60 protein-coding genes (1 of these 60 only partly in view) are annotated in these 55752 nt (G+C 62.0%); 52 read left to right on the top strand and 8 right to left on the bottom strand.

Annotation, left to right across the window (positions count from 1 at the left end; genetic code table 11):
• Positions 1-335 precede the first annotated feature (335 nt).
• From rpoB to NKH80_RS10305, 3 genes are all read left to right on the top strand, one after another.
• Positions 336-4472, top strand: a complete 4137-nt coding sequence (gene rpoB / locus NKH80_RS10295) for a DNA-directed RNA polymerase subunit beta (RefSeq protein ID WP_254817143.1) — start codon at positions 336-338, stop codon at positions 4470-4472.
• A 188-nt stretch (positions 4473-4660) separates the two neighbouring features.
• Positions 4661-8857, top strand: coding sequence for a DNA-directed RNA polymerase subunit beta' (gene rpoC, locus NKH80_RS10300; protein ID WP_352991405.1), 4197 nt, complete (start codon positions 4661-4663; stop codon positions 8855-8857).
• Between the two features lie 85 nt (positions 8858-8942).
• Positions 8943-9608: an O-methyltransferase gene (locus NKH80_RS10305; RefSeq protein WP_352480673.1), complete on the top strand. Its 666-nt coding sequence runs from the start codon at positions 8943-8945 to the stop codon at positions 9606-9608.
• 48 nt (positions 9609-9656) lie between these two features.
• Here the strand turns inward: NKH80_RS10305 and NKH80_RS10310 are convergent, their stop codons facing one another.
• Positions 9657-10586 carry a Gfo/Idh/MocA family protein gene (locus NKH80_RS10310; RefSeq protein ID WP_352991408.1) on the bottom strand — a complete coding sequence of 310 codons (930 nt, stop codon included), beginning with the start codon at positions 10584-10586 and terminating at the stop codon, positions 9657-9659.
• Between the two features lie 123 nt (positions 10587-10709).
• The gene (locus NKH80_RS10315) at positions 10710-10991 is read right to left on the bottom strand and encodes a transcriptional regulator (protein ID WP_254817147.1); all 282 of its coding nucleotides are present in this window, start codon (positions 10989-10991) and stop codon (positions 10710-10712) included.
• A gap of 462 nt (positions 10992-11453) precedes the next feature.
• Here NKH80_RS10315 and rpsL point away from each other — a divergent pair, with 462 nt between their 5' ends.
• From rpsL to NKH80_RS10525, 42 genes are all read left to right on the top strand, one after another.
• A complete protein-coding gene (gene rpsL / locus NKH80_RS10320) occupies positions 11454-11825 on the top strand; it encodes a 30S ribosomal protein S12 (RefSeq protein WP_006333356.1) in 372 nt (123 codons plus the stop codon).
• Positions 11826-11910: 85 nt separating this feature from the next.
• Positions 11911-12381 (top strand): 30S ribosomal protein S7, encoded by a 471-nt coding sequence (gene rpsG / locus NKH80_RS10325; protein WP_008875664.1) that lies wholly within the window; start codon positions 11911-11913, stop codon positions 12379-12381.
• A 30-nt stretch (positions 12382-12411) separates the two neighbouring features.
• Complete coding sequence (gene fusA, locus NKH80_RS10330) at positions 12412-14502, top strand: elongation factor G (RefSeq protein WP_254817148.1); 2091 nt, start codon at positions 12412-12414, stop codon at positions 14500-14502.
• A gap of 67 nt (positions 14503-14569) precedes the next feature.
• Positions 14570-15745 carry an elongation factor Tu gene (gene tuf / locus NKH80_RS10335; RefSeq protein WP_254817137.1) on the top strand — a complete coding sequence of 392 codons (1176 nt, stop codon included), beginning with the start codon at positions 14570-14572 and terminating at the stop codon, positions 15743-15745.
• A gap of 63 nt (positions 15746-15808) precedes the next feature.
• Entirely contained in the window at positions 15809-16117 is a 309-nt protein-coding gene (gene rpsJ, locus NKH80_RS10340) for a 30S ribosomal protein S10 (protein WP_006205468.1), read from the top strand.
• Between the two features lie 96 nt (positions 16118-16213).
• The gene (gene rplC, locus NKH80_RS10345) at positions 16214-16942 is read left to right on the top strand and encodes a 50S ribosomal protein L3 (protein ID WP_254817149.1); all 729 of its coding nucleotides are present in this window, start codon (positions 16214-16216) and stop codon (positions 16940-16942) included.
• A complete protein-coding gene (gene rplD / locus NKH80_RS10350; protein ID WP_023675140.1) occupies positions 16942-17562 on the top strand; it encodes a 50S ribosomal protein L4 in 621 nt (206 codons plus the stop codon). The genes rplC and rplD overlap by 1 nt, the downstream gene beginning before the upstream one ends.
• Positions 17559-17852: a 50S ribosomal protein L23 gene (locus NKH80_RS10355; protein WP_006205465.1), complete on the top strand. Its 294-nt coding sequence runs from the start codon at positions 17559-17561 to the stop codon at positions 17850-17852. Before rplD ends, NKH80_RS10355 begins: the two co-directional genes overlap by 4 nt.
• 22 nt (positions 17853-17874) lie before the next feature.
• Entirely contained in the window at positions 17875-18708 is an 834-nt protein-coding gene (rplB, locus tag NKH80_RS10360; RefSeq protein WP_023675138.1) for a 50S ribosomal protein L2, read from the top strand.
• A 16-nt stretch (positions 18709-18724) separates the two neighbouring features.
• Positions 18725-19003, top strand: a complete 279-nt coding sequence (rpsS, locus tag NKH80_RS10365) for a 30S ribosomal protein S19 (protein WP_006205463.1) — start codon at positions 18725-18727, stop codon at positions 19001-19003.
• 2 nt (positions 19004-19005) lie between these two features.
• A complete protein-coding gene (rplV, locus tag NKH80_RS10370; protein ID WP_006205462.1) occupies positions 19006-19395 on the top strand; it encodes a 50S ribosomal protein L22 in 390 nt (129 codons plus the stop codon).
• Positions 19395-20120 (top strand): 30S ribosomal protein S3, encoded by a 726-nt coding sequence (rpsC, locus tag NKH80_RS10375; RefSeq protein ID WP_023675137.1) that lies wholly within the window; start codon positions 19395-19397, stop codon positions 20118-20120. Before rplV ends, rpsC begins: the two co-directional genes overlap by 1 nt.
• 27 nt (positions 20121-20147) lie before the next feature.
• Positions 20148-20561, top strand: a complete 414-nt coding sequence (gene rplP / locus NKH80_RS10380; protein WP_006205460.1) for a 50S ribosomal protein L16 — start codon at positions 20148-20150, stop codon at positions 20559-20561.
• A 13-nt stretch (positions 20562-20574) separates the two neighbouring features.
• Positions 20575-20775 carry a 50S ribosomal protein L29 gene (gene rpmC, locus NKH80_RS10385; protein ID WP_006205459.1) on the top strand — a complete coding sequence of 67 codons (201 nt, stop codon included), beginning with the start codon at positions 20575-20577 and terminating at the stop codon, positions 20773-20775.
• Positions 20776-20786: 11 nt separating this feature from the next.
• Complete coding sequence (gene rpsQ, locus NKH80_RS10390; RefSeq protein ID WP_023675136.1) at positions 20787-21026, top strand: 30S ribosomal protein S17; 240 nt, start codon at positions 20787-20789, stop codon at positions 21024-21026.
• An 82-nt stretch (positions 21027-21108) separates the two neighbouring features.
• Complete coding sequence (gene rplN / locus NKH80_RS10395) at positions 21109-21477, top strand: 50S ribosomal protein L14 (protein WP_006205457.1); 369 nt, start codon at positions 21109-21111, stop codon at positions 21475-21477.
• 12 nt (positions 21478-21489) lie between these two features.
• On the top strand, positions 21490-21804 hold the full coding sequence (rplX, locus tag NKH80_RS10400) for a 50S ribosomal protein L24 (protein WP_254817150.1): 315 nt from the start codon (positions 21490-21492) through the stop codon (positions 21802-21804).
• Positions 21797-22375 (top strand): 50S ribosomal protein L5, encoded by a 579-nt coding sequence (gene rplE, locus NKH80_RS10405; protein ID WP_008875670.1) that lies wholly within the window; start codon positions 21797-21799, stop codon positions 22373-22375. Before rplX ends, rplE begins: the two co-directional genes overlap by 8 nt.
• Positions 22376-22402: 27 nt before the next feature.
• Positions 22403-22708 (top strand): 30S ribosomal protein S14, encoded by a 306-nt coding sequence (gene rpsN, locus NKH80_RS10410; protein ID WP_023675134.1) that lies wholly within the window; start codon positions 22403-22405, stop codon positions 22706-22708.
• Positions 22709-22720: 12 nt separating this feature from the next.
• On the top strand, positions 22721-23119 hold the full coding sequence (gene rpsH / locus NKH80_RS10415) for a 30S ribosomal protein S8 (RefSeq protein WP_006205453.1): 399 nt from the start codon (positions 22721-22723) through the stop codon (positions 23117-23119).
• An 88-nt stretch (positions 23120-23207) separates the two neighbouring features.
• Positions 23208-23741, top strand: coding sequence for a 50S ribosomal protein L6 (gene rplF, locus NKH80_RS10420; RefSeq protein ID WP_023675133.1), 534 nt, complete (start codon positions 23208-23210; stop codon positions 23739-23741).
• Positions 23742-23826: 85 nt separating this feature from the next.
• The gene (gene rplR, locus NKH80_RS10425; RefSeq protein WP_023675132.1) at positions 23827-24186 is read left to right on the top strand and encodes a 50S ribosomal protein L18; all 360 of its coding nucleotides are present in this window, start codon (positions 23827-23829) and stop codon (positions 24184-24186) included.
• 83 nt (positions 24187-24269) lie between these two features.
• Positions 24270-24833: a 30S ribosomal protein S5 gene (gene rpsE / locus NKH80_RS10430; protein ID WP_006333394.1), complete on the top strand. Its 564-nt coding sequence runs from the start codon at positions 24270-24272 to the stop codon at positions 24831-24833.
• 24 nt (positions 24834-24857) lie between these two features.
• Positions 24858-25055: a 50S ribosomal protein L30 gene (rpmD, locus tag NKH80_RS10435; protein WP_006205449.1), complete on the top strand. Its 198-nt coding sequence runs from the start codon at positions 24858-24860 to the stop codon at positions 25053-25055.
• Positions 25056-25077: 22 nt separating this feature from the next.
• Positions 25078-25551, top strand: a complete 474-nt coding sequence (gene rplO, locus NKH80_RS10440; protein ID WP_023675131.1) for a 50S ribosomal protein L15 — start codon at positions 25078-25080, stop codon at positions 25549-25551.
• A 190-nt stretch (positions 25552-25741) separates the two neighbouring features.
• On the top strand, positions 25742-27082 hold the full coding sequence (gene secY, locus NKH80_RS10445; RefSeq protein WP_352991411.1) for a preprotein translocase subunit SecY: 1341 nt from the start codon (positions 25742-25744) through the stop codon (positions 27080-27082).
• A complete protein-coding gene (locus tag NKH80_RS10450; protein WP_352736413.1) occupies positions 27079-27690 on the top strand; it encodes an adenylate kinase in 612 nt (203 codons plus the stop codon). Before secY ends, NKH80_RS10450 begins: the two co-directional genes overlap by 4 nt.
• 198 nt (positions 27691-27888) lie before the next feature.
• On the top strand, positions 27889-28257 hold the full coding sequence (rpsM, locus tag NKH80_RS10455) for a 30S ribosomal protein S13 (protein ID WP_006205445.1): 369 nt from the start codon (positions 27889-27891) through the stop codon (positions 28255-28257).
• Positions 28258-28395: 138 nt separating this feature from the next.
• Positions 28396-28785 carry a 30S ribosomal protein S11 gene (rpsK, locus tag NKH80_RS10460; RefSeq protein ID WP_023799279.1) on the top strand — a complete coding sequence of 130 codons (390 nt, stop codon included), beginning with the start codon at positions 28396-28398 and terminating at the stop codon, positions 28783-28785.
• A gap of 104 nt (positions 28786-28889) precedes the next feature.
• A complete protein-coding gene (locus NKH80_RS10465; RefSeq protein WP_023675128.1) occupies positions 28890-29900 on the top strand; it encodes a DNA-directed RNA polymerase subunit alpha in 1011 nt (336 codons plus the stop codon).
• 116 nt (positions 29901-30016) lie between these two features.
• On the top strand, positions 30017-30448 hold the full coding sequence (gene rplQ, locus NKH80_RS10470; protein WP_023675127.1) for a 50S ribosomal protein L17: 432 nt from the start codon (positions 30017-30019) through the stop codon (positions 30446-30448).
• Positions 30449-30639: 191 nt separating this feature from the next.
• Positions 30640-32127: a DegQ family serine endoprotease gene (locus tag NKH80_RS10475; protein ID WP_352991414.1), complete on the top strand. Its 1488-nt coding sequence runs from the start codon at positions 30640-30642 to the stop codon at positions 32125-32127.
• A gap of 43 nt (positions 32128-32170) precedes the next feature.
• Complete coding sequence (locus NKH80_RS10480) at positions 32171-33481, top strand: replication-associated recombination protein A (protein ID WP_352899423.1); 1311 nt, start codon at positions 32171-32173, stop codon at positions 33479-33481.
• 136 nt (positions 33482-33617) lie between these two features.
• Positions 33618-34448, top strand: coding sequence for an aspartyl/asparaginyl beta-hydroxylase domain-containing protein (locus tag NKH80_RS10485; RefSeq protein ID WP_352991418.1), 831 nt, complete (start codon positions 33618-33620; stop codon positions 34446-34448).
• 31 nt (positions 34449-34479) lie between these two features.
• Complete coding sequence (gene crcB, locus NKH80_RS10490; RefSeq protein ID WP_352991421.1) at positions 34480-34866, top strand: fluoride efflux transporter CrcB; 387 nt, start codon at positions 34480-34482, stop codon at positions 34864-34866.
• Positions 34863-35345 carry a CrcB family protein gene (locus NKH80_RS10495; protein ID WP_352991424.1) on the top strand — a complete coding sequence of 161 codons (483 nt, stop codon included), beginning with the start codon at positions 34863-34865 and terminating at the stop codon, positions 35343-35345. Before crcB ends, NKH80_RS10495 begins: the two co-directional genes overlap by 4 nt.
• 13 nt (positions 35346-35358) lie before the next feature.
• The gene (locus NKH80_RS10500) at positions 35359-35697 is read left to right on the top strand and encodes a DUF190 domain-containing protein (RefSeq protein WP_352991600.1); all 339 of its coding nucleotides are present in this window, start codon (positions 35359-35361) and stop codon (positions 35695-35697) included.
• A gap of 62 nt (positions 35698-35759) precedes the next feature.
• Positions 35760-36740: an RluA family pseudouridine synthase gene (locus NKH80_RS10505; RefSeq protein WP_352991427.1), complete on the top strand. Its 981-nt coding sequence runs from the start codon at positions 35760-35762 to the stop codon at positions 36738-36740.
• Between the two features lie 19 nt (positions 36741-36759).
• A complete protein-coding gene (locus tag NKH80_RS10510; protein ID WP_254817160.1) occupies positions 36760-36966 on the top strand; it encodes a hypothetical protein in 207 nt (68 codons plus the stop codon).
• Entirely contained in the window at positions 36963-37880 is a 918-nt protein-coding gene (locus NKH80_RS10515; RefSeq protein ID WP_254817161.1) for a DMT family transporter, read from the top strand. The genes NKH80_RS10510 and NKH80_RS10515 overlap by 4 nt, the downstream gene beginning before the upstream one ends.
• 2 nt (positions 37881-37882) lie before the next feature.
• On the top strand, positions 37883-38674 hold the full coding sequence (locus NKH80_RS10520; RefSeq protein ID WP_352991430.1) for an ATP12 family chaperone protein: 792 nt from the start codon (positions 37883-37885) through the stop codon (positions 38672-38674).
• Between the two features lie 185 nt (positions 38675-38859).
• Positions 38860-40746 carry an MFS transporter gene (locus NKH80_RS10525; protein WP_352991432.1) on the top strand — a complete coding sequence of 629 codons (1887 nt, stop codon included), beginning with the start codon at positions 38860-38862 and terminating at the stop codon, positions 40744-40746.
• 72 nt (positions 40747-40818) lie between these two features.
• On the opposite strand, the gene NKH80_RS10530 is transcribed toward NKH80_RS10525, so the two are convergent.
• Positions 40819-41013: a DUF2735 domain-containing protein gene (locus tag NKH80_RS10530; protein WP_292660390.1), complete on the bottom strand. Its 195-nt coding sequence runs from the start codon at positions 41011-41013 to the stop codon at positions 40819-40821.
• 319 nt (positions 41014-41332) lie between these two features.
• Here NKH80_RS10530 and NKH80_RS10535 point away from each other — a divergent pair, with 319 nt between their 5' ends.
• Positions 41333-42373, top strand: a complete 1041-nt coding sequence (locus NKH80_RS10535) for a glutamine synthetase beta-grasp domain-containing protein (protein ID WP_352507441.1) — start codon at positions 41333-41335, stop codon at positions 42371-42373.
• Between the two features lie 121 nt (positions 42374-42494).
• Here NKH80_RS10535 and glnA read toward each other — a convergent pair whose 3' ends face one another.
• Positions 42495-43904: a type I glutamate--ammonia ligase gene (gene glnA / locus NKH80_RS10540; protein ID WP_352704038.1), complete on the bottom strand. Its 1410-nt coding sequence runs from the start codon at positions 43902-43904 to the stop codon at positions 42495-42497.
• Between the two features lie 53 nt (positions 43905-43957).
• A complete protein-coding gene (locus NKH80_RS10545; RefSeq protein WP_019857988.1) occupies positions 43958-44296 on the bottom strand; it encodes a P-II family nitrogen regulator in 339 nt (112 codons plus the stop codon).
• Positions 44297-44660: 364 nt separating this feature from the next.
• On the opposite strand from NKH80_RS10545, the gene NKH80_RS10550 reads away from it, so the two are divergent.
• Both NKH80_RS10550 and NKH80_RS10555 read left to right on the top strand, forming a co-directional pair.
• A complete protein-coding gene (locus NKH80_RS10550) occupies positions 44661-46190 on the top strand; it encodes an NAD(P)H-hydrate dehydratase (protein ID WP_352704036.1) in 1530 nt (509 codons plus the stop codon).
• A complete protein-coding gene (locus NKH80_RS10555; RefSeq protein WP_352991437.1) occupies positions 46187-48190 on the top strand; it encodes a hypothetical protein in 2004 nt (667 codons plus the stop codon). The genes NKH80_RS10550 and NKH80_RS10555 overlap by 4 nt, the downstream gene beginning before the upstream one ends.
• A gap of 181 nt (positions 48191-48371) precedes the next feature.
• On the opposite strand, the gene NKH80_RS10560 is transcribed toward NKH80_RS10555, so the two are convergent.
• Positions 48372-49304 (bottom strand): M48 family metallopeptidase, encoded by a 933-nt coding sequence (locus tag NKH80_RS10560; RefSeq protein WP_352991440.1) that lies wholly within the window; start codon positions 49302-49304, stop codon positions 48372-48374.
• A 7-nt stretch (positions 49305-49311) separates the two neighbouring features.
• Positions 49312-50844 carry an acyl-CoA carboxylase subunit beta gene (locus NKH80_RS10565; RefSeq protein WP_352478807.1) on the bottom strand — a complete coding sequence of 511 codons (1533 nt, stop codon included), beginning with the start codon at positions 50842-50844 and terminating at the stop codon, positions 49312-49314.
• Between the two features lie 387 nt (positions 50845-51231).
• Here NKH80_RS10565 and NKH80_RS10570 point away from each other — a divergent pair, with 387 nt between their 5' ends.
• Positions 51232-52653 carry a DEAD/DEAH box helicase gene (locus NKH80_RS10570; protein WP_352991442.1) on the top strand — a complete coding sequence of 474 codons (1422 nt, stop codon included), beginning with the start codon at positions 51232-51234 and terminating at the stop codon, positions 52651-52653.
• Positions 52654-52889: 236 nt separating this feature from the next.
• Here NKH80_RS10570 and NKH80_RS10575 read toward each other — a convergent pair whose 3' ends face one another.
• Positions 52890-53711: an SDR family NAD(P)-dependent oxidoreductase gene (locus NKH80_RS10575; RefSeq protein WP_352876842.1), complete on the bottom strand. Its 822-nt coding sequence runs from the start codon at positions 53709-53711 to the stop codon at positions 52890-52892.
• Positions 53712-53925: 214 nt separating this feature from the next.
• Here NKH80_RS10575 and NKH80_RS10580 point away from each other — a divergent pair, with 214 nt between their 5' ends.
• The 3 genes in view from NKH80_RS10580 to sseA are tightly spaced (at most 35 nt apart) and all read left to right on the top strand, a layout consistent with a single transcriptional unit that may run on beyond the window.
• Positions 53926-54960: a cysteine synthase A gene (locus tag NKH80_RS10580; protein ID WP_352751728.1), complete on the top strand. Its 1035-nt coding sequence runs from the start codon at positions 53926-53928 to the stop codon at positions 54958-54960.
• Positions 54960-55703 (top strand): alanyl-tRNA editing protein, encoded by a 744-nt coding sequence (locus NKH80_RS10585; RefSeq protein ID WP_254817175.1) that lies wholly within the window; start codon positions 54960-54962, stop codon positions 55701-55703. The genes NKH80_RS10580 and NKH80_RS10585 overlap by 1 nt, the downstream gene beginning before the upstream one ends.
• Before the next feature lie 35 nt (positions 55704-55738).
• Positions 55739-55752 carry the start of a 3-mercaptopyruvate sulfurtransferase gene (gene sseA / locus NKH80_RS10590; RefSeq protein WP_352751726.1) on the top strand. Its footprint extends 838 nt past the window's final position, so 14 of the gene's 852 nt are visible here — the first part of the coding sequence; it begins with the start codon at positions 55739-55741; its stop codon lies beyond the right edge, outside the window.

The raw sequence follows: 55752 nt of genomic DNA on the forward strand, positions 1-55752 counted from the left end.
AAAACCTCCCGCCCCTGGGTTCCCCCCGGGCCCATATTTATACTCTCTCTTTCGTTTTGCCCCCGGCGGGCGGGGGCCGCCCCCCCCGCCACTCCCATCACGTCTAGGGGAGGCTCATAGCGCGAAGAGTGCGAAAACCTCTTTCCTGAGGGCCGCAAACCGGCCTTCAGGAAACGGGTTTTCTCCCGTTTCTGGCCCACCGCCAATTGGTGGTGGGTGAAAAGACAAGAAGCCGCCGACAGGCGGCGGGCAACAAGACAGGGCCGCCAAGGTGGCCCGAGATGCAAGGCGAGCCGCGGCGAGGCTCGTCCCGAGAATTGAGCTAAGGAGCGACGATGGCCCAGACCCAGACTTTCAATGGCCGCAGACGCGTACGCAAGTTTTTCGGAAAGATCCCGGAAGTTGCGGAGATGCCGAACCTGATCGAGGTTCAGAAGGCATCCTATGACCAGTTCCTGATGGTGGAGGAGCCCAAGGGCGGGCGTCCTGACGAGGGGCTGCAGGCAGTTTTCAAGTCGGTCTTCCCGATTTCCGATTTTTCCGGCTCCTCGATGCTGGAATTCGTGAAGTACGAGTTCGAGGGACCGAAATTCGACGTTGACGAATGCCGTCAGCGCGACCTGACCTACGCGGCGCCGCTCAAGGTGACGCTGCGCCTCATCGTGTTCGATATCGACGAGGATACCGGCGCGAAGTCGATCAAGGACATCAAGGAGCAGGACGTTTACATGGGCGACATGCCGCTCATGACCTTGAACGGCACCTTCATCGTCAACGGCACCGAGCGCGTCATCGTCTCGCAGATGCACCGTTCGCCGGGCGTCTTCTTCGACCATGACAAGGGCAAGTCGCACTCGTCCGGCAAGCTTCTGTTTGCCGCGCGCGTTATTCCCTATCGCGGCTCATGGCTCGACATCGAGTTCGATAGCAAGGACGTCGTGCACGCCCGTATCGACCGCCGCCGCAAGATTCCGGTCACGTCGCTGCTGATGGCGCTCGGCATGGACGGCGAAGAGATCCTGTCGACCTTCTACAACAAGATCACCTACAAGCGCGCCGGCGACCATTGGCGTATCCCGTTCAACGTCGAGCGTTTCCGCGGCCTCAAGGCCGTTGGTGACCTGGTTGACGCCGACACCGGCGAGGTCGTCGTCGAGGCCGGCAAGAAGATCACTGCCCGCCAGGCCAGGGCGCTTGGCGAAAAGGGTCTCAAGGCGATCAAGGCGACCGACGAGGATCTGCTCGGCAACTATCTCGCCGAGGATATCGTCAACTATGCGACCGGTGAGATATTCCTCGAAGCCGGCGACGAGATCGACGAAAAGACGCTGAAAGTGCTGCTCGGCACCGGCGAGGACGAGATCAAGGTTCTCGACATCGACCATGTCAACGTCGGCGCCTATATCCGCAACACGCTCAACGTCGACAAGAACGAGAGCCGCCAGGACGCACTGTTCGACATCTATCGTGTCATGCGCCCGGGCGAGCCGCCGACGCTCGAGACCGCCGAAGCCATGTTCAACTCGCTGTTCTTCGACAGCGAGCGCTACGACTTGTCGGCCGTCGGCCGCGTCAAGATGAACATGCGCCTCGAGCTCAAGGCCGAGGACACCGTGCGCGTGCTGCGCAAAGAGGACATCCTGGCCGTGGTCAAGACGCTGGTCGAACTGCGCGACGGCAAGGGCGAGATCGACGACATCGACAATCTCGGCAATCGCCGCGTGCGCTCGGTCGGCGAGCTGATGGAGAACCAGTACCGCGTCGGGCTGCTGCGCATGGAGCGCGCGATCAAGGAACGCATGTCCTCGATCGAGATCGACACGGTGATGCCGCAGGACCTGATCAACGCCAAGCCGGCGGCTGCCGCCGTGCGCGAGTTCTTCGGTTCCTCGCAGCTGTCGCAGTTCATGGATCAGACCAACCCGCTGTCGGAGATCACCCACAAGCGCCGTCTTTCGGCGCTTGGACCGGGCGGTCTGACCCGCGAGCGTGCCGGTTTCGAAGTGCGCGACGTGCATCCGACGCATTACGGTCGCATCTGCCCGATCGAGACGCCGGAAGGCCCGAATATCGGCCTGATCAACTCGCTGGCGACCTTCGCGCGGGTCAACAAATACGGCTTCATCGAGAGCCCGTACCGCAAGATCGTCAATGGCAAGCTGACCAATGAGGTCGTTTACCTGTCGGCTATGGAAGAGGCCAAGCACCACGTCGCGCAGGCCAATGCCGAGCTCGACAAGAATGGTCATTTCGTCGACGAATTCGTCATTTGCCGCAACGCCGGCGAAGTGATGATGGCGCCGCGCGAAAACGTCGATCTGATGGACGTATCGCCGAAGCAGATGGTGTCGGTGGCCGCGGCCCTGATCCCGTTCCTCGAGAACGACGACGCCAACCGTGCGCTGATGGGCTCGAATATGCAGCGTCAGGCCGTGCCGCTGGTGCGCGCCGAAGCGCCGTTCGTCGGCACTGGCATGGAGCCGATCGTCGCCCGTGACTCGGGCGCCGCCATCGGCGCCCGCCGCGGCGGCATCGTCGACCAGGTGGACGCGACGCGTATCGTCATCCGCGCCACGGAAGATCTCGATCCCGGCAAGTCCGGCGTCGATATCTACCGGCTGATGAAGTTCCAGCGTTCGAACCAGAACACCTGCATCAACCAGCGTCCGCTGGTGCGCATGGGCGACCGGGTCAACAAGGGCGACATCATTGCCGACGGCCCGTCGACCGAGCTCGGCGATCTGGCCCTCGGCCGGAACGTGCTGGTCGCGTTCATGCCGTGGAACGGCTACAACTACGAGGATTCCATCCTTCTGTCCGAGCGCATCGTCGCCGACGACGTCTTCACCTCGATCCACATCGAGGAGTTCGAAGTCATGGCCCGCGACACCAAGCTCGGGCCGGAGGAGATCACGCGCGATATCCCGAACGTCTCGGAAGAAGCGCTGAAGAACCTCGATGAGGCCGGCATCGTCTACATCGGTGCGGAAGTGCAGCCGGGCGACATCCTGGTCGGCAAGATCACGCCGAAGGGCGAAAGCCCGATGACGCCGGAAGAAAAGCTGCTGCGCGCCATCTTCGGTGAAAAGGCCTCGGACGTGCGCGACACCTCGATGCGCATGCCTCCGGGAACCTTCGGGACCGTCGTCGAAGTGCGTGTCTTCAACCGCCACGGCGTCGAGAAGGACGAGCGCGCCATGGCGATCGAGCGCGAGGAGATCGAACGCCTCGCCAAGGACCGCGACGACGAGCAGGCGATCCTCGACCGCAACGTCTATTCGCGCCTTTCCGACGTTCTTGTCGGCAAGGAAGCGATTGCCGGGCCGAAGGGCTTCAAGAAGGGCTCGAAGCTGTCGAAGGACACGCTGGACGAGTATCCGCGTTCGCAGTGGTGGCAGTTTGCCGTGGAGAACGAAAAGCTCCAGAGCGAGCTGGAAGCCCTGCGTGGCCAGTACGACGATTCCAAGAAGGCGCTCGAGCAGCGCTTCATGGACAAGGTCGAGAAGGTGCAGCGCGGCGACGAAATGCCTCCGGGCGTCATGAAGATGGTCAAGGTCTTCGTGGCCGTGAAGCGCAAGATGCAGCCCGGCGACAAGATGGCTGGCCGGCACGGCAACAAGGGTGTCGTGTCGCGGATCGTTCCGGTCGAGGACATGCCTTTCCTCGAGGACGGCACGCATGCCGATATCGTGCTTAACCCGCTGGGTGTGCCGTCGCGCATGAATGTCGGCCAGATCCTGGAAACGCATCTGGGCTGGGCTTGCGCCGGAATGGGCAAGAAGATCGGCGATCTGATCGACGCGTACAAGACGGCGGGCGACATCAAGCCGCTGCGCAAGACGCTCGAGAGCTTCATGCCGGCCAACGACCGCAACGAGCCGATCCGCGAATATGACGACGAGAGCATCATTCGCCTCAGCGAGCAGATGCGCCGCGGCGTCTCCATCGCGACACCGGTGTTCGACGGCGCGCACGAGGCCGACATCAACATCATGCTGGAGCAGGCAGGCCTGCACACCAGCGGTCAGTCGCAGCTCTATGACGGACGCACCGGCGAACCGTTCGATCGCAAAGTGACGATGGGCTATATATATATGCTCAAGCTTCACCACCTTGTGGACGACAAGATCCACGCGCGTTCGATCGGGCCGTACTCGCTCGTTACCCAGCAGCCGCTGGGCGGCAAGGCGCAGTTCGGTGGCCAGCGCTTCGGCGAGATGGAGGTCTGGGCGCTGGAAGCATACGGCGCCGCCTACACGCTGCAGGAGATGCTGACGGTGAAGTCGGACGACGTCGCCGGCCGCACCAAGGTCTACGAGGCGATCGTCAGAGGCGACGACACCTTCGAGGCCGGCATCCCCGAGAGCTTCAACGTTCTCGTCAAGGAAATGCGGTCTCTCGGCCTCAACGTCGAGCTGGAGAACACCAAGCTCGACGAAAATCCGATCCGGCTGCCCGACGCGGCCGAATAAGCAAGACGTCCGACCGCGGTCTTCCCGCGACCGGACGCCGGGCATGATCCCGAAAAGTGGTTACCGGTTTTCGGCCAAGATCATGCTCAAACAACAGAGTTTCTTCGGCCGATGGCCGATCAAGTCGGCGGGCGTTTGGCCCGTGCTAGATGCAAGGGGTTTTCGAGGACCCCGAAAAGGAGAACGGCATGAACCAAGAGGTCATGAATCTCTTCAATCCCCAGGCGCCCGCGCAGGTGTTCGATTCCATCCGGATCTCGCTTGCCAGCCCTGAGAAGATTCTGTCCTGGTCGTTCGGCGAGATCAAGAAGCCGGAGACCATCAACTACCGCACCTTCAAGCCGGAGCGTGATGGCCTGTTCTGCGCACGCATTTTTGGTCCGATCAAGGACTATGAATGCCTGTGCGGCAAGTACAAGCGCATGAAGTACAAGGGCGTCATCTGCGAGAAGTGCGGCGTCGAAGTCACGCTGTCGCGCGTCCGCCGCGAGCGCATGGGCCATATCGAGCTGGCGGCACCGGTCGCCCACATCTGGTTCCTGAAGTCGCTGCCGTCGCGCATCGGCACGCTGCTCGACATGACGCTGAAGGACATCGAGCGCGTCCTCTATTTCGAGAACTACATCGTCACCGAACCCGGCCTGACCGCGCTGAAGGAGCACCAGCTGCTCAGCGAGGAAGAGTACATGATGGCCGTCGACGAGTATGGCGAGGATTCGTTCACCGCCATGATTGGCGCCGAGGCGATCCACGACCTGCTGGCCGGCATGGACCTCGAGAAGATCGCCGGCGATCTGCGCTCGGAACTGGCTTCGACCACCTCCGAGCTCAAGCAGAAGAAGTACCTGAAGCGGCTCAAGGTCGTCGAGAACTTCATGGAGTCCGGCAACCGTCCGGAATGGATGATCATGAAAGTGGTTCCGGTGATCCCGCCGGACCTGCGTCCGCTTGTCCCGCTGGACGGCGGCCGTTTCGCCACGTCGGATCTGAACGATCTCTATCGCCGCGTCATCAACCGCAACAACCGCCTGAAGCGGCTGATCGAGCTGCGCGCGCCCGGCATCATCGTGCGCAATGAAAAGCGCATGCTGCAGGAAGCCGTCGATGCACTGTTCGACAACGGCCGTCGCGGCCGCGTCATCACCGGCGCCAACAAGCGTCCGCTGAAGTCGCTGTCCGACATGCTGAAAGGCAAGCAGGGCCGGTTCCGCCAGAACCTGCTCGGCAAGCGCGTCGACTATTCCGGCCGCTCGGTCATCGTCACCGGCCCGGAGCTCAAGCTGCACCAGTGCGGCCTGCCGAAGAAGATGGCGCTCGAACTGTTCAAGCCCTTCATCTACGCCCGTCTCGACGCCAAGGGTTACTCCTCGACCGTCAAGCAAGCGAAGAAGTTGGTCGAGAAGGAGCGTCCGGAGGTCTGGGATATCCTCGACGAGGTCATCCGCGAGCATCCGGTGCTGTTGAACCGCGCGCCGACGCTGCACCGCCTCGGCATCCAGGCGTTCGAGCCGATCCTGATCGAAGGCAAGGCGATCCAGCTTCATCCGCTGGTCTGCACGGCCTTCAACGCCGACTTCGACGGCGACCAGATGGCGGTCCACGTGCCGCTGTCGCTGGAAGCGCAGCTCGAAGCCCGCGTGCTGATGATGTCGACCAACAACATCCTGCACCCGGCTTCCGGTGCGCCGATCATCGTGCCGTCGCAGGACATGGTTCTCGGTCTCTACTATCTCTCGATCGTCAACCAGAACGAGCCGGGCGAGGGCATGGTGTTTGCCGACATGGGCGAACTCCAGCACGCGCTCGAGACCAAGGCGGTGACGCTGCATGCCAAGATCAAGGGGCGCTTCCGTACGGTCGACGCCGACGGCAAGGTCGTGTCGAAGATCTACGACACTACGCCTGGCCGCATGATCATCGGCGAACTTCTCCCGAAGAACCACAATGTGCCGTACGAGACCGCCAACCAGGAGATGACCAAGAAGAACATCTCCAAGATGATCGACACCGTCTACCGCCATTGCGGTCAGAAGGAGACGGTCATTTTCTGCGATCGCATCATGGCTCTCGGCTTCAGCCACGCCTGCCGTGCCGGCATTTCGTTCGGCAAGGACGACATGCTGATTCCGGACGCCAAGATCAAGCTGGTGTCCGACACCGAGGCTTTGGCCAAGGAGTACGAGCAGCAGTACAATGACGGCCTGATCACCCAGGGCGAGAAGTACAACAAGGTCGTCGACGCCTGGGCCAAGTGCTCGGAAAAGGTCGCCGACGAAATGATGGCCCGCATCAAGGCTGTCGAGTTCGAGGACAACGGCCGTCAGAAGCCGATGAACTCGATCTACATGATGTCGCACTCCGGTGCGCGCGGTTCGCCCACCCAGATGCGCCAGCTTGCCGGCATGCGCGGCCTGATGGCCAAGCCTAGCGGTGAAATCATCGAGACGCCGATCATCTCGAACTTCAAGGAAGGCCTCACCGTGCTCGAGTACTTCAACTCGACCCACGGCGCCCGCAAGGGTCTGGCCGACACCGCCTTGAAGACGGCGAACTCGGGTTATCTGACGCGTCGTCTCGTCGACGTGGCGCAGGACTGCATCGTCAACTCGCTCGACTGCGGCACCGACAAGGGCCTCACTATGCAGCCGATCGTCGATGCCGGTCAGGTCGTCGCCTCGGTTGGCCAGCGCGTTCTCGGCCGCACCTCGCTCGACGACATCACCCACCCCGTCACCGGCGAGGTTCTGGTCAAGGCCGGAACACTGATGGACGAGCGTGACGTGGAACTGATCGAAAAGGCCGGCGTGCAATCGGTCCGCATCCGTTCGGCGCTGACCTGCGAGGTCAGGGTCGGCGTCTGCGCGGTCTGCTACGGACGCGATCTGGCCCGCGGCACGCCCGTCAACCAGGGCGAGGCTGTCGGCGTCATCGCGGCGCAGTCGATCGGCGAGCCGGGCACCCAGCTCACCATGCGCACCTTCCACATGGGCGGCACGGCGCAGGTGGTGGATTCCTCGTTCCTTGAAGCCTCGTACGAGGGCAAGGTCGAGATCCGCAACCGCAACGTGGTGCGCAACTCCGACGGCCAGCTGATGGTCATGGGCCGCAATATGGCGGTGCTGATCCTCGACGAGGCCGGCAAGGAACGCGCCACGCACCGCGTCACCTACGGTTCGCGCATCTTCGTCGACGATGGCGACAAGGTGAAGCGCGGCCAGCGTATCGCCGAGTGGGATCCTTATACCCGCCCGGTCCTCACCGAAATCGAGGGCAAGGTCGCGTTCGAGGATCTGGTCGACGGCATTTCCGTTCAGGAAACCGCCGACGAATCGACCGGCATCACCAAGCGCGAGGTCATCGACTGGCGTTCGACGCCGCGCGGCAACGACCTCAAGCCGGCGATCGCCATCCTGGATGCCAAGGGTAAGGTCGGCAAGCTGTCGAAGGGTGGCGACGCCCGCTTCCTGCTCTCGGTCGAGGCCATTCTTTCGGTCGAGCCGGGCGCACAGGTTCGCCCCGGCGACGTGCTGGCGCGTATTCCGATGGAAAGCGCCAAGACCAAGGACATCACCGGCGGTCTGCCGCGTGTTGCCGAGCTGTTCGAGGCACGCCGTCCGAAGGATCACGCCATCATCGCTGAGATCGATGGCACGATCCGCTTCGGCCGCGACTACAAGAACAAGCGCCGTATCATCATCGAACCGCATGACTCGACGCTTGAGCCGGTCGAATACCTGATCCCGAAGGGCAAGCCGTTCCATCTCCAGGACGGCGACGTCATCGAGAAGGGCGACTACATCCTCGACGGCAATCCGGCGCCGCACGACATCCTGGCGATCAAGGGCGTGGAGGCGCTTGCCTCCTACCTCGTCAACGAGATCCAGGAGGTCTACCGTCTGCAGGGCGTGTCGATCAACGACAAGCACATCGAGGTGATCGTTCGCCAGATGCTGCAGAAGGTCGAGATCACCACGCAGGGCGATTCGACCTACATTCCGGGCGACCACGTCGACGTGATCGAACTGGAAGAGGTCAACGAGCGCCTGGTCGAGGAAGGCAAGAAGCCGGCCGAAGGCCAGCCGGTGCTGCTCGGCATCACCAAAGCCTCGCTGCAGACGCCGTCCTTCATCTCGGCCGCCTCCTTCCAGGAGACGACGAGGGTGCTGACCGAAGCTGCGGTTGCCGGCAAGACCGACATGCTGCAGGGCCTGAAGGAAAACGTCATCGTTGGCCGGCTGATCCCGGCCGGCACCGGCGGCACGATGAGCCAGATCCGGCGCATCGCCACCTCGCGCGACGAGCTGATCATCGACGAGCGCCGCAAGGCGTCCGGCGTCGAGGTCGCCGAGCCGATGCTGACCGACATGGCTTCCGCCGCGCAGTAAGCGCGCAAGAAAGAGAAGATAGAAAAGGGGCCCAAGTGGCCCCTTTTCGCATTTTGGTTCTCTAATCGGATCGGAGAAGAAAACGATGAGCATGAAGACCTGGGCTTCTGTCGACGACTACATTGTCGAGGCTCTTTTCGATGCGGATCCCGCCCTCGATGCCGTTCTGGCGGCCAACCATGACCACGGCCTGCCGGCGATCGATGTTTCGCCGGCACAAGGCAAGCTGCTGTCACTTCTTGCGCGAATGCAGGGAGCCAAGAAGGTACTCGAAATCGGCACGTTGGGCGGCTACTCGACAATCTGGATGGCGCGAGCGTTGCCCGTGGACGGCAAGGTCGTGACGCTCGAGCTTGACCCGCACCACGCCAGTGTCGCGCGGTCGAACTTTGAACGCGCAGGGGTGTCGGACCGGGTAGAACTGCGGGTCGGACCGGCGCTTCAATCGCTTGCGGCGTTAGGCGCCGAGAATGCCGGGCCATTCGACTTCATCTTCATCGACGCCGACAAGCCGAACAACCCGCACTATCTGTCGTGGGCCATGCGTCTTTCGAGGCCGGGGACCGTCATCGTCTGCGACAATGTCATCCGTGACGGCGCGGTGGTGAATGAAGATGGTCGTGACGCCAATGTCGAAGGGGCACGCGCGGCGTTCTCGTTCATCGGCGGCGACAAGCGTCTGGAAGGCACCGCGATCCAGACTGTTGGCGCCAAGGGCTATGACGGCTTTGCCATAGCGATCGTCAATTGAACTTGCGCGGTGCGTGGCCGGACATGCGATCCGGCCGACGCCCGCTGATCAATCGAAAAAAGCTTGCACCACATTGCGCTTGCCCAGCATGAAGGCGTCGGCGACGTGCTGAAGGGGCGCGAGATCGACGTCGGAGGTACCCGCGCGCACGATCTCGGCAAAGCGCTTGTAAAGCATCGGGTATTCCGCTTCCGGCCCCTCGTGAACGACGCGGCCGTCGACGGCGAGCTTCGAGCCGCCGCCGGAAAGCACCATTTTACCCCGGTCCGTCTCGGCCAGGATGTCCCAGCTCTGCGGGCCGGTCTGAAGCCAGTCGAGTTCCATCGTCACCGGCAATCCATCCGAGGTGCGGAAGGTGACATGGGCCGCGACCGGGGATGCACGGTTCTCCGGAAAATCGAGCTCTGCCGAACTGATGAACATTGGCGGCAGGATGTGGGTGGCGATCGACAGTGCGTTGATGCCGGGATCGAAGACGCCGAAGCCGCCCGGTGCCCAGATCCATTCCTGATTCGGATGCCAGCGGCGGACATCTTCCTTCCAGATGATAGCCGCCGATCTGATTTTGGTTGAACCGAGGAAAGCGCGAGCGGCCTCGACAGCCGGCGCATAGCGTGAATGCCAACTGGCGAACAGACAGACGCCGTTCGCTGCCGCCAGCGCCTTCAGGTCCTCGACCTCGCTGACGGTCGCGCCCGGCGGCTTTTCCAGGAAGACATGCTTTTTCGCCACCAGCGCCGTGCGTGCGGCGTCATAACGGAACTGCGGCGGCATGCACAGCGACACCGCCTCGAGCTCCGGCACCGAGTCGAGCATCGCCTCGATCGTCGGGAAATTCGGGATGTCTTCGACTTTGCCGTGGCGGCTCGCTGCGGCGACCAGGCGATAATCCTGGTCCTTCACCAAGGCCGGCAGGTGCTGGTCGCGGACGATCTTTCCCACGCCGACGATGCCGAGCTTGATGGGACTAGAGGACATGGGAGCTCCGCAGGTTGAGTGTGCTTGGTTTTACCAGAGCTCGCTTCTTAGCAGAGAACTTGTGTCGGGCAAGTCGCCGGGCTTTTGTCGCCGGCCGTGAGATCGACCGCGATTCAGATCTCTTCAGATCGGCACATCGAAGGTCACGATCGACACTTCGCCTTCGAGCGCGCCCTGATAGGCGGACAGATGCGGCTCCTCGTCGGGCACGCCGTCCAGGTCACCGATCTGGTCGAGCTCGGCCTCGGCGTAACCTTCCGCGGCAAGTGATTCGAGAGCGCGGCGCACCGCCGAATCGTCGTCCGGGGCGACCAGCATCACATGCACGCCTTCCGGCTTGCCGCCTTTGCGCTTCCACACCCGGCCGGTAATAATGGTGACCGGGCGCTCCTCATTGTCATTCACGGGTTCGTACCTCCGGGCGAGGGGTTTTGGGCTGTTCATGCCGCCTTTTCGCACGAAGCACGGCGTGGAAACAGCCGCAAGCCGGTCACTTTCTGCCTTCCTCTTGAAAAACGGCGCAAGAAAATTACATGCGTTTTTCGCATGGCTGCCAAACCTCGGGTTCAGCGCAATATTTGCCGCTCCGGGGTTGACGGACAGTGGCCACACGAGTAGAAGCCGCCCAGTCAGAACCGATGTGAGGCTCTCGCTTCCGAAGCGACACGCTTTGGAGTTTGCCTCAAACAGGGTTCGTTTTACGAGCGAAAAGACATTTCCGGCGTGCATGAAGCGGCTTCCGCTTCCTCTGCCATTTGTTCGGGCAAGACCGCGAGGCGCGGTTTGTGGCCCGAATTTGCGTATGGAAATGACGCTTTGAGCGGCCCTGACCGGGCAAGACACGGAATTGAGAGACAAGAGGGTTTAATGCCTACCGTCAACCAGCTGATCCGCAAGCCGCGCATTGCGCCGGTGAAGCGCAACAAGGTCCCGGCCATGCAGCAGAACCCGCAGAAGCGGGGCGTCTGCACGCGCGTCTACACCACGACGCCGAAGAAGCCGAACTCGGCGCTGCGCAAGGTGGCCAAGATCCGTCTGACCAATGGTTTTGAAGTGATCGGTTACATCCCCGGCGAAGGCCACAACCTTCAGGAACACTCGGTGGTGATGATCCGTGGCGGCCGCGTCAAGGATCTTCCGGGCGTCCGTTACCACATCATCCGCGGCGTGCTCGACACGCAAGGCGTGAAGAACCGCAAGCAGCGCCGTTCGAAATACGGCGCCAAGCGTCCGAAGTGACCGAAGCGTAGCCAAGGTCGTTCCGGACGGCGTCAAGCGACGATCCGGGATCCAGGCCACCGCGTAGAATTGAGGCAGAGAAAAAATGTCCCGTCGTCACAGTGCAGAAAAGCGTGAGATCAATCCGGACCCGAAGTTCGGCGACCTGATCGTCACCAAGTTCATGAATGCCGTCATGTATGATGGCAAGAAGTCGGTTGCCGAGACCATCGTCTACGGCGCGCTCGACCAGGTCCAGTCCAAGACCAAGCAGGAGCCGGTCACCGTCTTCCATCAGGCGCTCGACAATGTCGCGCCGCATGTGGAAGTGCGTTCGCGCCGCGTCGGCGGCGCCACCTACCAGGTTCCGGTCGACGTGCGCCCGGAGCGCCGGCAGGCATTGGCCATCCGCTGGCTGATCGCCGCCGCCCGCAACCGCAACGAGACCACCATGGTCGACCGCCTCTCCGGCGAGCTGATGGACGCGGCCAACAACCGCGGCACCGCCGTCAAGAAGCGTGAAGACACCCACAAGATGGCAGAAGCCAACCGCGCTTTCGCGCACTACCGCTGGTAAAGCGCGAACGAGACTGAAGAGGCACCTCCCATGGCCCGCGAATATAAAATCGAAGACTACCGCAATTTCGGTATCATGGCGCATATCGACGCCGGCAAGACGACGACCACCGAGCGCGTCCTCTATTACACGGGCAAGTCGCACAAGATCGGCGAAGTCCACGACGGCGCTGCGACCATGGATTGGATGGAGCAGGAGCAGGAGCGCGGCATCACCATCACGTCGGCCGCCACCACGACCTTCTGGAAGGGTCGCGACGGCAAGATGTATCGCTTCAACATCATCGACACCCCTGGCCACGTCGACTTCACCATCGAGGTCGAGCGTTCGCTGCGCGTGCTCGACGGCGCCATCGCGCTGCTCGATGCCAATGCCGGTGTCGAGCCGCAGACGGAGACCGTCTGGCGCCAGGCCGACAAGTATCGCGTGCCGCGCATGATCTTCTGCAACAAGATGGACAAGATCGGCGCCGACTTTTACCGCTCGGTCGAGATGATCGGTTCGCGCCTCGGTGCGCATGCCGTCGTCATGCAGTTGCCGATCGGCGCCGAGACCGAGTTCAAGGGTGTCGTCGATCTCGTCGAGATGAACGCGCTGGTCTGGCGCGACGAGACGCTGGGCGCTGCCTGGGACATCGTCGAGATCCCTGCCGACCTCAAGGCTCGTGCCGAAGAATACCGCGAGAAGATGATTGAGGCCGCCGTCGAAATGGACGAAACGGCGCTCGAGAATTACCTCGAAGGCAAGATGCCGAGCAACGACGAGATCCGTGCACTCATCCGCAAGGGCACGATCGCGGTGAAGTTCTATCCGATGTTCTGCGGCTCGGCCTTCAAGAACAAGGGCGTGCAGCCGCTGCTCGACGCCGTCGTCGAATATCTGCCGTCGCCGGCCGATGTCCCTGCCATCAAGGGCGTCGACGCCAAGACCGACGCCGAGATCGAGCGTCATGCCGACGACAACGAGCCGCTGTCGATGCTCGCCTTCAAGATCATGAACGACCCGTTCGTCGGTTCACTCACCTTTGCCCGCATCTATTCGGGCAAGCTCACCAAGGGCATCTCGGTCGACAACACCGTGAAGGGCAAGAAAGAGCGCATCGGCCGCATGTTGCAGATGCATGCGAATTCGCGCGCCGACGTCGAAGAGGCATTTGCCGGCGACATCGTCGCCCTCGCTGGTCTCAAGGACACCACCACCGGCGACACGCTCAGTGATCCGCTGCATCCGGTCATCCTCGAGCGCATGGAATTCCCCGATCCGGTCATCCAGATCGCCATCGAGCCGAAGACCAAGAACGACCAGGAAAAGATGGGCCTCGCCCTTCACCGCCTGGCCGCCGAGGATCCGTCCTTCCGCGTCAAGACCGACGAGGAAAGCGGCCAGACCATCATCTCCGGCATGGGCGAACTTCACCTCGACATCATCGTCGACCGCATGCGCCGCGAGTTCAAGGTCGAGGCCAATGTCGGCGCACCGCAGGTGGCCTACCGCGAGACGATCACCCGCAAGCACGAGCAGGACTACACGCACAAGAAGCAGACCGGCGGTACCGGCCAGTTCGCCCGCGTCAAGATCCTGTTCGAGCCGAATCCGGAAAGCAGCGAATTCGAGTTCGAAACCAAGATTGTCGGCGGCGCTGTGCCGAAGGAATACATCCCCGGTGTCGAAAAGGGCATCAACAGCGTCATGACCTCGGGCCCGTTCGCCGGCTTCCCGATGATCGGCGTCAAGGCGACGCTGATCGATGGCGCCTACCACGACGTGGACTCGTCGGTTCTGGCCTTCGAAATCGCCGGCCGCGCCTGCTTCCGTGAAGCAGCGCCCAAGCTTGGCGTGCAGTTGCTCGAGCCGATCATGAAGGTCGAGGTGGTGACGCCGGAAGATTACGTCGGCAGCGTTATCGGCGACCTGAACGGCCGTCGTGGCCAGATCCAGGGCCAGGAAGCCCGCGGCGTCGCGGTGGTCATCAACGCGATGGTGCCGCTCGCCAACATGTTCAAATACGTGGACAACCTTCGCTCGATGAGCCAGGGCCGCGCGGCCTACACGATGCAGTTCGACCATTACGAGCCGGTCCCGACCGCGGTCGCCCAGGAAGTCCAGAAGAAATACGCGTAACTCGAAACGAGTTGCACCAGTAACTTAATTCAAGGCCCGCACGGGCTGGCAGGAATGGAGAGATCACATGGCAAAAGGTAAATTCGAGCGCACTAAGCCTCATGTGAACATTGGCACGATTGGTCACGTCGACCATGGCAAGACGTCGCTGACGGCGGCGATCACCAAGTATTTTGGCGAATACAAGCGCTATGACCAGATCGATGCGGCGCCCGAAGAGAAGGCGCGCGGCATCACCATTTCGACGGCGCACGTCGAATACGAGACCGCCAACCGCCACTATGCCCATGTCGATTGCCCCGGCCATGCCGACTATGTGAAGAACATGATCACCGGTGCCGCGCAGATGGACGGCGCGATCCTGGTGGTGTCGGCCGCCGACGGCCCGATGCCGCAGACCCGCGAGCACATCCTTTTGGCCCGCCAGGTCGGCGTGCCCTCGATCGTGGTGTTTTTGAACAAGGTCGACCAGGTCGACGACGCCGAGCTGCTCGAGCTGGTCGAACTCGAGGTGCGCGAGCTTTTGACCAAGAACGAGTTTCCCGGCGACGACATTCCGATCGTCAAGGGTTCGGCGCTTGCCGCCCTTGAAGATAGCGACAAGAAGATCGGCGAGGACGCCATCCGCGAATTGATGGCTGCGGTCGATGCCTATATCCCGACGCCGGTTCGTCCGCTCGACAAGCCGTTCCTGATGCCGATCGAGGACGTGTTCTCGATCTCGGGCCGTGGCACGGTGGTGACCGGCCGCGTCGAGCGCGGCGTCGTCAAGGTCGGCGAGGAGCTGGAGATCGTCGGCATCCGTCCGACCACCAAGACGACCTGCACGGGCGTCGAGATGTTCCGCAAGCTGCTCGACCAGGGTCAGGCCGGCGACAACATCGGCGCGCTGTTGCGCGGTGTCGACCGTGAAGGCGTCGAGCGCGGCCAGGTCCTGGCCAAGCCCGGCACCGTCAAGCCGCACAAGAAGTTCGTTGCCGAAGCCTACATCCTGACCAAGGACGAGGGCGGCCGCCATACGCCGTTCTTCACCAACTACCGTCCGCAGTTCTATTTCCGCACGACGGACGTGACCGGCATCGTGTCGCTGCCGGAAGGCACCGAGATGGTGATGCCGGGCGACAACATCACCGTCGATGTCGAGCTGATCGTGCCGATCGCCATGGAAGAGAAGCTGCGCTTCGCTATCCGTGAAGGCGGCCGCACCGTCGGTGCCGGCATCGTCGTCACCATCAAAGAGTAATTTGGACTTAAACCGATCTGTCGCGGGCGCTGCCCGCGCCGCGCCAGAACAAGGAAGTGACGCATGAACGGACAGAATATCCGCATCCGCCTGAAGGCGTTTGATCACCGGGTGCTCGACGCCTCGACACGGGAAATCGTGTCGACCGCCAAGCGCACCGGCGCCAACGTCCGCGGCCCAATTCCGCTGCCGACGCGGATCGAAAAGTTCACGGTCAACCGGTCGCCTCACGTCGACAAGAAGAGCCGCGAGCAGTTCGAGATGCGCACGCACAAGCGTCTGCTCGACATCGTCGACCCGACCCCGCAGACGGTCGATGCTTTGATGAAGCTCGACCTGGCCGCCGGTGTCGACGTCGAGATCAAGCTCTAAGGAACCAGAGGTCAGCGGGGCGACCCGGAACTCTGAAGGAACAAGAGGCGTGGAGGGGCGACAGCCCCGACAGGGAACTCTAAAGGAATTGAACCGATGCGTTCAGGTGTGATTGCAAAGAAGGTGGGAATGACCCGCATCTACAACGATGCGGGGGAACATGTTCCCGTCACTGTTCTCCAGATGGAGAACTGCCAGGTCGTGGCGCAGCGCACGCAGGAGAAGAACGGCTATACCGCCGTCCAGCTCGGCGTTGGCCTTGCCAAGGTGAAGAACACGTCGAAGGCGATGCGCGGCCATTTCGCGTCCGCTTCCGTCGAGCCTAAGGCCAAGGTTGCCGAGTTCCGCGTCTCCGCCGACAACATGATCGATGTCGGCGCCGAGATCACCGTCGAGCATTTCGTCGTCGGCCAGAAGGTCGATGTGACGGGAACCACGATCGGCAAGGGTTTCCAGGGCGTCATCAAGCGGCACCACATGGGTGGCGGCCGCGCCACGCACGGCAACTCGGTGTCGCACCGTACACACGGTTCGACCGGCCAGCGCCAGGATCCGGGCAAGGTGTTCAAGGGCAAGCATATGGCCGGCCACATGGGTGACACCCGCGTCACCACGCAGAATGTCGAGGTCGTCTCGACCGACGCCGATCGTGGCCTGATCCTGATCCGCGGTGCGGTCCCGGGTTCGAAGGGTGCATGGATCCTGGTCCGCGATGCGGCCAAGGTTGCGCTTCCGGCCAATGCGCCGAAGCCCGCCGCGATCCGCGCCGTTGCAACCGATGGTGCCGCCAAGAACGAGGCCCCGGCCACAGAGGGAGCGGAATAATGGACCTCAAGATTACAACGCTTGGCGGCAAGGACGCCGGTAAGCTGAAGCTCTCCGAAGAGATTTTCGGCCTTGATCCGCGCGAGGACATCCTGCAGCGCGTCGTGCGCTGGCAGCTCGCCAAGAAGCAGCAGGGCACGCACAAGGCCAAGGGCCGCGCGGAAATCGCCCGCACCGGCGCCAAGATGTACAAGCAGAAGGGTACCGGCCGCGCCCGTCACCATTCGGCTCGCGCTCCGCAGTTCCGCGGCGGCGGCAAGGCCCACGGCCCGGTCGTACGCAGCCACGAGCACGATCTGCCGAAGAAGGTGCGTGCGCTCGGTCTCAAGCATGCGCTTTCGGCCAAGGCCAAAAGCGCGTCGATCATCATCATCGACGAGCTGAAGCTGACCGAGGCCAAGACCAAGGCACTGATCGCGAATTTCGCGACGCTGGGCCTGAGCAACGCCCTGGTGATCGGCGGCGCCGAGCTTGACAAGAATTTCAAGCTGGCGGCGACCAACATCCCGAACATCGACGTGCTGCCCATCCAGGGCATCAACGTTTACGACATTCTGCGCCGCGGCACGCTGGTCCTTTCCAAGGCCGCCGTCGAGGCTCTCGAGGAGCGCTTCAAATGACCGACCTTCGTCACTACGACGTGATCGTCTCGCCGGCGATCACCGAAAAGTCGACCATGGCTTCCGAGCAGAACCAGGTCGTCTTCAATGTCGCCAAGAAGGCGTCGAAGCCGGAAATCAAGGCCGCCGTCGAAGCGCTGTTCGGCGTCAAGGTGATGGCCGTGAACACGCTTGTCCGCAAGGGCAAGATCAAGCGCTTCCGCGGCACGATTGGCCGCCAGAGCGACGTCAAGAAGGCGGTTGTGACGCTGGCCGACGGCCAGTCGATCGACGTCGCGACGGGTCTCTGAGCAAGGTCGCGAGGACAGAACAATGGCACTGAAAAAATTCAACCCGGTAACGCCGAGCACCCGTCAGCTGGTCATCGTCGACCGCTCGGGCCTCTACAAGGGCAAGCCCGTCAAGGGCCTGACCGAAGGCCTGACCAAGTCGGGCGGCCGCAACAATTACGGCCGCATCACGGCCCGCTTCATCGGCGGCGGTCACAAGCGCACCTACCGCATCATCGACTTCAAGCGCCGCAAGTTCGACGTCGTCGGTACGGTTGAGCGTATCGAGTACGATCCGAACCGCACCGCCTTCATCGCGCTGATCAAGTACGACGATGGCGAGCTGTCCTACATCATCGCCCCGCAGCGTCTGGCTCCCGGCGACAAGATCGTGGCCGGTGAATCGGTCGACGTGAAGCCGGGCAATGCGATGCCGCTGGCCTCGATGCCGGTCGGCACGATCGTCCATAATATCGAGCTGAAGCCCGGCAAGGGCGCTCAGGTCGCCCGTTCGGCCGGTGGTTATGGCCAGCTCGTCGGCCGCGACCAGGGCATGGCGATCCTGCGTCTCAATTCGGGCGAGCAGCGAGTCGTCCACGGCTCCTGCATGGCCACTGTCGGTGCCGTGTCCAACCCGGACCACGGCAACATCAATGACGGCAAGGCAGGCCGCACCGTGTGGCGTGGCAAACGTCCGCACAATCGCGGCGTGACCATGAACCCGGTCGACCATCCGCATGGCGGCGGCGAAGGCCGCACCTCGGGTGGCCGCCATCCGGTTTCGCCCTGGGGCAAGCCGACCAAGGGCAAGAAGACGCGGTCCAACAAGGCGACCGACAAGTTCATCCTGCGCTCGCGCCATCAGCGCAAGAGCTAAGAAGAGGTAACGCCAAGTGACTCGTTCGATTTGGAAAGGCCCCTTCATCGACGGCTACCTTCTGAAGAAGGTGGACAAGGTTCGTGAAGGTGGTCGCAATGAGGTGATCAAGATGTGGAGCCGCCGCTCCACCATCCTGCCGCAGTTCGTCGGCTTCACCTTCGGTGTCTACAACGGCCAGAAACACGTTCCCGTATCGGTGAACGAGGACATGGTCGGTCACAAGTTCGGTGAATTCGCTCCGACCCGGACCTATTACGGTCACGGCGCGGATAAGAAGGCGAAGAGGAAATAATCATGGGCAAGGCCAAAGCTCCGCGCAGGCTTGCTGACAACGAAGCGCGCGCCGTGCTGCGCACGATCCGTATCAGCCCGCAGAAGCTGAACCTGGTTGCCGCGTTGATCCGCGGCAAGAAGGTCGCGACAGCGCTTTCCGACCTCGAATTCTCGGCCAAGCGGATTTCCGGCACGGTCAAGAAGACGCTGGAATCGGCGATCGCCAACGCGGAAAACAACCACGACCTAGACGTCGATGCGCTGATCGTGGCGGAAGCCTATGTCGGCAAGTCGATTGTCATGAAGCGGTTCCATGCCCGTGGCCGTGGTCGCGCCAGCCGTATCGAGAAGCCGTTCTCGCACCTCACGATCGTCGTTCGTGAAGTCGAAGAAAAAGGGGAGGCCGCATAATGGGCCAGAAAGTCAATCCGATCGGTCTGCGTCTCGGCATCAACCGCACCTGGGATTCGCGGTGGTTCGCGAACACCGGCGAATACGGCAAGCTGCTGCACGAGGACATCAAGATCCGCAAATATCTTGAGAAGGAACTCAAGCAGGCTGCGATCTCGAAGGTCGTGATCGAGCGTCCGCACAAGAAGTGCCGCGTCACCATCCATGCGGCGCGTCCGGGCCTGATCATCGGCAAGAAGGGCGCCGACATCGAGAAGCTTCGCAAGAAGCTGATGGAGATGACCAAGTCCGAGACGCATTTGAACATCGTCGAAGTGCGCAAGCCGGAGATCGACGCGACCCTGGTCGCCCAGTCGATCGCCCAGCAGCTCGAGCGCCGCATCGCGTTCCGCCGCGCCATGAAGCGCGCCGTCCAGTCGGCGATGCGCCTCGGTGCCGAAGGCATCCGCATCAACTGCGCCGGCCGTCTCGGCGGCGCCGAGATCGCGCGCATGGAATGGTATCGCGAAGGTCGCGTGCCGCTGCATACGTTGCGCGCCGACGTCGACTACGGCACGGCCGAGGCGAATACGGCCTACGGCATCTGTGGCGTCAAGGTCTGGGTGTTCAAGGGCGAAATCCTCGAGCACGACCCGATGGCATCGGAGCGCCGCGCCACCGAGGGCGATCATGCGCATGGCGGTGGTGGTGAGCGCGAGCGCGGTCGCCGTCGCGAAAACGCGTAAGACAGTCAGGAATTTGGAGTTAGAACGATGCTGCAGCCAAAGCGCACAAAGTTCCGCAAGCAGTTCAAGGGCCGCATCCACGGTACCGCCAAGGGCGGCACCAACCTGGATTTCGGTGGTTTCGGGCTGAAGGCGCTTGAGCCGAACCGCGTCACTGCGCGTGAGATCGAGGCGGCCCGCCGCGCGATCACCCGCGAGATGAAGCGCGCCGGCCGGGTGTGGATCCGTATCTTCCCGGACGTACCGGTTACGTCGAAGCCGACTGAAGTCCGTATGGGTAAGGGCAAGGGCGCCGTCGACTACTGGGCGGCACGCGTCAAGCCGGGTCGCATCATGTTCGAGATCGACGGCGTCAACGAAGAAACCGCCCGTGAGGCGCTGCGTCTCGGCGCGGCCAAGCTCTCGGTCAGGACGCGCTTCGTACAGCGCATCGCAGAATAAGGACGGGCCGATCATGAAAGCCGAAGACATCCGGACCAAGACCCAGGACCAGCTGACCGACGACCTGGCCAGCCTGAAGAAGGAGCAGTTCAACCTGCGCTTCCAGAAGGCCACCGGCCAGCTTGAGAAGACCGCGCGCGTGAGGCAGGTCCGCAAGGACATTGCGCGTATCAAGACCATCGCTGCGGAAAAGTCCGCGGCCAAGAAGGCTTAAGGACGAAAACCATGCCAAAGCGCATTCTGCAGGGCACCGTCGTCAGCGACAAGAACGAGAAGACGGTTGTCGTCAAGGTCGAACGGCGCTTCACGCATCCCGTGATGAAGAAGACCGTGCGCATGACCAAGAAGTACAAGGCGCACGACGAGAACAACGCCCACAAGGTCGGTGATCAGGTGTTCATCCAGGAATCGAAGCCGATTTCCAAGGACAAGCGCTGGGTCGTGGTGTCTTCGGACCAGGCCTGATCAGGGCAAACGAAACGAATTTTGGACAGACCGGGGAGGGGTGAGAAACCCGTCCCGTTAGAAAAGAAGAAGGCGGCCAGTCATGATTCAGATGCAAACAAACCTCGACGTCGCGGATAATTCCGGCGCCCGTCGTGTCATGTGCATCAAGGTGCTGGGCGGCTCGAAGCGGAAATACGCTTCCGTGGGCGACATCATCGTGGTGTCGATCAAGGAAGCCATCCCGCGCGGCCGCGTCAAGAAGGGCGATGTGATGAAGGCGGTCGTGGTTCGCACGGCCAAGGACATCCGCCGCCCGGACGGCAGCGTGATCCGTTTCGACAAGAACGCAGCCGTTCTCGTCGACAACAAGAAAGAGCCGATCGGCACGCGTATCTTCGGACCAGTTCCGCGCGAACTCCGCGCCAAGAACCACATGAAGATCATCTCGCTCGCGCCTGAAGTGCTGTAAGGAGCCGGACCAATGCAAAAGATTAGAAAAGGCGACAAGGTCGTCGTGCTGGCCGGCAAGGACAAGGGCCGTTCGGGCGAAGTCCTTTCGGTGCAGCCGAAGGACGACACCGCGCTGGTGCGCGGCGTCAACCTGATCCGTCGTCATCAGAAGCAGTCCCAGTCCCAAGAGGGCGGGATCATCACCAAGGAAGCGCCGATCCAGCTGTCGAACATCGCGCTGGCCGACCCCAAGGATGGCAAGCCGACCCGCGTCGGCTTCATCTTCCAGAAGGACGGCAAGAAGGTGCGCGTCGCCAAGCGCTCGGGAGAAGTCATCAATGGCTAAGGCTCAAACCAAGCAGGCAACTGCCCAGAACACGCCGCGCCTCAAGCAGGTCTACAACGAGACCATTCGCAAGGCGCTGCAGGAGCAGTTCGGCTACGAGAACGAGATGCAGGTTCCGCGCATCGACAAAATCGTGTTGAACATGGGCGTCGGCGAGGCGACCGGCGATTCGAAGAAGCCTTCGATCGCGGCGGAAGACCTTGCAATGATCGCCGGCCAGAAGGCCGTTGTCACCCGCGCACGCAACTCGATCGCCGGCTTCAAGGTCCGCGAGAAGATGCCGATCGGCGCCAAGGTCACGTTGCGCAAGGAACGCATGTACGAGTTCCTCGACCGCCTCGTGAATATCGCACTGCCGCGCGTCCGCGACTTCCGCGGGCTCAACCCGAAGAGCTTCGATGGCCGTGGCAACTATGCCATGGGCATCAAGGAACACATCGTGTTTCCGGAGATCAACTACGACAAGGTTGATCAGATCTGGGGCATGGACGTCATCGTTTGTACGACTGCGAAGACGGACGACGAAGCCAGGGCATTGCTCAAGGCCTTCAACTTCCCCTTCCGCCAGTAACGGCAGCGAGAAAAGGAAAAATCTGAAATGGCAAAGACCAGCTCAGTCGAGAAGAACAACAGGCGCCGCAAGCTTGCGGACCAGTTCGCTGCCAAGCGCAAGGTGCTCAAGGCGATCATCATGGATCAGTCCAAGCCGATGGAAGAGCGCTTCCGCGCCCAGCTGAAGCTTTCGGCGCTGCCGCGCAACTCGGCCAAGACCCGCATCCGCAACCGCTGCGAAGTCACCGGACGTCCGCGTGCCTATTATCGCAAGCTCAAAGTATCGCGTATCGCGCTTCGTGATCTCGGCAATAACGGCCAGATCCCGGGCCTGGTCAAGTCGAGCTGGTAAGGAGGACATAACATGTCATTGAGCGATCCTCTCGGCGATATGCTGACCCGCATCCGCAACGCGTATGGCCGCAAGAAGTCGAGCGTTTCGACGCCGGCTTCGCGCCTGCGCACCCGTGTCCTCGACGTTCTGAAGGCCGAAGGCTATATCCGCGACTACAGCCAGACCGACTTCGACAACGGCAAGTCCGAAATCGAGATCGAGCTGAAGTATTTCGACGGTGCGCCGGTGGTGCGCGAAATCGCCCGGGTCTCGAAGCCCGGCCGCCGCGTCTACGTTTCGGCCAAGTCGATACCGCACGTCGCCAACGGCCTCGGCATCGCCATTCTTTCGACGCCGAAGGGTGTGATGGCCGACCACGAAGCGCGCGAACAGAATGTCGGCGGGGAAATCCTCTGCCAGATCTTCTGATCTGGTATGTGACCCGTTGGAATCCGGCTTTCGGGATCAAGTCCCGAAAACCGAGACCTGAAACAAGAGAAGTGACGAGGACAACAGAATGTCTCGTATTGGAAAGAAACCCGTTTCGCTGCCGCAGGGCGTGACCGCGACCGTCAACGGCCAGACCGTGACGGCGAAGGGTCCGAAGGGCGAGCTGAAGTTCGTGGTGAACGACGAAGTGCTGGTCAAGATGGAAGGCAGCGAGATCGCTGTCCAGCCGCGCGACCAGACCAAGACCGCCCGTTCCAAATGGGGCATGTCGCGCACGCAGATCGTCAACATCCTGCAGGGCGTCAAGGACGGCTTCGAAAAGAAGCTCGAGATCACCGGCGTCGGCTATCGCGCCGCCATGCAAGGCAAGAACCTGCAGCTGGCGCTCGGCTTCAGTCACGACGTTGTCTACGAGACGCCGCAGGGCGTGACGATTTCGGTGCCGAAGCCGACGGAAATCACCGTGACCGGCATCGACAAGCAGCAGGTCGGCCAGGTTGCCGCCGAGATCCGCGAGTATCGCAGCCCCGAGCCCTACAAGGGCAAGGGCGTCCGCTATGCTGGCGAGAAGATCGTCCGCAAGGAAGGCAAGAAGAAGTAATTTTAACGCCGCGGGGAGCGGTCGCGGGAGGCTCGTCCTACCGCATATGGTTGCCCCCGTTTTTTGAAGGCAAGGAACTGATATCATGGGCTCGAAAGAATCCACCCAACGCCGCGCTCAGCGCGTCCGCCGCCAGATCAAAAAGGTTGCCGGCGATCGTCCGCGTTTGTCGGTCCATCGCACGTCGAAGAACATCTATGTCCAGGTGATCGACGACGCCAAGGGCCACACCATCGCGGCTGCTTCGACGCTTGAGAAGGAGCTCAAGGGCTCGCTCAAGACCGGCGCCGACACCGCGGCCGCAGCTGCCATCGGCAAGCTGATCGCCGAGCGTGCCTCGAAGGCCGGCGTCAAGGAAGTGGTCTTCGACCGCGGCGCCTACATCTACCACGGCCGCGTCAAGGCGCTTGCCGAGGCTGCACGTGAAGGTGGTCTGAGCTTCTAAAATCGAAATTCGCCCCGGCGACCCAAAGAGGCCGCCGGATATCATCATCAACCGTGCTTCCGGAAAAAAACAAGGAACAGGATATGGCACAGGAACGTAGGGATGGCGGCCGCGGCCGTGATCGCGAAGAACGCGACGACGGCATGGTCGACAAGCTCGTCCACATCAACCGTGTCGCCAAGGTCGTCAAGGGCGGCCGGCGCTTCGGCTTTGCAGCACTCGTTGTCGTCGGCGACCAGAAGGGCCGCGTCGGCTTCGGCCACGGCAAGGCGCGCGAAGTGCCTGAGGCGATCCGCAAGGCGACCGAATCGGCCAAGCGCGACATGATCTTCGTGCCGTTGCGCTCGGGCCGCACGCTGCACCATGACGTCGAGGGACGCTGGGGCGCGGGACGTGTCCTGCTGCGCGCCGCCAAGCAAGGTACCGGCATCATCGCCGGCGGCCCGATGCGCGCCGTTTTCGAGACGCTCGGCATGCATGACGTGGTCGCCAAGTCGATGGGTTCTTCGAACCCCTACAACATGGTTCGCGCCACTTTCGACGCGCTGAAGAGCCAGATGCATCCGAAGGATGTGGCTGCCGCGCGCGGCATCAAGTATTCGACCCTTCAGGCCCGCCGCGGCACCGCCGTTGCGGCTGAAGAATAGTCGACGCTGACCAGGGATCTGACCATGGCCAAGAAAGCAACCAAGACCATCACCGTCGAGCAGATCGGTTCGCCGATCCGCCGGCCGAAGGAGCAGCGCGCAACGCTGGTCGGCCTCGGCCTCAACAAGATGCACAAGCAGCGCACGCTGGAGGATACGCCCTCGGTGCGCGGCATGATCGCTGCCGTCCAGCATCTCGTCCGCGTCGTGGACGAGGGCTGAGCCAGAGCGCAGGAGAACCCAGATGAAACTCAATGATCTGCGTGACAAGGACGGCGCGACGCACTCCAAGAAGCGTCTCGGCCGTGGCATCGGTTCCGGTTCAGGCAAGACCGCCGGTCGCGGCGTTAAGGGCCAGAAGGCGCGCTCCGGTGTCGCCGTCAACGGCTTCGAGGGTGGCCAGATGCCGCTCTACCGGCGTCTGCCGAAGCGCGGCTTCAACAATATCTTCGCCAAGAGCTTCACCGTCGTGTCGCTGGCCCGCATCCAGGCGGCGCTCGATGCCAAGAAGCTTGACGCTAAGACAGTTGTGACGGCCGAGGCGCTGGTTGCGGCCGGCGTCATCCGTCGCGTCAAGGACGGCGTGCGCATCCTTTCGGACGGCGACATCAAGGCCAAGCTTGCCTTCGACGTGGCCGGAGCCTCCAAGGCCGCGATCGAGAAGATCGAAAAGGCCGGCGGCTCGGTGAAGCTGCCTGAGCAGGCAGCCGCCGAGTAACGGCAATTTGAAGCACGGCCGGCAAAGGTGGATTCGGTTTTGCCTGCGGTCGTGCTTTGATCCGACAGATGTGGCGGCCGCATCAACGCGGCCGCTTGCATGTTTGCAGTCCGGAGCTTATCTCGTGAGCTTCGGTGACACGCGCCGCCTGAGCTGCGGGCATCGAGCGTGACCAAGCGGAGAATCAGGCATGGCTTCGGCTGCTGAACAACTAGCCTCGAATCTGAATTTTTCGGCCTTCGCCAAAGCCGAGGATCTGAAGAAGCGCATCTGGTTCACCATCGGCGCGCTGCTCGTCTATCGTCTTGGCACCTATATCCCGCTGCCCGGTATCAATCCCGACGCTTTCGCCCAGGCCTTCTCGTCGCAGAGCAAGGGCGTGCTCGGCATGTTCAACATGTTCGCAGGCGGCGCCGTGCAGCGCATGGCGATCTTTGCCCTTGGCATTATGCCCTATATCTCCGCTTCCATCATTATGCAGCTGATGACCTCGGTCATTCCGTCGCTGGAAGCGCTGAAAAAGGAAGGCGAGCAGGGCCGCAAGATCATCAACCAGTACACGCGCTACGGCACAGTGCTTCTGGCGCTGGTCCAGGCGTACGGCATTTCGGTCGGGCTTGAGGGCGGCAACGGCATCGTCAACGATCCCGGCATGTTCTTCCGCATCTCTACCGTCGTCACGCTGGTCGGCGGCACCATGTTCCTGATGTGGCTTGGCGAGCAGATCACCGCCCGCGGCATCGGCAACGGCATTTCGCTGATCATCTTCTCCGGCATCGTCGCCGGCCTGCCGCGCGCCATCTCCGGCACGCTGGAGCTTGGCCGCACCGGCGCCTTGTCGACCGGCCTGATCCTGGCGATCATCGTGCTCGCCATCATCGTCATCGCGCTGATCGTCTTCTTCGAGCGCGCCCAGCGCCGCCTGCTGATCCAGTATCCCAAGCGCCAGGTTGGCAATCGCATGTTCCAGGGCGATACCTCGCATCTGCCGCTGAAGCTCAACACGTCCGGCGTCATTCCGCCGATCTTCGCCTCGTCGCTGCTGCTGCTGCCTGCGACCGTCGCCGGCTTCTCGCAGACCACCAATATGCCTGCATGGGCCAGCACCATCCTGGCGGCGCTCGGCCACGGCCAGCCGCTCTATATGGCCTTCTACGCGGCGATGATCGTGTTCTTCGCCTTCTTCTATACGGCGATCGTCTTCAATCCGAAGGACACCGCCGACCAGCTCAAGAAGCATTCGGGCTTCATCCCGGGCTATCGTCCGGGCGAGCGCACTGCGGACTATATCGACTATGTGCTCACCCGCATCACCGTCGTCGGCGCCATTTATCTGGTGCTGGTGTGTCTGCTGCCCGAGTTCCTGATTTCAGCGACTGGCGTACCGTTCTACCTTGGTGGCACTTCGCTCCTGATCGTGGTCAGTGTAACGCTCGATACGGTGGCGCAGATTCAGGGTCACCTGATCGCGCACCAGTATGAGGGCCTGATCAAGAAGTCGAAGCTGCGCGGGGGGAAAAAGGCCAAATGAGGTTGATATTGCTTGGACCGCCGGGGGCGGGCAAGGGGACACAAGCACTGAGACTGGTAGAACGACACGGCATCCCACAGCTTTCCACGGGGGACATGCTGCGTGCTGCTGTTCAGGCCGGCACCGAAGTCGGCAAGCGCGCCAAGGCGGTGATGGACGCTGGCGAACTGGTGTCCGACGCTATCGTCAACGCCATCGTGGCCGAGCGTATCGATCAAGCTGATTGCGCAAACGGCTTCATCCTTGACGGATACCCGCGAACCCTGGTGCAAGCGGACGCCGTTGAGGAAATGCTGTCGGATCGCGGACTGGAGCTAGACGCGGTCATCGAATTTGTCGTCGACGACAAGGCGCTGGTTGGCCGAATCGTCAAACGCGCCGAAGAAGCCAAGGCCGCAGGCCTGCCGGTGCGCAAGGACGACAGTCCAGCGGTGTTCGAAGAACGCTTGAGGGAATATTACAAGAAAACCTCGCCGCTGATCGGTTACTACTATGCCAAGGGCAAACTCAGGGGCGTCGATGGCATGGCCGACATCGATGCGGTGACGCAGCAGATCGAGGGCGTGCTCAGGGCGACGACCCGGCAGGTTGGCCGGGCGGCCGGCTAGAGAATCGAACGATTGCGCTTGACTGGAGCGGCCCGCTGGGGTATGGCGGCCCGTCTTCCTATCAGGCATGAGGCTTGCTTGTCCGTAAGGGCAAGGCAGGCCGCTTTGAACTGGAAACTCCCGCAAGGGCCGGCCTCCACCGGACGCGGGGCAACTTGAAGCGCCGGCTCGCCCGGCCTACATGGAGAAGAGAAGAACATGGCTCGTATAGCCGGCGTCAACATTCCGACCAACAAGCGCGTCGTCATCGCGCTTCAATACATTCACGGCATTGGCAAGAAGTTCGCCCAGGAGATCGTCGACAAGGTCGGCATCCCGGCCGAGCGTCGCGTCAACCAGCTGACCGACGCGGAAGTGCTGCAGATCCGCGAGACCATCGACCGCGACTATCAGGTCGAGGGCGATCTGCGCCGCGAAGTGTCGATGAACATCAAGCGACTCATGGACCTCGGCTGCTACCGCGGTCTGCGTCACCGCCGCTCGCTGCCGGTTCGTGGTCAGCGCACACATACCAATGCGCGCACCCGCAAGGGGCCGGCCAAGTCGATTGCCGGAAAGAAGAAGTAATTTAGGGCAGTAAGGAGTAGGGCAGTAAGGCACTAGGAACGGCAGACATACTGCCCTACTGCCATATTCCCCTACTGCCTTCTCCCTGGTGGAGCCGCTGGCATTACGGCGGTGTAGAGATCAACTGAAAGGACCATCATGGCCAAGGAAGCCACTCGTGTTCGCCGTCGCGAACGCAAGAACATCTCGTCGGGCGTTGCCCACGTTAATTCGACCTTCAACAACACGATGATCACCATCACCGACGCGCAGGGTAACTCGATTGCCTGGTCGTCGGCTGGAGCCCAGGGCTTCAAGGGATCGCGCAAGTCGACCCCGTTCGCTGCCCAGATGGCCGCCGAAGATGTTGCCAAGAAGGCCCAGGAACACGGCATGCGTATGCTCGAGGTCGAGGTCTGTGGACCCGGCTCCGGTCGTGAATCGGCGCTGCGCGCGCTGCAGGCCGCCGGCTTCACCATCACCTCGATCCGTGATGTGACGCCGATCCCGCATAATGGTTGCCGCCCGCGCAAGAAGCGCCGCGTTTAAAGAATTTACCGAACGCCGCGCGAGCGCCTCAAGGGCGCTCCTCCACGGCATTCCAGGTCGCCCGCCACGATTGGATGGTGGCGGGACAACGGAAGGAAAGCACTATGATCCAGAAAAATTGGCAAGAACTGATCAAGCCGAACAAGATCGAGTTCTCGTCGAAGAAGAAGACGCTGACCACGCTCGTCGCCGAGCCGCTCGAGCGCGGCTTCGGCCTCACCCTCGGCAACGCGCTGCGCCGCGTGCTTCTATCTTCGCTGCGTGGCGCGGCTGTGACCGCCGTGCAGATCGACGGCGTTCTGCATGAATTCTCGTCCATCGCCGGCGTGCGCGAGGACGTGACCGACATCGTCTTGAACATCAAGGAAATCGCCATCCGCATGGAAGGCGACGGCCCCAAGCGCATGGTCGTACGCAAGCAGGGACCGGGTGCGGTTCTCGCCGGCGACATCCAGACCGTTGGCGACGTCGAGATCCTCAATCCCGACCACGTCATCTGCACTCTGGACGAGGGCGCTGAAATCCGCATGGAATTCACCGTCGACACCGGCAAGGGCTATGTGCCGGCCGACCGCAACCGCGCCGAGGACGCGCCGATCGGGCTGATCCCCGTCGACAGCCTGTATTCGCCGGTCAAGAAGGTCTCCTACAAGGTTGAGAACACCCGCGAGGGCCAGGTTCTCGACTATGACAAGCTGACCATGACCATCGAGACCGATGGTTCGATCTCGGGCGAGGACGCAGTGGCCTTCGCCGCTCGCATCCTGCAGGACCAGCTCGGCCTGTTCGTCAATTTCGACGAGCCGCAGAAGGAAGTCGCCGCCGAACAGGTTACCGAGCTTGCCTTCAACCCGGCGCTGCTCAAGAAGGTCGACGAGCTCGAGCTTTCGGTGCGTTCGGCCAACTGCCTGAAGAACGACAACATCGTCTATATCGGCGACCTGATCCAGAAGACCGAAGCAGAGATGCTGCGCACCCCGAACTTCGGCCGCAAGTCGCTGAACGAGATCAAGGAAGTCCTGGCGGCGATGGGCCTGCATCTCGGCATGGAAGTGCCGGACTGGCCGCCGGAAAACATCGAAGACCTCGCCAAGCGTTACGAAGATCAATATTAAGCATGATCCCGAACCGAAGGTCAGCGCAGCAAAAAGTTGCAGACTTTTCGGACAAGATCATGCGGCTAACCAACTGGGGCTCAGCCCTCTTGAAACCGCAATGAAGGAGAAGAGCCATGCGCCACGGATTTAAAGGCCGCCGGTTCGCCCGCAGCATAAGCCATCGCAAGTCGATGTTTGCCAACCTTGCCGTGTCGCTAATCGAGCACGAGCAGATCCTCACCACGCTGCCGAAGGCGAAGGATTTGCGTCCGATCGTCGAGAAGCTGGTGACGCTCGGCAAGCGCGGCGACCTGCACGCCCGCCGCCAGGTTATTGCCCAGATCGGCAATGAAGGCGTCGTCAAGCGCCTGTTCGATACCATCGCGCCACGTTATGCCACCCGCAACGGCGGCTATCTGCGCATCATGAAGGCCGGCTTCCGCCACGGTGATAACGCGGCAATGGCGGTCATCGAGTTCGTCGATCGCGACACCTCGGCCAAGGGCGCCGGCGACCGTGCCCGTATCGAGGCCGAAGGTACCGAAGAGGAAGCCGCAGCCGCATAAGGCTCGGCTTTCCTGAGAAGTTCGAAAGGGGCCTCCAGGCCCCTTTTCTGTTTCCGAAGGTACCGGGCAGGGCTGGTAGGGGTTTTGTCACCGGTTCTTGCGGCGACTACCCAAAATAATCGGATTTCAGCGGCTTAGCCTTTCATTTTGCACAATCGTCAGGACAATGGCGCCGACTTGGAGGATTCGGAATGCGCGTTAAACGGCTGCCCATTGTTCTGATCTGCGCCTTGATGGCGTTGGCCGTCGTGCCGGCGGCCAGGCACGCGCTGGCGGAGGAGACCAAGCCAGATCCTGGTCTGTCCGACGTGCTGACCGACCTGTTGCATGGCGTCGAAGGCGAAAACGCCACCTCCGGCCCCGACAAGCGCGTGCCGTTCGGCCGCGAGGAGGTGCAGCTGTCCTTTGCGCCGCTGGTCAAGCAGACGGCGCCGGCTGTGGTCAATGTCTATGCCTCGCAAACCGCCAAGGCGACGTCGCCCTTCGACGGCGATCCGTTTTTCGAGGAGTTCTTCGGCCGCTCGCAGCCGCGCGCGCAGTCGTCGCTCGGTTCGGGGGTACTAGTCGATCCGACCGGCGTCGTGGTCACCAATTTCCATGTCGTCAAGGACGCCGACCAGGTCAAGGTCGCGACCGCCGACGGGCGCGAATTCGACAGCAAGGTGCTGCTCAAGGATGAGACGCTCGACCTCGCCGTGCTCAAGATTTCTTCTGACAAGCCGTTCCCGGTGATCGCCATCGGCGATTCCGACGCGCTCGAGGTCGGCGACCTGGTGCTGGCGATCGGCAATCCGTTCGGGGTCGGCCAGACCACCACCAGCGGCATCATTTCGGCGGTGGCGCGCAGCCATATCGGCATCTCCGATTCCAGCTTCTTCATCCAGACCGACGCGGCCATCAACCCCGGCAATTCCGGTGGCGCGCTGGTCAACATGGGAGGGCAGCTGATCGGCATCAACACCGCGATCTATAGCCGTAGCGGCGGCTCGATCGGCATCGGCTTTGCCATCCCTTCGAACATGGTCCGCGCCTTTGCCGATGCGGCCAAGGCCGGGCTCGACTTCTTCGAGCGGCCGTATGCCGGTGCCGAGTTCGAGGCGGTGACGCCGCAGATTGCCGAATCGCTCGGCATGGACAAACCGACCGGTGCGCTGGTTTCTTCGGTCGAAGAGGCGGGACCCGCGGCCAAGGCAGGACTCAAGCCTGGCGACGTAGTGCTGTCGCTTAACGGCAAGCCGGTCGAGAGCGTCGGGGCGCTGGACTACCGGATGGCGACGCTGTCGATTGGTACGAATGCCAGCTTCGGCGTTCTGAGCAAGGGTCAGCAGGCGACGATGGACATCGCTCTGGAACGACCGCCCGAAGGCGCCAAAGCTGCGGAACTCACATTGCGCGGCCGCAGCCCGTTTTCCGGCGCCAAGGTTGCTGAACTGTCGCCACGGCTTGCCCAACGGCTCGGTCTGCGCACCGATGTCAAAGGCGTAACCGTGGTCGACATCAACCGCGATTCGCCCGCTGCCGATTTTGGATTCCAGCCAGGCGACATCGTGCGTGAGGTCAATGGCCTGACGATCGACAAGGCGGCGACCCTGGAACAGGTAGCCCAGCAGGATACGCGCTGGTGGCGCTTTACCGTCGAGCGCGGCGGGCAGATACTGCGCCAGGTGTTGCGTTACTGAGCCCGACCGTCAGCATGATCGGGCTCCAGGCAGAAGAAGTTGCATGGCCGATCTGTTCAGTGTCGATGAACCGGAAAAGACGCCGCCCGGCAGGCCGCTGGCGGACCGTCTGCGCCCGAAGAACCTTGGCGAGGTTGTCGGGCAGGAGCATCTGACCGGACCCGACGGCGCGCTGACGCGGCTGATCGGCTCCGGCTCGCTCGGCTCGATGATTTTCTGGGGCCCGCCCGGCACCGGCAAGACAACGGTCGCACGGCTGCTTGCCGGAGAGACAAGCCTCGCCTTCGAACAGATTTCGGCCGTGTTTTCCGGCGTTGCCGACCTGAAGAAAGTGTTCGAGGCAGCGAAGCTGCGCCGCTCGAACGGCCGCCAGACACTGCTGTTCGTCGACGAGATCCATCGCTTCAACCGCGCCCAGCAGGACAGTTTTCTGCCGGTGATGGAAGACGGCACCGTCGTGCTGGTCGGCGCCACCACCGAGAACCCGTCCTTCGAGCTTAACGCCGCGCTTTTGTCGCGCGCGCGTGTGCTGGTCTTTCACTCGCTCGGCGAGGAGAGCATCGCCAAGCTGCTGGCGCGGGCCGAGCAGGCAGAGGGCAGGGCGCTGCCGCTCGATGAAGACGCGCGGGCGATGCTCATCCGCATGAGCGACGGCGACGGCCGCGCGGCGCTGACGCTCGCCGAAGAGGTCTGGCGCGCAGCGAAATCAAAGGAGGTGTTCGGCGCCGAGGCTTTGCAGCGCATCGTCCAGCGCCGCGCGCCGATCTACGACAAAGGCCAGGACGGCCATTACAATTTGATCTCCGCCTTGCACAAATCGGTGCGCGGCTCCGATCCCGACGCGGCACTCTACTATCTGGCCCGCATGTTCGACGCCGGCGAAGATCCGCTTTATCTCGGGCGCCGGTTGGTGCGCATGGCGATGGAGGATATCGGGCTGGCCGACCCGCAGGCGCTCGTCGTCGCTAACGCCGCCAAGGACGCCTACGACTATCTGGGCTCGCCCGAGGGCGAACTGGCCTTCGCCGAGGCGACCGTCTATCTCGCCACCGCGCCGAAATCCAATGCAGTCTATACCGCGTTCAAGGCCGCCACACAGGCGGCGAAGGAATTCGGTTCGCTGCTGCCGCCCAAGCACATTCTCAATGCGCCGACCAAGCTGATGAAACAGGAAGATTACGGCGCCGGCTATCGCTACGACCACGACGAGCCCGACGCTTTTTCCGGCCAGGACTATTTTCCGGAGAAGATGGGAAGGCAGACATTCTACGACCCGCCCGAGCGCGGCTTCGAGCGCGATATCAGGAAGCGGCTGGATTATTGGGCGAAGCTGCGCAGCGAGCGGGAAAAATAGCTGCCAGTCGCACAGTGGCGTGATCGCCGTTGTCTGGCGTGACAAAAAACCCTATCAAGATGCGCCTTCGGCCGGCGGACAGGCCAGAAATGTACCGACGATATTCAGAACGGAATCGCGCCTGGCGCGTGGAAAAATGACGAAAAAATCTCGCAAGACCCTTCGGAAGTTCGCCATAGCGATCCCGCTGCTGGCGCTCGGCTTCTATTTCATTCCTATCCTGACGACGATTTTCATTGTCCTCGGCCTGATCGACGTGTTGCGCAACGACAACAAGAACTGGGCCCTGTTCAGTGGTTATTTCCTCGGCAACGGCATCTTCACCTGGCTGCTTTCGCCCTTCAATCTGCTGGTCGATCTGCTGTGCTACAGAAACCGCGGTGTCTGGAAACTGGACCAGTTTCCTCCGGACTATCAGCGTGAGGTCAACGAGGTTCTGGACGTCTTCAAAGCGCGCAAGGACGAGATCATCGCCGATATCGACGCCAATTTCGGCAGCGGCCGGCGCGGCATGTATGTCTACCAGTGGTACGGCAAGCACAAGATCGACAACGTTGCCGAATTCAACAAGGATTTCAAATATATCAAGACCATCGCCGTGTCCGTGTTCAGGGGCAAGGAATCGACCTCTTGGCATTTCGGACCGCTGCGGCTCAGCCTGCGCATTCTCTACAATCTTCTCCCGGTGAAGGCCGAGGTTTTCGTCGAGTGCAACAACGCCAGGAACTACTGGCACGACAATCCGCTCTATATTTTCGACGACACGCTGCTGCACCGCTCGGTCAACGAATATGATGGGCGCCGCTACTGCGTGTTCATGGACATCATCCGGCCATCGCCATTCCCTGGCCTGATCGCCGCTCTTCTCGCCATCGTTTCGGTCAGCGTCGAGCGCATCAATGCCATGTTCTACAAGAACTGGAAGATGATCGGCTCCAGCAAGCCGAAGAAGGCCGGAGCCGCCTGACACCGTAGTGTGACCGGTGCGAGGGAGCACGATGTATGATCTGTTGCTTGTCTGCCTTGGTGGCGCGATCGGCGCAATGGCCCGTTTCTTCTTGTCCGGCTTCGTCGCCCGCCGGGTTGGCGAGACCTTTCCCTGGGGCACGATGGTGGTCAACGTCTCGGGAGCGTTTGCAATCGGTGTCGTTGCGCATGCGGTGACGCGCGACGGCATGCCCGCCATCTGGGCCTTTGCCGTCACCGGCGGCCTCGGCTGCTACACTACGGTCTCTTCCTTCAGCGTGCAGACGCTGGCACTGGCGCGCGAGGGCGAATGGCTGCGCGCCGGCGGAAATGTGCTGCTTTCGGTTTTCCTGAGCCTCGGCGGCGTGACGCTGGGCTTTGCCGCGGGAAGTCTTCTGATTGGCAGCGGGGCGCCGTGAGCGGCCCGCGGAAGCTCCGCCACGACGGGACGGACACTGCCGCGGCCGGGCATGGCGGACGCCTCATTGGTTGGCGCAGAACCTCCGAAACGGTTCGGCTCTATGCGACCGTGGCCGCGGGCAGCATGATCGGCGGTGTGCTGCGGGCGCTTGCCTCATCGACGAGCACTGCCCTGTGGGGCGCTGGATTTCCCTTCGGCACACTCCTCGTCAACATTGTCGGCTCATTCCTCATCGGCTTTTACGCGACATTGACGGGACCGGATGGTCGTGTCTTCGCCGGTCCGCTGCAGCGCCAGTTCTTCATGGCCGGCTTCTGTGGCGGCCTGACGACCTTCTCGGCCTTCAGCCTTGAAACGCTCACCCTCGCGCAAGGCGGGAGGTTCCTGGCGGCGGGGCTCAATATCGCGATCTCCGTGGTGGCCTGGCTTGCCGCCGTCTGGCTTGGCCACATCTTTGCAGTTGCCTCAACCGGCTGAGAGGGTCCAAGCAATGAAGATACCAACACAGGCGCAATTGCTGCGCATATTTATCGGCGAAAACGACAAGGCAGATGGCCGTCCGCTGTATGAGGTTATCATGCTGAGGGCCCGCGAAATGCAGATCGCCGGCGCGACCGTCCTGCGCGGCGCGATGGGGTTCGGCCATTCCAGCCGGCTTCACACCATGAAGATCCTCCGCCTATCGGAGGATCTGCCCCTGGTCATCGAGATCGTCGATGACGAGGCAAAATTGGCCGCTTTCCTGCCCGTTCTTGAAACAATCATGACAAGTGGTTTGATTACGCTGGAGAAAGTTCAGGTTCTGCAATATGGAACCGACAACGAATAACCGAGTGAGATTGCGGGTGCCGGCGAATGCCGTTGCATGCCTGCAAAACGGCGATTGGAATCATGGCAGGCGTTGAACAGATCACAGTGGACGCCGGTGAGGCGGGCATGCGGCTCGACCGCTGGTTCAAGAGCCATTTCCCCGGTCTCGGTTTTGGTCATCTGCAGAAGCTGCTGCGTTCCGGCCAGATCCGCGTCGACGGCGGCAGGGTGAAGGCCGATACCCGCGTCGAAGCCGGCCAAACGGTGCGTGTGCCGCCGCTTGAAGTCGACAAGAAAGGTGAAAGCCCGCTGACCGGCCATTCGATCCGCAACCAGGGCGACGCCGATGTCCTAGCCAAGATGCTGATCCATGAGGACCCGAAGGTCTTCGTCTTCAACAAGCCGGCCGGCCTGGCGGTCCAGGGCGGCTCTGGCGTCACCCGCAATGTCGACGACATGCTGGAAGCCTGGCGCAACCAGAAGGGCGAGAAGCCCCGTCTGGTGCACCGGCTCGACCGCGACACGTCGGGTGTGCTGGTTGTCGCCCGTACAAGGCTCGCCGCCATGAAGCTCGCCGAAGCGTTCCGGGCGCGTGAGACGAAGAAAACCTACTGGGCGCTGGTCAAGGGTGTGCCGCCGAAGCGCGAGGACAAGATCTCGACCTGGTTGATCAAGGAATCGACGCCCGACGGCGATCGCGTGCGCATCGCCAAGCATGGCGAAAAGGGCGCCGATCACGCCGTGTCCTACTACCGTGTCATCGAGCAGGCTGCACAGACGATGACCTGGCTGGAGATGGAGCCCTATACCGGCCGCACCCACCAGCTTCGTGTCCATGCCGCGCATATCGGCTGCCCGATCATCGGTGACCCCAAATATTTCGAGGCCGACACCAATTGGGATTTTCCCGGCGGCATGCAGAACCGCCTGCACCTGCACGCCCGCCGCATCGTCATCCCACATCCCGATAAGGGGTTTGTCGACGTCACCGCGCCGATGCCGCCGCACATGCGCCAGAGCTGGAACCTGATCGGCTTCGACGACGCAAGCGCGGAGGATTAAATGAGCGAGGGCGTAAACCATGGATGAAGCGTCGCTCGTTCGTCAGTTGGTGAACTGGTTGCCATTCATCCTGATTCTCGTCGTCTGGTTCGCTTATATACGCCGCGTTGCAACCCGGCAGGGGTCGATGGCCGAAATCGGCCGTGAGAACACCGAAGCGGTAAGGCAGAATACCGAAGTGCTGAAGGCGCTGCTCGCGAAGCTGGAAAGCCAGTCCAAGCAATGACCGCAGCAACCGCAATGGACCGCCGCAGTTCCGTTGACGCTGCCGCCGCCGCCATCATGGTTGGGCTGACTTTTTCCTGGGGGCTGAACTACGTCGCCGCCAAGATCTCCTATGCCGGCTACGATCCCGTTTTCCTGTCGATCGCCCGCTCGGTGATCGGCGGCCTGTGTGTTTTCGGCTGGTGCCGCTGGCGCGGCATCGCGCTGTTCACGCCCGACAAGACCCTCGTCGCCGGCATTCTGGCAGGCGCGCTTTTCGGTCTCGAGTTCCTGTTTCTGTATGTCGGGCTCGAACACACCACCGTCGTGCGCAACACCTTGCTGGTCAACACCATGCCGTTCTGGATGCTGGTCGGCGGCCATTTCCTGCTGGGTGAAAGCATCACGGCACGCAAGCTCGTTGGTCTTCTGCTCGCTTTCGCCGGACTGGTCGCGGTGTTTTCCGACAAACTGAGCGCCCATGGCGGCGCAACATTGAGCGGCGATTTGCTCAGTCTCGGCGCCGGCATTCTGTGGGCCGTGACCAATATCGTCATCAAGCGGTCGAAGCTGGTCACGGCCAGCGCCGAAAAGCTGCTGCTCTATCAACTGGCCGGGGCCGCCGTCGTCGGGATTTTGGTGATGCCTTTTGCCGGCCCGCCAGTCCGCAGCTTTGCCGTTCTGCCGACCTTGGCTCTGTTGTTCCAGGCCGTCTACGTCGTCGCGTTCACCTATGTTCTGTGGTTCTGGCTGCTCCGGCGCTACCCTGCATCTGGACTGTCGAGCTTCACCTTCCTGTCGCCGGTGTTCGGTGTGCTCTGCGGCGCCGTCTTCTTGAACGAGCCGTTGACAGTTCGTATCTTCCTGGCACTCGGCCTCATCGCCGCCGGTCTTATCATCGTCAACCGGCCGGCCCGAAAACAAGCCCCCGGATGAGCATGCGCGACATATTGAACGACCTCGAAGCTGGAAAGCAGCTCTCCGATCCGGACCCGGTGCGTCGCGCCCAGATCCAGATGAAGACGCAACTGCCGAAGCGCTTCTACAAGTCTGTCGCGGTAGCACCGGTCGAAGACGGTTTTGCCGTCCATCTCGATGGCAAGCCCGTCCGCACGCCGGCCAAGGCGCTGCTGGCGCTGCCAACCGAAACGGCGGCTGCTCTCGTCGCCGAGGAATTCGCCGCACAGGAGGAGACCATCGACCCGGTGACGATGCCGGTGATGCGTCTGGTCAATACGGCAATCGATGGCGTCGCCAGTGATCCCCAGGCGGTGCTGGAGGACATACTGCGCTTCGCCTCATCCGATCTGCTCTGCTACCGCGCCGATGCGCCCCAAGGACTAGTCGACCGGCAGAACGAGCATTGGGACCCGGTCATCGACTGGGTGCGCAGCGCACTCGGCGCCCGGTTCCATCTCGCCGAAGGCGTGATCCATGTCGAACAGCCGCGCGAGAGTATCGCGCTGCTCGGCCAGCATCTTGCCCAACGTGCCGATCCGCTGCGCCTTGCCGCCATCCACGTCATGACCTCGCTGACCGGATCGGCGCTGCTGGCGCTCGCCGTCGACTTCGGCGAGCTCGACGGCGAGGCGGCCTGGGCTGCCGGTCATGTCGACGAGGACTGGCAGGCCGAGCAATGGGGCCATGACGCAGAGGCGCTCGCGCGCCGTGCTGCCCGCAAGCGCGACATGATGGCCGCAGTCAAGCTGCTCGAAGCTCTCAAAGGCTGACGGCACCGCCCGCTATTTCGCACTGCACATTAGACCAAAGTCATAATCCCAAAGGCGGTCTGCCTCTGGGCACTGCTTTCTGTCATTTTTTGCACCGGTGGCTGCACTGAGTCTGCGTTGCGAGGAAACGCGGACGATGACGCGCAGCATCGAGGGCTGACGGAATCACACGGGAGGATACGCTCATGGCAATGGCATCGACCGCCGGCAAAACAAGCCGCGGCATGACACGCGAGGAGAAGAAGGTCATCTTCGCTTCTTCGCTCGGCACCGTTTTCGAATGGTACGATTTTTATCTCTACGGCTCGCTGGCCGCCTTCATCGGCGCCACCTTCTTCTCGTCGGCGCCGGAAGCGACACGCAACATCTTCGCCCTGCTCGCCTTCGCGGCCGGTTTCCTGGTGCGCCCGTTTGGCGCCCTGCTGTTCGGCCGCATCGGTGATCTCGTCGGCCGTAAATATACCTTCCTCGTCACCATGACGATCATGGGCCTGTCGACCTTCCTGGTCGGCCTTCTGCCCGGATATGCGAGCTGGGGCATCGCCGCGCCGGTGATCCTGATCATCCTGCGCATGCTGCAGGGCCTGGCGCTCGGTGGCGAATATGGCGGCGCCGCGACCTATGTCGCCGAACATGCGCCCGACGACCGCCGCGGCTACTACACGTCATGGATCCAGACGACGGCGACGCTCGGTCTGTTCCTGTCGCTGATCGTCATCCTGATCGTGCAGGCGTCGATGAGCAAGGAAACTTATGCCGCCTGGGGTTGGCGCGTTCCTTTCCTGGTCTCCTTCCTGCTGCTCGGCATCTCGCTCTGGATCCGGCTGTCGCTCTCCGAATCGCCGACCTTCCAGCGCATGAAGGACGAAGGCAAAGGCTCCAAGGCACCATTGACGGAAGCCTTCGGCCAGTGGAAGAACGCAAAAATCGCGCTGCTGGCGCTACTCGGCCTTACCGCCGGTCAGGCCGTAGTCTGGTACAATGGCCAGTTCTACGCGCTGTTCTTCCTAACCAACGTGCTCAAGGTCGACGCGCAGTCGGTCAACATCATGATCGCAATCGCGCTAGCGGTCGGCTCCATCTTTTTCGTCGTGTTCGGCTGGCTCTCCGACAAGATCGGCCGCAAGCCGATCATCATGGCCGGCCTTGCGCTGGCGATCGTCTGCACCTTCCCGTTGTTCAAGGCGCTGACCTGGGCAGCCAATCCGGCGCTCGCCACCGCGCAGCAGAACACACGCGCGACGGTGACCGCGGCACCGGGAGACTGCAAGTTCCAGTTCAACCCGGTGGGCACTGCAAAGTTCACGACCTCATGCGATATCGCCACCTCGTTCCTGACCAAGAACTCGGTGCCGTACGACGTGGTATCGACTGCGGCGCCCGGTACAGCCGCGTCGGTCAAAATCGGCAACGAGACGGTTGAGTCTTATGACGCCACGGCCGCCGGCGATCAGGCCAAGGCCAAGGATGCCGCTTTCGCCAAGGCGGTCTACACGGCACTTCGGGATGGCGGCTACCCGCTGACGCGGGCAGCCGCCAAGGTGCCGGACCAGAAGCTCGAGGCCTTTATTGCGGCCAATCCTGAGCTGAAGCTCGATGCCGCGGCAATCCGCGCCGGCGACAAGGCAACCGTTCCGACTGACCAGGCGATCAAGGACAAGCTGCTGACTGCCGACGAGGCTGCGGGAGCCCCGGAGGTTACCGTCTATACCGTACCCGGCGGCGGTCCCTTCGCCATGTTTGCCGACCCTGCAGCGGTCAACTGGCCGATGACGATCGCCATCCTGTTCATCCTCGTGGTCTTCGTCACGATGGTCTACGGGCCGATCGCCGCGATCCTGGTCGAGATGTTCCCGACCCGCATCCGTTACACCGGCATGTCGCTGCCCTATCACATCGGCAATGGCTGGTTCGGCGGGCTGCTGCCGGCGACGGTGTTCGCGCTCAGCGCCTACAAGGGCGATATCTATTACGGTCTCTGGTATCCCGTGGTGATCGCGGCGATGTCGCTGATCATCGGCATGATCTTCATCAGGGACACGCTCGGAACGGACCTGCACACCAAGCAGTAGCCTGTACCGGTCCATAGCAAAGCCCGGCGCGAGCGATCGCGCCGGGCTTTTTCAATTTATCGAGTGCAGGGCTTAGCTCTTCCGATCCTGTTTCGCTTCCTCGATCGCTGCCTCATGATACCAGGCACTTCCGAAATCCGTTCGGTTGCGCAAAGAAGCAAGTTCTGCCGCGAACTTAGCCTTTCCGCTTAAATTTGAGGCAGAGGCGCGCGCTGCCACCGGGAACATCAGGATTTTGGCCGACTGACGAGTGGAAGTGATTTCCATTGTCGGTTTCCTTTCTTCGACAGAACCTTGCCGATTCAACCTTTGCCCAACATAGGTTCAGCAATCGAATTAGGCAACATGATTACGAAAAGATCAGTACTTGCATATTATTTGTGCAAAATGTGCTTGTGGATGATCCGAGCGCAGCATGACGGCGGACCAGCGATTTTGGGTGGATACAACCCCACTTTTGCCGCATCCGTCGCCGGCGAGAATGGCACACGAATTGCATTTTACTAGTCCGGCAGGTCGGCTGCTGGATAGGCCGGCTCGCCCCGGCGCCATCCAGGGTTCGGTGATCAAGCAACGAGAGGCTAGAATGACGAAATACAAGCTCGAGTACATTTGGCTCGATGGATACACCCCGGTTCCCAACCTCCGCGGAAAAACGCAGGTCAAGGACTACGCCGAGTTTCCGACGCTCGACCAGCTTCCGCTGTGGGGCTTCGACGGTTCTTCGACCATGCAGGCCGAGGGCCACAGCTCCGACTGCGTTTTGAAGCCGGTCGCCATTTATCCGGATCCCGCCCGCACCAACGGCGCGCTCGTCATGTGCGAAGTCATGATGCCGGACGGCGTAACGCCGCACGCGTCCAACAAACGCGCCACCATTCTCGACGACGAGGGCGCCTGGTTCGGCTTCGAGCAGGAATATTTCTTCTATAAGGACGGCCGTCCGCTCGGCTTCCCCGAGAGTGGCTATCCGGCGCCGCAAGGCCCGTACTACACTGGCGTCGGCTACAGCAATGTCGGCTCCGTCGCCAGGCAGATCGTCGAGGAGCATCTCGACCTTTGCCTTGCCGCCGGCATCAATCATGAAGGCATCAACGCCGAGGTGGCCAAAGGCCAGTGGGAATTCCAGATCTTTGGCAAGGGCTCCAAGAAGGCCGCCGACCAGATGTGGATGGCGCGCTATTTGTTGCAGCGCCTGACCGAGAAGTACGGCATCGACATCGAATACCACTGCAAGCCGCTCGGCGACACCGATTGGAACGGCTCCGGCATGCATGCCAACTTCTCGACCGCCTATATGCGCGAAGTCGGCGGCAAGGGCTATTTCGAGGCGCTGATGGCAGCCTTCGACAAAAACCTGATGGACCACATCGCCGTCTATGGGCCGGACAACGACAAGCGTTTGACCGGCAAGCACGAGACCGCGCCCTGGAACAGGTTCAGCTACGGCATCGCCGACCGCGGCGCTTCGATCCGCGTGCCGCATTCCTTTATCAACAACGGCTACAAGGGCTATCTCGAGGATCGCCGTCCGAACTCGCAGGGCGACCCCTACCAGATCGCTTCGCAGATATTGAAGACGATCGCCTCCGTCCCGACCAGCGCCGAGGTTTCGGCGGCGGCTTGAGAATGCGTTCACGGCGCGGACCTCGGGTGTCTGCGCCGTGACTTTCTTTCCCATCCCATTGCATCAAAAAACCCCGGCGTGTCTCCGCCGGGGTTTTTCTACGTGACTATGAGGTTCGGGGTCACACCGAATAATACATATCGTATTCGACCGGATGCGGCGTCATTTCGAAGCGCATCACCTCGGCCATCTTGAGCTCGATATAACTGTCGATCTGGTCGTCGTCGAAGACGCCGCCGGCCTTCAGGAAGCCGCGGTCCTTGTCGAGGCTCTGCAGGGCTTCGCGCAGCGACCCGCAGACGGTCGGGATCTTCTTCAATTCCTTCGGCGGCAGGTCGTAGAGATCCTTGTCCATCGGCTGTCCCGGGTGGATCTTGTTCTTGATGCCGTCGAGGCCGGCCATCAGCATGGCGGCAAACGCGAGATAGGGGTTGGCACCAGGATCGGGGAAGCGGACCTCGACGCGCTTGGATTTCGGCGACGAGCCGAACGGAATGCGGCACGAGGCCGAGCGGTTGCGTGCCGAATAGGCGAGCAGCACCGGCGCTTCATAGCCCGGCACCAGGCGCTTGTAGGAATTGGTCAGCGGGTTGGTGAAGGCGTTGATCGCCTTCGCATGCTTGATGATGCCACCGATGTAGAACAGGCAGCTCTCGGACAGGCCGGCATATTCGTTGCCGGCGAAAGTCGGCTTGCCTTCCTTCCAGATTGACTGGTGGACATGCATGCCCGAGCCATTGTCGCCGAACACCGGCTTCGGCATGAAAGTGGCCGTCTTCCCATAGGCGTTGGCGACCTGGTGCACGACATATTTGTAGATCAGCATCTTGTCGGCGTTGCGGACCAGCGTGTCGAACTTGATGCCGAGCTCGTGCTGCGCGGCGGCCACTTCGTGATGGTGCTTTTCAACGCGCACGCCCATTTCGGCGAGCACGGTGAGCATTTCCGAGCGCATGTCCTGTGCCGAATCGATCGGCGGCACCGGGAAATAGCCGCCCTTGATGCGCGGCCGGTGACCGAGGTTGCCGGTCTCATAGTCGGTGTCGTCATTGGACGGCAGTTCGGTGGAATCCAGCCTGAAGCCGGTGTTGTAAGGATCGGCCTTGTACTTGACGTCGTCGAACACGAAGAACTCGGCTTCAGGACCGACGAAGATCTGGTCGCCGATGCCCTCGGCCATCATGTAGGCCTCGGCCTTCTTGGCGGTGCCGCGGGGGTCGCGGTTGTAGGATTCTCCCGAGATCGGATCGAGAATGTCGCACAGGATGACCATGGTCGACTGGGCGAAGAACGGGTCCATATGCACCGTATCCGCATCGGGCATCAGCACCATGTCGGACTCGTTGATCGCCTTCCAGCCGGCGATCGAGGAACCGTCGAACATGACGCCATCGGCAAACATGTCTTCCTCGACCTCGACGACATCCATCGTTACGTGCTGCAGTTTGCCCTTCGGATCGGTGAAGCGCAGATCAACGAACTTCACGTCGTTGTCTTTGATCTGCTTCATGATGTCTTTGGCTGTCGTCATGTCCCTGCTTCCCTATGTGATGACGTTTGAACGTGGCCTTTTAACGGGAAAATTCAGACGGCGTCCATGCCGGTTTCGCCGGTGCGGATGCGCACCACTTCCTCGATGTTCGAGACGAAGATCTTGCCGTCGCCGATACGGCCGGTCTGGGCCGCCTTGCGGATAGCTTCGATCGCGGCTTCGACCGCATCGTCGCCGAGCACGACCTCGATTTTCACCTTTGGCAGGAAGTCGACGACATATTCGGCGCCGCGATAAAGCTCGGTGTGGCCCTTCTGGCGGCCAAAGCCCTTGGCTTCGGTCACGGTGATGCCTTGCAGCCCGGCCTCCTGAAGCGCTTCCTTCACTTCGTCTAGCTTGAACGGCTTGATGATCGCTTCGATCTTTTTCATGTAAAAAGTGGCCTCCACTGCCAAAAAAGACGGGTTGTGAGCCCCGCTTGCGCCTCAATCAAGCACGAACTGTGCCAATTGATGGGGCGCCGAGCAGCCTCACATGATTTGGATACCATGCCGCGCAGGAATGTACATTCGCATCATTCGCTGCGTCGGATGTGCCATGAACGCCGCGAGCGTACACACCGCCGGTCCTGCCGTCCGCACAAAAATTGGGCAGATCGGATATTTCATGAGCAGCTGCGCGCCGTCGTCCCGAACGAGGTGCGCCGCCAAATTTGCTTGGGGACCTTCGTTGTTTGCGTCGGATCAAAAACTGGACAATGCTTGGGGAAATGATGTGCATGTCGCCTGATATTCCATGAGCAACGAACTTTTGTCTCCCTCCGAAATGGCCGAGGCCGACCGGCTGGCGATTGCCGCCGGTCCATTCGACGGTATTGGCCTGATGCGCAATGCCGGCGCCGCGGTTGCCGCCGTAGTGCTCAAGCGCTACCCGGCGGCGACACGCGTCCACGTGCTTTGCGGCCCCGGTAACAATGGCGGCGACGGCTATGTCGTGGCCCGCATCCTTCGGGAGAGCGCCGTCGATGTCTCTGTGTGGGCGTCCGGATCGCCCAAAGGCGGCCGTGATGCGGCACTCGCTGCCTCGGAATGCCCGGTTGAAGCTCGGCCGCTGTCGGATTTCGTTGCCGAGGTGGGCTCCGTCGTGGTTGACGCGCTCTATGGGGCGGGGCTGTCCAAGCCGCTGTCCGGCGACGCCGCCAAGGTGATCGACATTGCGGCCGAATTGAACTTGCCGGTTGTGGCGGTCGACCTGCCGTCGGGCGTTTCAGGCGAGAGCGGCAATGTGTTAGGAAAGGCCTTCCGGGCCCGGACCACGGTGACCTTCGCGCGAAAGAAGCCAGGCCATCTGCTGTTGCCGGGGCGCGAGCTGTGCGGCGACATCGAGCTCGCCGATATCGGCATAGACAACAGCATCGTTGCGCAGCTTCAACCGCGAACATTCGAGAACATTCGGGCGCTCTGGCTTGACCGCTTTCCGGTTCCGGCCGTCGACGCCCATAAGTACAAGCGCGGCCATGTTGGCGTCTTTTCCGGCGGACCGTCGGCGACGGGTGCTGCGCGGCTGTCGGCGCTTGCCGCGGCCCGGAGCGGGGCAGGGGCCGTCACCTTGCTGTCGCCGGCGAACGCCATGCAGGTGAACGCGGCGCATCTGACCTCGGTCATGCTGCACAAGATAGACACTATCGCGGATGTGGACGAATTCGTCGGCAGCCGCCGCCCATCGGCCTTCGTGCTTGGCCCGGGATTTGGCATCGGGGAGAAAACGCGCGATTTTGCCCTGGTCGTACTTGGCAACGCCCATGGGCAGGGCAGCGGGATCGACGGGCTGGTGCTCGACGCCGACGGCATCACCTCGTTTCGCGACACGCCGGATGCCCTGTTCGAAGCCGCCCGTCGACCGAAAACGCCGGCTCTGGTGATGACGCCGCATGAGGGCGAGTTCGCCAAGCTTTTTCCCGATGTCGCCGGGCACCACGATTTGTCCAAGCTCGCCAAAGCCCGCGCCGCCGCTAAGCGTGCCAGTGCTATCCTCGTTTACAAGGGCGCCGACACAGTGATCGCGGCCCCCAATGGCCGGGCAGCGATCAACAGCAATGGTGCCTCATGGCTGGCTACCGCCGGTTCGGGCGATGTGCTGTCGGGCATCATCGCCGGGTTGCTGGCTCAGGGCATGCCAGCCTTCGAAGCGGCCTGTGCGGCAGTCTGGATCCATGCCGAGACCGGCACCCGTTTCGGACCGGGGCTGATCGCCGAGGACCTGCCGCTGGCGCTGGTGGCGGTGCTGCGCGAGCTCGTTGAAAGCCGCGGGATGGCTGCCGAATGAACCGCCTGATTGCGCTGCTCCTTGCGATCATTAGTGCCATGTCCATGGTACAGGCCGCGAACGCCGAAACTCCGCTAACCATCGTCGACGACCCGGCTGTTCTCGCCGAGCTTGACAGCAAGGGCTATGGTTTCGCTGGCATTTTCGGCGTCGATGGCAAGGGCGATTTGAAGACTCTCTACGACAAGGCGCCGGCCTATCATGCGATCGTCGAAACGATTGCAAGCGACGTCGCAGCATTGCGGGCCGAGATGAAGGCCGGCGGCCGGCCGCTTTACGAGGTGACCGACGGCAATGTCGGCCGTGTCATGGACATGCGCTGGCTGAGGACCGATGCCGCGCGCTTCCGTCTCGTCGGCATAGTCAACCGGCTCGATCGGCGCGACTTCGCCGCGCTGCAAGGCGACACGAGTTGCGGCGAAGTGCGCTTTATCTATCGCCTCGCCTACAGCTTCAAGAAGAACGGCAAGGTTTTGGCCTCGCGCCTGCCGTTCAATTTCAGTGCCATCTACAATGTCGCGCCGGATGCCGATGGCGGTTGTGTCGGCGTCGCCGGACGCTGGGCACCACAACTCGACGAGAGCGTCGATGCCGGCTGGCTGCTCGGCGGGCCGCTGGAAAGAGCGGCGCTCACCTTCAAGCAGCTCGAGCTCAATGCGCAAGTGGTCCGCTTCCCCTCCGGCCAGGAGACCGAATTCGGCGGACAGGCCGCCTATCTCATGCGCATTTTCGGCATCGACAGCGGGGCTGTCAGTGAAAAGCCGCTGGAAAACACGCCCGACACGGCACGTCTCGCCGACGATGCTGCGCTGAAAGCAAGACTTGCCGACTATGTCCGCACCAATGTCGCGGCAATCGACTCCGGCGTCTACCAAATCCCCGATAAATTCTTGGCAAAGAAGGTAGTCTCATGGTCGACTTTCGGCAGCGCAAGGCAGGCCAACCACCCGTTCACGCCACTGTTCCAGCCCGCGGATTTAGCCGGGCTTGATTATTCCAAGCGGAAGCTGGTGCGCACGCCAGAGGCATTGGTCGAGCGGCTCGACAATGGCGCCTGCCAAGGCTGCCATCAGGCGGGTTCGACCGCCGGGTTCCACTTTATCGGCCTGGATGACAAGACGACCTCGCCGCTCAACCGCATCGAGGTCGGTATCTCACCGCATCTTCACGCCGATGTCCCGCGCCGCGTCGCCTGGCTGCGCGCGACTGCCGGGGGCAAGGAACCGAACCGCTTCCGCCCGCTGTCCTTCGCGCCGCCGGCGACATGGAACGATGCCGGCGAAATTGCCTATTCGCCGGCCGAAATGGCGATGCCGTGCTTCATGCCGGAAGATGCAGCCCGCTTCGGCGCGACTTGGCAATGCGGCGGCGGCACCGTCTGCACGCCGCTAGCGACCGCGTCCGGCGTGCGCACCAAGCTGGCGCAATGTCTGTTGCCCAAGGACAGCGAAAACATATTCTCCGGCCATCCGTGCCTGACCGGCTCGATCACCAGCAACCCGGCGCAACCTTTCAATGACCGCTATATCATCACCGGCCAGTTCGCGGCGTTCGCGCCAGGCATTTCGCGTACCGGCTACACCTGCCGACCGCCGAAGATCGGCGTGCCGGCGGGTATCGCCTATCGCGGCTGCGACGATCGGGATCGCAGCTTTGCCGCCTTCAAACCGGGCAAGCCGATGCCGAACGAGATTTGCGGATTGGTCGGCGGCAAAAAATTCGACACCTGCGTGGCGACCAATAATTTCGACCAGTGCCTGGGCGGCGCTGTCAATCGCGGTAATCGTCCCGCTTGCTCGGCCGACCATTTCTGTCGCGAGGATTACATGTGCCAGTCGCTGCCGCCCGATACGCCGGGCATCGGCAAGGTGAAAGGCATCGGCTTCTGCTCGCCGACCTATTTCATCTTCCAGATGCGCATCGACAATCACGCCACGCCGTGGTCGGGCGCTGTCAGCGCGACGATGGGAGCCGGGTTCGGAGCGGCGGAAGCGGAATAGGCCGACGACTCTGACATTGGCCGCCGTAGCTCCAGGCGGACAGCTATCGATCGAGGTCGTCGGCGATGTTCGATGTCCATTCACCGTCGAAATGCCGGACGCGTTCGGCGACGATCGTATCGCTCAGCAGGCTCGACAAGGCGGAAACCAGAATTGGTTCTATCTTTGGAACCGAGCTAAATCAAAGAGCAATCAGACGGTCGGACCAGGGCGGATGGTCCGCGCTTTCGTTATCGGGCGTGTCCCACGCTTTTTGCGCATACTCCTGCAGGATGGGAAGTCTCGACAAGTGAACTGCCGCCGCGAGGATCCTTTCGAGTGGTGGACGAGGCGGCGTCATGGCGCCAAGGAGTTCACGCCGGATCGGACTGTAGACCTGATCATCGAAAAACGCACTGGCAGCACCGATCAGTAGCAGGGCGCGGGCCGCTTCATATGCGTCGCCGGACATCGCTGCATGGCGATCCGCGTCAATTTCCGCCCGCCGCGACAACCGTATTTCTTCGCGCTCCAGCGTGCGCGACAGCGGACCAAGCATCCAGTAGAACAGGCTGCCCGAAACGGTTTTTCCCGGAGGAGCGAAGTCGAAGATTAGATCGAAGCTTTTTTCGAGTTCGGCCAGGTTGAGGCCGCCGTTTGTGTCCTTGTTTCTCAGATGTGCGTTCTCATGGACCAAGATCGCGGCAAAAGCCTTTTGGTCGGTCACTCCGAGCAGAGGAAGGCCGATGGTGAGAATCGCCCCACGGCCAAGCAGCCCCAGAAACGGCCGCTCTTCACCGATACTGGCGTTGAGATCGGGGCTCAGCACGATGGTAGTCCGGCTGGCGCGGTGTTTTCCGGCAATACTCTCCCAGATGGCCCATAATTTCGGGGCTGATTCCCGAGCGATCCCCTCCGCCTTGCTGGGTCGAGAACCGGCGAACAATGTCCCGATCAACAGAACCATGCCCAGCATCGCAGCTGGGATCGCAACAACGCCAGCCGCGATGACGGCGAGCGGATGCCGGTCGAGAAACCAGAACCATAAGACTATTGGGCAGAACAGCGGCAGAGCGAAAAGCAGGACGGCAAACCTGCCGAAGCGCGTCCCCATGTAGAGGATCAGGCGCGACATCAGCGCCTCACAGCGGTATATTGTCGTGTTTCTTCCAGGGGTTCTGCATGTCCTTGTTGCGCAGCATCCTGAGTGCGCGGGCGATGCGCCGGCGGGTCGAATGCGGCATGATCACCTCGTCGACATAGCCGCGCTCGGCGGCAACGAAGGGCGAAAGGAAGCGATCCTCGTAAGCCTTTGTATGCGCAGCGATTTTCTCCGCATCGCCGATGTCCTTGCGGTAGATGATCTCGACCGCGCCCCTGGCGCCCATGACGGCAATCTGCGCCGTTGGCCAAGCATAGTTCATGTCGCCGCGCAAATGCTTTGACGCCATAACGTCATAGGCGCCGCCATAGGCCTTTCTGGTGATGACGGTGATCTTTGGGACGGTCGCTTCGGCATAGGCGAACAGAAGCTTGGCCCCATGTTTGATCAGCCCGCCATACTCCTGCGCGGTGCCGGGCAGGAAGCCCGGAACGTCCACGAAGGTGACGATCGGGATCGAGAAGCAGTCGCAGAAGCGTACGAAGCGCGCCGCCTTGCGGCTGGCGTCGGCATCGAGCACGCCGGCCAGCACCATCGGCTGGTTGGCGACGAAGCCGACGGTGCGGCCCTCGACACGGCCGAAGCCGGTGACGATGTTTTTCGCAAAATTCTGCTGGATTTCGAAGAAGTCACCCTCGTCGGCAACTTTAAGGATCAACTCCTTGATGTCGTAGGGTTTGTTGGCATTGTCGGGGATCAGCCTGTCGAGCGACAGATCGTGATCGGTGACCGACTGGTGGCATTCGATCTCGGGAATTTCCGCCGTGTTGGAGGCGGGCAGCAGATCGACCAGCCGGCGCATCTGCAACAGCGCCTCGACGTCATTGTCGTAGGCTCCGTCGGCGATCGAGGACTTCGTCGTGTGGACGGAAGCGCCGCCGAGGCTTTCGGCGGTGACTGTCTCGTTGGTGACGGTCTTCACCACATCCGGCCCGGTGACGAACATGTAGGAGGTGCCGCGGACCATGAAGATGAAGTCGGTCATCGCCGGCGAATAGACGTCGCCGCCTGCGCAAGGGCCCATGATCAGCGAAATCTGTGGGATGACCCCGGAGGCCAAAACATTGCGCTGGAAGATCTCGGCGTAGCCGCCGAGCGCCGCCACGCCTTCCTGGATGCGGGCGCCGCCGGCGTCGTAGATGCCGATGATCGGCGCGCGGTTGCGCAATGCCATCTCCTGCACCTTGACCACCTTTTCGGCATGCGCCTCGGACAGCGACCCGCCGAACACGGTGAAATCCTTGGCGAAAAGATAGACCGGGCGACCATTGATGGTGCCCCAGCCGGTAACGACGCCATCACCGGCGATCTTGGTTTTCTCCATGCCGAAATCGGTCGAGCGGTGCTCGACGAACATGTCGAATTCCTCGAACGAGCCTTCGTCGAGGAAGACGTCGATGCGCTCACGGGCGGTGAGCTTGCCCTTCTTGTGCTGGGCCTCGATGCGGGCTCGGCCGCCGCCCATGCGGGCGATCTCGCGGCGCCGCTCGAGTTCCTTCAGCACGTCCTTCATGACCGGTCCCCAAAACGGAAAGCTGGATTGTGGTAATCGTGGCAGCAAGTGAGCGCAAGCGCCGCTTCGCCATGGCTTTTGCTGCGCTGCAGCATCCGACCCCTTGCATTCCGAAGCGAAGTGGGCCATATGCGGCGGCATAGGCGCTTGGGCCGGGACACTCCGGCCTTCTCGACGAATGAGACTGGTTGCGTCTGTTTTCCCTCTTCCCGACATATCGGCAAGGTGGCGAAAAAGCCCCGTGGCATGAAGCCTGCGGGCACGACAGCGCAGCCGTGTGGACGATGACGTCCGCCCGCCTTGTCGTTTCATGACAATTTTCGACGGCAGGTTGCGCCCTGCCGCCATCGATGTTTGCGGCCAGAAGCCGCATGAAAGAAGAATATTTTGACCAATGAAAACACTTTGACCGGTGAGAACACTTGGGAACTGACCGGTTTCGCCGCACTTGGAATTAGCGGTGCACTGCTCAAGGCCACCCATGGCGCCGGCTTTACCGATCCCAAGCCGATTCAGGCGCAGGCTATCCCGCCGCAGCTCGAAGGCCGCGACATTTTCGGCATCGCCCAGACCGGCTCGGGCAAGACCGCGGCGTTCGCGCTGCCGATCCTGTCGAAGATCATCGCGCTTGGCACCAAGCGCCGGCCGAAGACGGCTCGTGCGCTGATCCTGGCGCCGACGCGCGAGCTCGCCGTACAGATCGAGGACACCATCAAGATTCTCGCCAAGGGCGCGCATGTCTCGACCGCGCTGGTGCTTGGCGGCGTCTCGCGCTTCAGCCAGGTCAAGAAGGTTGCACCCGGCGTCGACATCCTGATCGCCACGCCTGGCCGGCTGACCGATCTGGTGCGTGAGGGCGATCTCGTACTTGCCGACACCAAATGGCTGGTGCTCGACGAAGGCGACCGCATGCTCGACATGGGCTTCATCAACGACGTCAAGCGCATCGCCAGGGCGACGGCGCCGGACCGTCAGACGGTGCTGTTCTCGGCGACCATGCCGGCCGAAATCGCCGAGCTGGCGAAAGGCTTGCTGAAGAACCCGATCCGCGTCGAAGTCGCCCCCCACAGCACTGCGGCCGCGGAGATCGTGCAGGGCGTCGTCTTTGCCCGCACCAAGCAGAAGCGCCAGGTGCTGTCGACGATGCTCGCCGATGACGCGATGAAGTCCGTTATCATCTTTTCGCGCACCAAGCATGGCGCCGACAGGGTGACCAAGGACCTCGAGCGCGACGGCTTCAAGGCCGCCGTTATCCACGGCAACAAGTCGCAGAATGCCCGCCAGAAGGCGCTCAACGATTTCCGCGAAGGCTCGGTGCGAATTCTCGTGGCGACCGACATTGCAGCACGCGGCATCGATGTGCCCGGCATTAGCCATGTGGTGAATTTCGACCTGCCGGACGAGGCGGAGAGCTATGTCCACCGCATCGGCCGCACCGGCCGTAACGGCATGGATGGCATCGCCATCACGCTTTGCGACCCTTCGGAAAACGCCAAGCTGCGCCAGGTCGAGCATATCATCCGCACCAAGCTGCCGATCGTTGCCGATCATCTCGGCAGCCCCGATCCGCAGCGCAATCCGGCCGAGAAGAACGAGCGCAGCTTCGAGCCGGCCAACGATCGCAACGACCACAACGGCCGTCGCGACGGCAGGCGTCCCGGCGGCGCCAACAACGGCTTCGCCAAGAAGCGTTTCGGCGGCGACAAGCCGGCCTTTGCGGGCGACCGCAAGCCGGAAGGCGCCAAGCCCTTCAAGGGCAACAACAAGCGCCGCTTCGGCGCCAAGCGGCCGGCTGCGCGGGCGGCATAACCTGACCGTTTTGCGTCCGGCCAAGCCTGGCTTGGTTACTCACGATTGAAAAGGGCGACCGGAGTGATGCTTCGGTCGCCCTTTGCTTGAGGCCTCTGGTTTACTTCACCACCGCCTCGACCCACACGACAGTCCGCTGCGCGAGGGAAGGCGTGGTCAATGGCGCGAGCGCGTCGCCGGCAATGACGTGGCGCCCCAGCGACCCGCAAACACGATCCGTCGCCGCGTCACCGATCCTATTCGACCGGTGGCTTGCGGTCGAAATTCAGCGGCCGCGCATCCCAGCGGGTGACCGTGCTGATCACCCATCGGCAGAACGGCCTCGGCAGCATCCTGAGCAGCTTCAGCGTCCAGCTCAGGCGGCGTGGGAAAGTGACTTCGAAGCCGCCGCATTCGATGCCTTGCGCGATACGGCGCGAGGCCAGGTTGACCGGCATCAAGCCCGGCATCGGCAGGACGTTCTTCTCAGTCAGCCGCGTGTCGACAAAGCCCGGATTAATCACCTGGATGCGGACGTTCATCTTGTCGAAATCATATTTCAGCGACTCGGCCAGGATATTGACCGCCGCCTTGGTGCCGCCATAGGCGGCGGTAGTGGGCCAGCCGAAATAGGCGGTGACCGAACCGATCAGCACGACATGGCCGCGCGAGCGCACGCGCATGCGTTCGATGACCGGCACCAGGCCATTGATGATGCCGAAATAATTGACTTCGAAAGACCAACGGAAATTGCGCGCGACAAGATCCTCGCCGGGCGTTGCGATATAGCTTCCCGCGTTGAACACTGCCAACACGATCGGACCGAGATTTTTCTCGATCGCTGCAACCGTCTCTGCCATGCGTTTTTCGTCGGTCACGTCGCAAGGAAAGGCTGCGACACGCCCCGACATCTGCGCCGTTTCGACGATGAGCGTATCGATCGGCTGGTCATCGGGCGCAGTCACCGCGATGACATAGCCCTGAGCGGCAAGATCCTTGGCCAGCGAACGGCCGATACCGCTGCTGCCGCCCGTAATCCAGGCGACGCCATGCTTCGGATTGGCCCGATAGAGTGTCATGCTGCGCCCCGCCGGCCCTTCTTAACCTGTGCTCTACCGGTGAAGAAATCGAATGAAAAGAGTGCTTTTCGGTACATCGTTGAAATGAATACCGGCTGGGCGCCCCTGGGTGCAGGAATTGCAGTGTGCGAATGCGACTGGACCAGGCAAATTCTTGCCTTGAAACCGAAGCTTCGGGTTTCTAGGGTTTCGCCGCACCCACAAAGGAATCTCCATGCCCCGTTCTGTGATCGACGTGATCGGCAACACGCCCCTGATCCGCCTCAACAAGGCCTCGGAAGCAACCGGCTGCGAGATCCTGGGCAAGGCCGAATTCATGAATCCCGGGCAGTCGGTCAAGGACCGCGCCGGCCTGTTTATCATCCGCGATGCGGAGCAGCGCGGGTTGCTGCGGCCCGGCGGCGTCATCGTCGAGGGGACGGCCGGAAATACCGGCATCGGCTTGACACTGGTTGCCAAGGCGCTCGGCTACCGCACGGTGATCGTCATTCCCGACACCCAGAGCCAGGAGAAGAAGGATACAATCAAACTGCTCGGCGCCGAGCTGATCGAAGTGCCCGCCGTGCCTTACAAGAACCCGAACAACTACGTGAAGCTGTCGGGCCGGCTGGCCGAGCAGATGGCGAAGACCGAGCCGAACGGCGCGATCTGGGCCAACCAGTTCGACAATGTCGCCAACCGTGACGGCCATATCCGCACCACGGCCGAAGAAATCTGGAACCAGACCGACGGCAAGGTGGATGGTTTCGTGTCGGCGGTCGGTTCCGGCGGCACTCTGGCAGGCGTCGGTTTCGGGCTGAAGGCCAAAAACAACCAGGTCAAGATCGCGCTGGCCGATCCGCTGGGGGCAGCGCTCTATTCCTTCTACACCAGCGGCGAGCTGAAATCCGAGGGCAGTTCGATCACCGAAGGCATCGGGCAGGGGCGGATCACCGCCAACCTCCAAGGCTTTACACCCGATTTTGCCTTCCAGATCCCCGACGAGGACGCGCTGCCGATCATATTCGACCTGATCCAGGAGGAGGGGCTTTGCGTTGGCGGTTCGACCGGCATCAACATTGCCGGCGCCGTTCGCCTGGCGCGCGAGCTAGGCCCCGGCCACACCATCGTGACCATGCTTTGCGACTACGGCACGCGCTACCAGTCGAAGCTGTTCAATCCTGAATTCCTGCGCGAAAAGAAGCTGACGGTGCCGGGGTGGATGGAGCAACAGAGCACGATTTCGGTACCGTTCGAAAGGGTTGCGTGATGGCGCACAAGACCGAAGCGCTGTTTCGTGACGACGCCTATTTGGGGACGGCCGACGCCACCGTCGTCGCAGTCAACGATCGCGGCGGCATCATTCTGGACCGGACGGTGTTTTACGCCACATCGGGCGGACAGCCGGGCGACACCGGGAGCCTCGAACGTGCCGACGGCACCGGCATAGCGATTGCCGCTACGATCACCGGCGAAACCAAGGACGAGATCATCCATGTGCCGGCGCTGGAGCAGGCAGTTCCAAAGGTGGGCGAGCGCATGCGGCTCGCCATCGACTGGCCGCGGCGGCAGTTGCTGATGCGCATGCATTCTGCCTGCCACTTGCTTACCGTCGTCTGCCCGTTCCCGATCACCGGCGCCGCGGTTTCCGAGGACGACAGCCGTATCGATTTCGACATCCCGGACGCCGGCTTTACTAAGGAAGACGTGACGGCCAGACTGATGGAGCTGGTGCGGGCCGACCACCCGATCTTCACCCGGCTCATTTCCGACGAGGAACTGGCATCCAATCCGGGCCTGGTGAAATCCAAGAATGTGCGCCCTCCGGCTGGCACGGGAAAGATCCGATTGGTCTGCATCGGCGAGAACGCCTCGATCGACAGCCAGCCTTGCGGCGGCACCCATGTAAAGAGCACCGGCGAAATCGGCGAGATCCATATCGGCAAGATCGAGAAGAAGGGCCGCGAGAACCGGCGCTTCCGCATTCGCTTTGGTCCTATGCCGCCAGCCTGATATAGGACTGCGACAGGCGGGACAGGAGAGAAAAGATGGCCGACGACAG

Origin of the sequence: Mesorhizobium sp. M0904 (assembly GCF_040319475.1) — a bacterium.
GTDB lineage: Bacteria > Pseudomonadota > Alphaproteobacteria > Rhizobiales > Rhizobiaceae > Mesorhizobium.

Excerpts from the sequence above, each read along its gene's own strand:
- rpoB (WP_254817143.1), top strand. The coding sequence starts at position 336 with ATGGCCCAGACCCAGACTTTCAATGGCCGCAGACGCGTACGCAAGTTT.
- rpoC (WP_352991405.1), top strand. The coding sequence starts at position 4,661 with ATGAACCAAGAGGTCATGAATCTCTTCAATCCCCAGGCGCCCGCGCAG.
- NKH80_RS10305 (WP_352480673.1), top strand. The coding sequence starts at position 8,943 with ATGAGCATGAAGACCTGGGCTTCTGTCGACGACTACATTGTCGAGGCT.
- NKH80_RS10310 (WP_352991408.1), bottom strand. The coding sequence starts at position 10,586 with ATGTCCTCTAGTCCCATCAAGCTCGGCATCGTCGGCGTGGGAAAGATC.
- rpsL (WP_006333356.1), top strand. The coding sequence starts at position 11,454 with ATGCCTACCGTCAACCAGCTGATCCGCAAGCCGCGCATTGCGCCGGTG.
- rpsG (WP_008875664.1), top strand. The coding sequence starts at position 11,911 with ATGTCCCGTCGTCACAGTGCAGAAAAGCGTGAGATCAATCCGGACCCG.
- fusA (WP_254817148.1), top strand. The coding sequence starts at position 12,412 with ATGGCCCGCGAATATAAAATCGAAGACTACCGCAATTTCGGTATCATG.
- tuf (WP_254817137.1), top strand. The coding sequence starts at position 14,570 with ATGGCAAAAGGTAAATTCGAGCGCACTAAGCCTCATGTGAACATTGGC.
- rpsJ (WP_006205468.1), top strand. The coding sequence starts at position 15,809 with ATGAACGGACAGAATATCCGCATCCGCCTGAAGGCGTTTGATCACCGG.
- rplC (WP_254817149.1), top strand. The coding sequence starts at position 16,214 with ATGCGTTCAGGTGTGATTGCAAAGAAGGTGGGAATGACCCGCATCTAC.
- rplD (WP_023675140.1), top strand. The coding sequence starts at position 16,942 with ATGGACCTCAAGATTACAACGCTTGGCGGCAAGGACGCCGGTAAGCTG.
- NKH80_RS10355 (WP_006205465.1), top strand. The coding sequence starts at position 17,559 with ATGACCGACCTTCGTCACTACGACGTGATCGTCTCGCCGGCGATCACC.
- rplB (WP_023675138.1), top strand. The coding sequence starts at position 17,875 with ATGGCACTGAAAAAATTCAACCCGGTAACGCCGAGCACCCGTCAGCTG.
- rplV (WP_006205462.1), top strand. The coding sequence starts at position 19,006 with ATGGGCAAGGCCAAAGCTCCGCGCAGGCTTGCTGACAACGAAGCGCGC.
- rpsC (WP_023675137.1), top strand. The coding sequence starts at position 19,395 with ATGGGCCAGAAAGTCAATCCGATCGGTCTGCGTCTCGGCATCAACCGC.
- rplP (WP_006205460.1), top strand. The coding sequence starts at position 20,148 with ATGCTGCAGCCAAAGCGCACAAAGTTCCGCAAGCAGTTCAAGGGCCGC.
- rpmC (WP_006205459.1), top strand. The coding sequence starts at position 20,575 with ATGAAAGCCGAAGACATCCGGACCAAGACCCAGGACCAGCTGACCGAC.
- rpsQ (WP_023675136.1), top strand. The coding sequence starts at position 20,787 with ATGCCAAAGCGCATTCTGCAGGGCACCGTCGTCAGCGACAAGAACGAG.
- rplN (WP_006205457.1), top strand. The coding sequence starts at position 21,109 with ATGATTCAGATGCAAACAAACCTCGACGTCGCGGATAATTCCGGCGCC.
- rplX (WP_254817150.1), top strand. The coding sequence starts at position 21,490 with ATGCAAAAGATTAGAAAAGGCGACAAGGTCGTCGTGCTGGCCGGCAAG.
- rplE (WP_008875670.1), top strand. The coding sequence starts at position 21,797 with ATGGCTAAGGCTCAAACCAAGCAGGCAACTGCCCAGAACACGCCGCGC.
- rpsN (WP_023675134.1), top strand. The coding sequence starts at position 22,403 with ATGGCAAAGACCAGCTCAGTCGAGAAGAACAACAGGCGCCGCAAGCTT.
- rpsH (WP_006205453.1), top strand. The coding sequence starts at position 22,721 with ATGTCATTGAGCGATCCTCTCGGCGATATGCTGACCCGCATCCGCAAC.
- rplF (WP_023675133.1), top strand. The coding sequence starts at position 23,208 with ATGTCTCGTATTGGAAAGAAACCCGTTTCGCTGCCGCAGGGCGTGACC.
- rplR (WP_023675132.1), top strand. The coding sequence starts at position 23,827 with ATGGGCTCGAAAGAATCCACCCAACGCCGCGCTCAGCGCGTCCGCCGC.
- rpsE (WP_006333394.1), top strand. The coding sequence starts at position 24,270 with ATGGCACAGGAACGTAGGGATGGCGGCCGCGGCCGTGATCGCGAAGAA.
- rpmD (WP_006205449.1), top strand. The coding sequence starts at position 24,858 with ATGGCCAAGAAAGCAACCAAGACCATCACCGTCGAGCAGATCGGTTCG.
- rplO (WP_023675131.1), top strand. The coding sequence starts at position 25,078 with ATGAAACTCAATGATCTGCGTGACAAGGACGGCGCGACGCACTCCAAG.
- secY (WP_352991411.1), top strand. The coding sequence starts at position 25,742 with ATGGCTTCGGCTGCTGAACAACTAGCCTCGAATCTGAATTTTTCGGCC.
- NKH80_RS10450 (WP_352736413.1), top strand. The coding sequence starts at position 27,079 with ATGAGGTTGATATTGCTTGGACCGCCGGGGGCGGGCAAGGGGACACAA.
- rpsM (WP_006205445.1), top strand. The coding sequence starts at position 27,889 with ATGGCTCGTATAGCCGGCGTCAACATTCCGACCAACAAGCGCGTCGTC.
- rpsK (WP_023799279.1), top strand. The coding sequence starts at position 28,396 with ATGGCCAAGGAAGCCACTCGTGTTCGCCGTCGCGAACGCAAGAACATC.
- NKH80_RS10465 (WP_023675128.1), top strand. The coding sequence starts at position 28,890 with ATGATCCAGAAAAATTGGCAAGAACTGATCAAGCCGAACAAGATCGAG.
- rplQ (WP_023675127.1), top strand. The coding sequence starts at position 30,017 with ATGCGCCACGGATTTAAAGGCCGCCGGTTCGCCCGCAGCATAAGCCAT.
- NKH80_RS10475 (WP_352991414.1), top strand. The coding sequence starts at position 30,640 with ATGCGCGTTAAACGGCTGCCCATTGTTCTGATCTGCGCCTTGATGGCG.
- NKH80_RS10480 (WP_352899423.1), top strand. The coding sequence starts at position 32,171 with ATGGCCGATCTGTTCAGTGTCGATGAACCGGAAAAGACGCCGCCCGGC.
- NKH80_RS10485 (WP_352991418.1), top strand. The coding sequence starts at position 33,618 with ATGACGAAAAAATCTCGCAAGACCCTTCGGAAGTTCGCCATAGCGATC.
- crcB (WP_352991421.1), top strand. The coding sequence starts at position 34,480 with ATGTATGATCTGTTGCTTGTCTGCCTTGGTGGCGCGATCGGCGCAATG.
- NKH80_RS10500 (WP_352991600.1), top strand. The coding sequence starts at position 35,359 with ATGAAGATACCAACACAGGCGCAATTGCTGCGCATATTTATCGGCGAA.
- NKH80_RS10505 (WP_352991427.1), top strand. The coding sequence starts at position 35,760 with ATGGCAGGCGTTGAACAGATCACAGTGGACGCCGGTGAGGCGGGCATG.
- NKH80_RS10510 (WP_254817160.1), top strand. The coding sequence starts at position 36,760 with ATGGATGAAGCGTCGCTCGTTCGTCAGTTGGTGAACTGGTTGCCATTC.
- NKH80_RS10515 (WP_254817161.1), top strand. The coding sequence starts at position 36,963 with ATGACCGCAGCAACCGCAATGGACCGCCGCAGTTCCGTTGACGCTGCC.
- NKH80_RS10520 (WP_352991430.1), top strand. The coding sequence starts at position 37,883 with ATGCGCGACATATTGAACGACCTCGAAGCTGGAAAGCAGCTCTCCGAT.
- NKH80_RS10525 (WP_352991432.1), top strand. The coding sequence starts at position 38,860 with ATGGCAATGGCATCGACCGCCGGCAAAACAAGCCGCGGCATGACACGC.
- NKH80_RS10530 (WP_292660390.1), bottom strand. The coding sequence starts at position 41,013 with ATGGAAATCACTTCCACTCGTCAGTCGGCCAAAATCCTGATGTTCCCG.
- NKH80_RS10535 (WP_352507441.1), top strand. The coding sequence starts at position 41,333 with ATGACGAAATACAAGCTCGAGTACATTTGGCTCGATGGATACACCCCG.
- glnA (WP_352704038.1), bottom strand. The coding sequence starts at position 43,904 with ATGACGACAGCCAAAGACATCATGAAGCAGATCAAAGACAACGACGTG.
- NKH80_RS10545 (WP_019857988.1), bottom strand. The coding sequence starts at position 44,296 with ATGAAAAAGATCGAAGCGATCATCAAGCCGTTCAAGCTAGACGAAGTG.
- NKH80_RS10550 (WP_352704036.1), top strand. The coding sequence starts at position 44,661 with ATGAGCAACGAACTTTTGTCTCCCTCCGAAATGGCCGAGGCCGACCGG.
- NKH80_RS10555 (WP_352991437.1), top strand. The coding sequence starts at position 46,187 with ATGAACCGCCTGATTGCGCTGCTCCTTGCGATCATTAGTGCCATGTCC.
- NKH80_RS10560 (WP_352991440.1), bottom strand. The coding sequence starts at position 49,304 with ATGTCGCGCCTGATCCTCTACATGGGGACGCGCTTCGGCAGGTTTGCC.
- NKH80_RS10565 (WP_352478807.1), bottom strand. The coding sequence starts at position 50,844 with ATGAAGGACGTGCTGAAGGAACTCGAGCGGCGCCGCGAGATCGCCCGC.
- NKH80_RS10575 (WP_352876842.1), bottom strand. The coding sequence starts at position 53,711 with ATGACACTCTATCGGGCCAATCCGAAGCATGGCGTCGCCTGGATTACG.
- NKH80_RS10580 (WP_352751728.1), top strand. The coding sequence starts at position 53,926 with ATGCCCCGTTCTGTGATCGACGTGATCGGCAACACGCCCCTGATCCGC.
- NKH80_RS10585 (WP_254817175.1), top strand. The coding sequence starts at position 54,960 with ATGGCGCACAAGACCGAAGCGCTGTTTCGTGACGACGCCTATTTGGGG.